Genomic DNA, 56,871 nt, shown 5'->3' with positions numbered 1-56,871 from the left:
TGCCGTACGTTATTTTGAAGATGTACAAATTAGTAAAAAAGACAATTCTGTAGTTATTCCAGATGTGTATTATGCAGTTTACCAAAATATAATTGCTATAAACCATTATAAAAATGAAGCTTACATTTTTGCACATTGTTTTAATAACACCCCAAACAATATTGATGAAATAGATAAACTAATTAATATTCAAAATTTTGCATCTTATAGTTTTGATGTTAAAAACGATATAAAATCGAATTTAACTGACGATGAATTTAGAAATCAAGTTGAAATTGCAAGACAGCACTGTAATCGTGGCGATGTTTTTCAATTGGTGCTTTCTAGACGCTTTTCTCAAGAGTTTACTGGCGACGATTTTAATGTTTATCGTGCTTTAAGAAGTATAAACCCTTCGCCTTATCTGTTTTATTTTGATTATGGCGATTTTAAAATTTTTGGAAGCTCGCCAGAAGCTCAACTTATTGTAGATAATGGTTTAGCAGAAATACATCCTATTGCAGGAACTTTTAAACGTACTGGCGATGAACATAAAGACGATATTTTAGCTGAAGAATTAAAAAACGACGATAAAGAAAATGCCGAACATGTTATGCTTGTAGATTTAGCAAGAAACGATTTAAGCAGACACGGAAGCCATGTAAAAGTAGTTACTTATCGCGAAGTACAATTCTTCTCGCATGTTATACACCTAGTAAGTAAAGTTACTGGGCAAAAACACAAAGAAACCTCAACAATGCAAGTAGTTGCCGATACCTTTCCTGCAGGAACTTTAAGCGGTGCTCCAAAACACAGAGCCATGCAACTTATTGAAGATTACGAAAAAACTAGCCGTGGTTACTACGGTGGCGCTATTGGTTTTATGGATTTTGATGGTAATTTTAATCATGCCATAATGATACGTACATTTTTAAGTAAAGATTACAAATTAAACTGGCAAGCTGGCGCAGGACTAGTATCAAAATCTAACCAAGAAAACGAACTACAAGAAGTTTATAATAAATTAGGAGCATTAACTAAAGCTATAAAAATAGCAGAAGACATTTAAAATGAAAAAAGTATTAGTTATAGATAATTACGACAGTTTTACATACAATCTAGTTCATTATTTAGAAGACTTAAATTGTAATGTAACAGTTGTACGAAACGATAAATTAACTTTAGAAGATGTAGAACCTTACAACAAAATTTTGTTGTCGCCAGGGCCAGGAATTCCAGACGAAGCAGGCTTACTAAAGGCTATAATTGAAAAATATGCCCCTACAAAAAGTATTTTAGGGGTGTGCTTAGGGCAACAAGCCATTGGCGAAGTTTTTGGAGGCACACTTATAAATTTAAACCATGTTTACCATGGTGTTGCAACTCCTGTTACTTTAAGCGTTGATGACGAATATATTTTTAAAAATTTAGATAAAAACATTGAGGTTGGTCGTTATCATTCTTGGGTTGTAAGTCCAGAACTACCAGATAGTTTAGAAGCTACATCTTTTGATGCTAACGGGCAAGTTATGTCGTTAAGACATAAAGAATACGATGTTAGAGGTGTGCAATACCATCCAGAATCTGTATTAACACCAAACGGAAAAAAAATATTAGAAAATTGGGTAAACAACTAGCCATTTGCTTTTTACATACAACTATTTAGATAAAAGCAAACCACCAAAAGTCAATAAAAAATGAAAGACATTCTAAACAGACTTATAAATCACGAAACCATATCTACTGCAGAAGCAAAACAAGTTATTGTTAACATATCAAACGATATGTACAACCCAAGCCAAATAACTTGCTTCCTATCTGTTTTCATGATGCGAAGTATTACTCTAGACGAGTTAAAAGGATTTAGAGACGCTTTGCTTGAGCTTTGTTTGCCAATAGATTTAACCGATTTTAATGCCATAGACATTGTAGGAACCGGAGGCGATGGCAAAAACACGTTTAACATTTCTACCCTATCATCATTTATAACTGCAGGTGCAGGAGTTCATGTATCTAAACATGGTAATTATGGAGTATCATCAACTTCAGGCTCATCAAACGTTATGGAACATTTAGGCGTAAAGTTTTCTAACAATCAAGACTTTTTAAAGCGCAGTTTAGAACAAGCTGGCATTTGTATATTACACGCGCCTTTATTTCATCCAGCAATGAAAAACGTTGCTCAAATTAGAAAACAACTAGGTGTTAAAACATTTTTTAATATGTTAGGCCCATTGGTAAACCCATCGTTTCCAAAAAACCATGTACTTGGTGTATTTAACCTAGAAGTATTACGCTTATATAGCTTTTTACACCAAAATACAAAAAGCAATTATAACATTGTTTATGCCTTAGATGGTTATGATGAATTATCTTTAACAGGAAAAGCAAAAATTATATCTAACCATACAGAAAAACTATTCTCGCCAGAAGATTTAGGCCTTTCTACCATAAAACAAGAAGCTATTTTTGGAGGAAATACGGTAAAAGAAGCCGCCCATATATTCACAAACATTATTAATGGAAAAGGCACCGAGGCACAAAACAATGTAGTTTGCGCCAATGCAGGTTTAGCCATTGCAACAAGCAAACAAATTACACATAAAGAAGGCTTTGAAATTGCAAAAGAATCATTGTTTTCTGGAAAAGCAAAAACAAGTTTAAATACATTGATTGAACTAAGTAAATAATGAATATACTAGATAAAATAACTTTAGATAAGCGTAAAGAGGTTACACTTCGTAAAGGTTTAATACCTGTTTCTCAGCTAGAACAATCTGTATTATTTAACAGGCAAACTGTTTCGTTAGCCAATAACCTTAGAAAAAGTACCTCTGGAATTATTGCAGAACACAAACGCCGTTCGCCATCAAAATCTGTTATAAATAACAACTTAAACGTTCAAGATGTAGCAAAAGGTTACGAAAGTGCTGGTGTTTGCGGCATGTCGGTTTTAACCGATGGAAAATACTTTGGGGGTTCTTTAGACGATTTATTAACAGCTAGAGCAAGTTGTAATTTACCTTTATTAAGAAAAGAGTTTATTATTGACGAATACCAACTTTTAGAGGCCAAAGCTTATGGTGCCGATGTTATTTTATTAATTGCAGCAATTCTTACTAAAAAAGAAATTAAACAATTCTCGGAGTTTGCCAAAAGCCTAAATCTAGATGTGCTTCTAGAGGTTCATAACGAAGAAGAACTACATAAATCGATAATGCCAAGTTTAGATATGTTAGGTGTTAACAACCGAAATTTAAAAACTTTTAATGTTAGCTTAGAAACTAGCAAAAGTTTAAGCCATTTAATTCCAGATGATTTTGTAAAAGTATCTGAAAGTGGCATTAGTAACATCGAAGCTATAAAAACATTACAACCTTACGGATACCAAGGCTTTTTAATTGGCGAAAACTTTATGAAAACCGATAACCCAGGAGCAAGTGCTACAACGTTTATTAAAACTTTAGAAAAATGAAACTAAAAGTTTGCGGCATGAAATATCAAGATAACTTAAAACAAGTTGCAGCATTGCAACCAGATTATCTTGGCTTTATATTTTATGAGAAATCTGCTAGAAACTTTAATTTAAACACCCTTCCAGAGTTACCAAAATCTATAAAAAAAACGGGCGTTTTTGTTAATGCCGATATAAATTTTGTTCTAGAAAAAATAGACCTTTATAACTTACAAGCGGTTCAGTTACACGGAGAAGAATCGGCAGAATATTGTAAAAAAATACAAACTAAAAACGTTGAAATTTTAAAAGTATTCTCAATTAAAAACGAATTTAATTTTGATGCTTTAATCCCTTACGAAAATGCTTGCCATTTTTTCCTGTTTGATACTAAAGGAAAATTACCTGGAGGAAACGGCTACACCTTTAATTGGAATGTTTTAAACAACTACCCATCAAGAAAACCTTTCTTTTTAAGTGGTGGCATAGGCTTAAATGAAGTAAATAATATTAAACAATTTGCAAATAGTAAAGCTTCTAAATATTGCTATGGTATAGATGTAAATAGCAAATTTGAAATTGAACCCGGTTTAAAAAATATATCAATTTTAAAAGAATTTAAAAACAACCTTAACAAGGTTTTAGATAATAAAAAAGAACATGTTATGAATTATAACGTAAACGAAAAAGGATATTATGGCGAATTTGGTGGCGCATTTATTCCAGAAATGCTGTACCCAAATGTAGAAGAATTACGCCAAAACTACCTAAAAGTTATGGCCGAGCCCGATTTTAAAGCCGAGTTCGATAAGCTTTTAAAAGATTATGTTGGCAGGCCATCTCCGCTCTATTTTGCTAAACGCCTATCTAAAAAATACAACACCAAAATATATTTAAAACGAGAAGATTTAAACCATACCGGCGCGCATAAAGTAAACAATACTATTGGGCAAATTTTAATGGCAAAACGCCTTGGCAAACAACGTATTATTGCCGAAACAGGTGCTGGGCAACATGGTGTTGCCACCGCAACAGTTTGCGCTTTAATGGGCTTAGAGTGTATTGTGTATATGGGCGAAATAGACATCGCTAGGCAAGCGCCAAATGTAGCCAGAATGAAAATGTTAGGCGCCAAAGTAGTTCCTGCATTATCTGGAAGTCGTACCTTAAAAGATGCCACAAACGAAGCTATTCGAGATTGGATTAACAACCCTGTAGATACGCATTACATTATAGGATCGGCCATTGGCCCGCATCCATACCCAGATATGGTAACACGCTTTCAGTCGGTTATTTCAGAGGAAATTAAATGGCAATTAAAAGAGCAAGAAGGTCGTGAAAACCCAGATTACGTAGTTGCTTGTATTGGTGGCGGAAGCAATGCAGCGGGAACATACTACCATTATTTACACGAAGAAGATGTAAAAATTATTGCGGTTGAAGCTGCTGGTTTAGGTGTTAATTCTGGCGAAAGTGCAGCTACTTCGGTTTTAGGTAAAGAAGGCATTATTCATGGTTGTAAAACGTTATTGATGCAAACCAAAGACGGACAAATTACCGAACCTTATTCTATTTCGGCTGGACTAGATTATCCTGGTGTTGGCCCTATGCACGCGCATTTAGCTAAAACTGGTCGGGCAGAGTTTATGGCCATGACCGATAATGATGCTATGAATGCTGGCTTAGATTTATGTAAGCTTGAAGGTATTATTCCTGCCATTGAGAGCTCGCATGCTTTAGCTATTTTCGAACATAAAACTTTTAAACCAGACGATGTCGTGGTGGTTAGTTTGTCTGGTCGTGGCGATAAAGATTTGAATAATTATATTGAATATTTTAAAATATAAATTGAAAACGTTACACACGCGTTAGGGATTGAACGGCATGTTTGAGCTCCCCGACTTTTTTTGGAGGGAGCGAGTAGTGAAAGCCCGACCCTTGTGGTAACGCCCAAAAAATAAAACAAAAATGAACCGCATTCAAACCAAGTTACAAGAAGATAAAAAATTACTGTCTATTTACTTTACGGCAGGATACCCAAATATTGACGATACCGTTACTATAATTGAGAATTTAGAAAAAAATGGGGTCGATATGATTGAAATTGGGTTACCCTTTAGCGATCCTCTTGCCGATGGGCCAACTATTCAAGATAGCTCTACTAAAGCTTTACAAAACGGCATGACTACCGAGGTGCTTTTTAAACAGTTAAAAGATATTAGAAAAACAGTTAATATTCCCTTAATTATAATGGGGTATTTTAACCCCATGTTTCAATATGGTGTGGAGGCATTTTGTAAAAAGTGTCGGGACATTGGTATTGATGGTTTAATTATTCCTGATTTACCTGTTGATGTTTACCATGAAGAGTACCAAGCTATTTTTGAAAAATACGGTCTTACAAATGTGTTTTTAATTACACCACAAACTAGCGATAAGCGTATTAGGTATATTGATTCTATTTCTAATGGTTTTATTTATATGGTTAGCAGCGCAAGTACAACTGGTGCACAATCGGGTTTTGGTAATGTGCAAACACAATACTTTGAGCGCATTGCAAATATGAACTTAAAAAACCCGCAGGTTATTGGTTTTGGTATTAGTAATAACGAAACGTTTACTCAAGCAACAGAATACGCTAAAGGCGCTATAATTGGAAGCGCTTTTGTAAAGCATGTAACAAACCAAGGTGTTAATACCATTGATGCTTTTATAAAAACCATACGGCCGTAAACTTTATACAAAATGAATAGTCCCGAAAAAATTGTAATTGTTGGCGCTGGTTTTGCAGGGCTAAGACTTGCTCAAGATTTAATAAACCACCCAAATTACGAGGTATGGCTAATTGATAAACAAAATTACCACCAATTTCAACCCTTAATGTATCAAGTGGCTACGGCAAGACTGGAACCTGCAAGTATTTCGTTTCCGTTAAGAAAAGTTTTTCAAAAAGCTAAAAATGTTAGAATTAGAATTACAAAAGTATCTGAAATTAATTTTGATAGTAAGTTTGTAAGTACGCCTATAGGTAATTTTAACTATAACCACTTAGTGTTATCTATTGGTTGTACAACAAATTATTTTGGCAATAAAAACATAAAAAAGTTTGCTTACCCCATGAAAACTATTCCTGAGGCTATACAGCTTAGAAATAGAATTCTGCAAACTTTTGAAGACGCTTTAAATACTACACAACCCGAAAAACTTCAAGCTTTATTAAATTTTGTTATTGTTGGTGGCGGTGCTACTGGTGTAGAATTGGCAGGTGCTTTGGCAGAAATGAAAAAGAATATTTTGCCTAAAGATTATCCAGATAAAGACTTCTCTAAACTTGTTATTTATCTATTAGAAGGTAGCTCTAATACACTTAGCCCAATGAGCGATGGCTCGCAAAAAATGTCGCAACAATACCTTGAAGAACTTGGTGTACAAGTAAAAACTAACACTTTTGTTACCGACTATAATGGCAATACCGTAACATTAAATTCTGGCGAGCAAATACCATCTAAAAACGTAATATGGGCGGCAGGCGTAACTGGAAATATAATAAAAGGGTTTCCAGAAAACTGTATAACTAGAGGCAACAGATTAGTAGTTAATCGTTATAACCAAGTTAAAGGTTTAAATAAAGTTTATGCCTTAGGAGATATCGCTTATATGGAAACAACTAACTACCCAAAAGGACACCCACAAGTAGCTAGTGTAGCTTTGCAGCAAGCCTCGCAATTAAGTAAAAACCTAAACAAATTAAGTAAAAACAAACCTTTAAAAGATTTTGAATATGTAGATAAGGGCTCTATGGCTACCATAGGTAAACGAAAAGCTGTTGTAGATTTTCCAAAATTTAGCTTTCAAGGGCGTATGGCATGGTTTACATGGATGTTTATACATTTAATGCTAATTTTAAGTATTAAAAACAAACTACTTATTTTTATGAATTGGATGATTAGCTACTTTAATAACGATAGTACATTAAGAATAATTATAAAACCTGCCGCTAATAAAGTTAAACCTAAAAAAGAATAATGCCTTTAAATATTGTTTTAATTGAACCTGAAATACCTAATAATACAGGAAATATAGGTAGGCTTGCGTTAGCTTCTGGTTCGCATTTACACTTAGTTAAACCCTTTGGTTTTGAAATTAGCGACAGCCGGTTAAAACGTGCTGGTCTAGATTATTGGCAGCATTTACAAATTACTTATTACGAAAACATTGATGAGTTTTTTAAAATAAACAAGGATAAAGACATGGCCTTTCTTTCTAGCCATGGCTCAAAAAACCATTGGGATATTCCTTTTAAAGACGATATGTTTTTAATTTTTGGAAAAGAATCTGTTGGGCTACCTAAACCATTAATTGAAAAACACAAAAACCAACTTTTTAAAATTCCACTTTATAGCGAACATGTAAGAAGCTTAAATCTTGCCAATGCTGTAAGTATTGTTATTTATGAAGGTTTAAAAAATATTTAATTACCTTTAAACTATTTATAAAATAAATAGTCTAAAGTCTTAGTTAATAATTCAAATCTTGATATATATGAAATCTACCACTTTAAAATTAGGAACCATTGCTTTCGCCTTTTTTGCATGCTCTTTTAGTGCCCAATCTCAAGAAAAAAAAGCACCAAATATTGATAAGAGATTTAAAAAAATAGACACAAACGATGATGGAAAAATCACTTTAGATGAATTTAAAGCTGTGAAAAGAAAAAATGAAGTACCTACAGATCAATTAGAAAATCGTTTTAAAAGAATGGACCAAGATTCAGACGGATTTGTTACCCTTGAAGAATTAAAAACAGCTATGAATAAAGCAAAGAAAAAAGGAAAAAGATAATACACAAAAAAGGCTTAAATATTAATATTTAAGCCTTTTAAATTTAAAATTACCTTCTGGTATTTTTTAACATGTTTAAATACATGTTTTCTACTTTAGTTCTAGCCCAAGGCGTGCGTCTTAAAAATTTTAAACTCGATTTTACTGATGGATTATTTGTAAAGCATTTAATTTTTATAGTATACCCCATATATTCCCAACCGTAGTGCGCAACTAAATCGTTTATAATTTGCTCTAATTTAATACCGTGTAACGGGTTGTTAGGCTGAGTTTCCATTATAAGTTATTAACTAATTTTTTAATTCTTACAGCCTTTTCAAAATGATCTAACTTATGGGTTTTAATCCACCATGTAGCTGCTTCCATTAATAACTCGGGGTTATCATTCTTATTTTTAAAAAAAGCATAAAAAGATACGCCTACATTTTCGCCTTTAGCAGCAATCTTTTTATCGCAAACTTCAATAATTTTATCTTTTAAAATTTTTTGCATTATATATTAAGTACTATTTACGTTTATTACTATTCTGGGTAGAACGTCTGGATTTGTTATTTCGGTTAGTGTTTCTACTAGAATTACCCGATTTATTTCTAGAGCTATTACGCCTTTGTCTGCCTTGTCCAGGTTTTATTGGTGTTGTTGATGCATTAGGGTCGGGCTCAAAACCTTTAATAATCTCGACAGGTAATTTTATATCAATTAATTTTTCAATACCTCTTAAAAAACTAGTTTCGTCTGCACTAACTAAAGATAAAGCTTCGCCTTTTGCTCCTGCCCTGCCTGTTCTACCAATTCTATGCACATAATCTTCAGAAACATTTGGTAATTCAAAATTAATAACATGAGGTAATAGCGGAATATCAAGCCCGCGAGCTGCAATATCTGTGGCAACTAAAACGCGTACACGCCCACTTTTAAAACCCGATAATGCTTTCGTTCTTGCACCTTGGCTTTTATTACCATGAATGGCGGCAGCAGTTATTCCAGATTTCATCATTTTTTCTGTTAATCTGTTGGCACCGTGCTTAGTTCTTGTAAACACTAAAACTTGTTTCCAATTACCTTCTGTAATTAACTTTATAATTAACCCTGTTTTTAAACCTTTAGCAACTCTATATACTTTTTGGTTAATAGCCTCGACCGTTGTGTTTTCTGGTGTAGCTTCAACCTGCACAGGATGGTTTAAAATACCATGCGCTAATTTTTTTATTTCTTTAGAAAAAGTTGCCGAAAACATTAAGTTTTGGCGCTTTACAGGCATCGATTTAATAACCTTTTCTATATCTCTTAAAAAGCCCATATCCAACATTCTATCGGCTTCATCTAGCACAAAAATCTCTACACGTTTAATGGATAATAATCCTTGGCTTTGTAAATCCAATAATCGTCCCGGTGTTGCCACTAAAACATCTATACCCTTGCGTATTGTTGCTACTTGAGGTTTTTGGTTTACACCGCCAAAAATTACTGCACTACGTAAATTTAAAAACTCGCTATATTCTCTAACATTAGCATAAACTTGTGCCGCTAACTCTCGTGTTGGTGTTAAAATTAAAGCACGTATTGGTCTGTATTTAGCCTTTGGATTTTCTGATAATAAATGTAAAAGAGGCAGCGTAAACCCTGCTGTTTTTCCCGTTCCTGTTTGTGCAGATGCTAACACATCTTTCCCTTCTAAAACGGGTGGAATTGCTTTTTGTTGAATAGGACTTGGAGTGGTATACCCTTTTTTACTAATTGCTTTTAATAAGGCTTCGGATAAGCCTAAAGATTGAAATGACATATATTGTTTTTACGAAGACCCTTTTGGGCTTTTTTGAGATAACAAAACATGATGCGTTATACCTCCTTTACCTTCTAATTAATGTGCAAAGGTACAGCTAATTTTAGGATTATAATTTACTTGCTTGAATTTGTGAGAAAAATAAACTAACTTCGTTTAACAATCGATAAAGTTCATTAAATTGAAACTTTATTTTTGTATTAAACAGTTCTCAAAAAAACTCTCGATACTGCATTACTCGAAAATCGAAGGTATTAAAATTTGGGTTTTTAGCTTTTAGCTGTTTATAAATCGGCAATCTACTTATAGAAATATTTGCCGCTCCAGAGCCAGAGGTTAAAGACACCGTTTTTATAATACGAGGTAATTGCTTAGTTTCTTGCCTTACACATGGCATATTAAATTTATGTATTCTTGGCACTTCATTATTTACCAATTCTAATTTTAAGTTGTATGTTTTTAAATGCTTTCTAAAAAAATACTCGGGTCCGTTTTTACTATTTCCGCCTGTAAACAAAAGTGTATCTACATTAGGATATTCATGCAAGTAGGCTATTACATCGCGAAGTTTAATGTTTTTCATGCCCAAATCTGAGGCATCAATTTTTTCGCGCTCGGCACTTTCTACAATATCGCAAACGCCTATTTTATGCTTTATTAAAAATGCTTTTCGCTCTTTAATAGCTGCTTTAGAGTTATCGAAACGCAAACCCAAATTATGTATTTTATCTATAAATAACCAAAGGGAATTGTAATAACTTCCGTAGCAAAAATCTACATCCTTCTCTAAAAGTTCTCCTGTTGAAAATCTTGGTGGCGGTAAAGTGCCTACAATAAGTTTTGTGGTGTCTTTTTTAATAAATGGTTTGTATGGATGCTTGTGTTTAAACATAAATTAAACTTGCTTTTTTACTTTAAAATTGGTATATTAAATAGCATTATAAAGATAATGAGATTACTAACCTTTAAGGGTTAAAACAATAAATTTATTATGGGAAAAGGCGATAAAAAAACAAAACGAGGAAAAATAAATCGAGGCACATTTGGTGCCAAACGACCTAGAATTAAAAAAAAGCCAACCATAGAAAACAAAATTGATATTGGTAACAAAGCCAAAATAAAATAATCTTGGTTTATTAAATAACAGAAAAAAATTGTAACCTCAAGAATAATTATGCTTTTAAAATAAAATTAAAATCCCTGAAAATTATAATAGTTTTCAGGGATTTTGCTTTATAACATTTATGGGCAAAAAGTATATTTATCGTATAAAAACCAGTTCGTTTTCTTTAGACATAGGCTCGCTAAAGCTATACCCATCATAATTAAAGCCTTTTAAATCGTTAATTGTTTTAGCGTTAGTATCTACTACATAACGCGCCATCATGCCGCGAGCAGCTTTAGCAAAAAACGAAATCATTTTATATTGTCCATTTTTAAAATCTTTAAAATTTGCTGTTACAACTGGTGTTTTTAAAGCTTTAACATCTATGGCTTTAAAATACTCGTTACTGGCTAGGTTTAAAAACAGCTCGCCATCTTCAAGTTCTTCATTTATGGCTTTTGTAATGTCTTTTTTCCAGAATTCGTATAGGTTTTTTTTAACACCAACTTTTAGTTTTGTTCCCATTTCTAAACGGTAAGGTTGCATTAAATCGGTTGGTTTTAAAACGCCATATAAACCAGAAAGTATACGTACGGTGTTTTGAAGCGTATCTAACTTTTCTTCTGGAATTGTGTACGCATCTAAACCTCTATAAACATCGCCATTAAAGGCATAAACTGCTGGTCTTGCATTTTCTGTTGTAAATGGTAATTGCCAATTTTGGTTTCGCTCGTAATTTAATTGGCCTAATGCATCAGAAATACTCATAAGTTTAGACAAACTTTTAGCAGATTTTGTTTTTAGTAATTTGTTTAAGCGTGCAGATTGTTTTAAAAAAACGGGGTCTGAATGCTTTGTTGTTGGCAGCGGTGTTTCAAAATTTAACGATTTTGCTGGAGATATTACTAATTTCATAACGTGTTTTCTGTTTTCATTTCCGCGAAAGCGAAAGTCTAAATTGCTTTTCCATTTCAAATTTACAACTAGTATTTTACTTTAAAAATTTAACCTTAGTTTTATTTATGATATGGTTATAAATGGAATTTATGTTGTTTAAATTTATATGTTAAAATAGTTAAATTTAAACACAGCTTATCTTGCGTTAAGGATTGCGGCATTGTTGAAGCTCTTTTTGTGTTGTTGCGCCTATGCAACACAAAAAAGCGACTGCCAAAAGCCTGACCCTTTTTAGGGTAACGCCCAAATGTATTAGGTATTAAATATCTTGATGTTTTGAGTAAGCACGCCACTTTTCTATACATTGTTGCATATCGTCTGGAATTGGCGTATTAAACTGCATAAATTTTCCGGTTGTTGGGTGCTGGAAGCCTAATGTTTTGGCATGTAATGCTTGGCGTGGCAAGGCTTTAAAACAATTATCTACAAACTGTTTGTATTTTGTAAATGTGGTGCCTTTTAATACTTTTTCTCCGCCATAGCGAACATCGTTAAATAGGGTATGGCCAATGTGTTTCATGTGTACACGTATTTGGTGTGTACGCCCTGTTTCTAGCTTACAAGACACTAAGGTTACGTAGCCAAGACGTTCTATAACTTTGTAATGTGTAATTGCTGGTTTTCCTTTATCGGCTTCGTCATCTAGAAAAACGGTATTTTGTAATCGGTTTTTAGGGTGCCTGCCAATATTACCTTCTATAGTGCCTTGGTCTTCTTTTAAATTACCCCAAACTAAAGCTATGTATTCGCGTTCGCTGGTTTTATTAGCAAACTGTGCCGATAGATGTGCCATAGCTTTTTCGGTTTTGGCAACCACCAAAAGTCCGCTTGTGTCTTTATCTATTCGGTGTACTAATCCTGGGCGTTCGCTAGAGTTATTTGGCAAATTATCAAACCTATAAATTAATGCATTTATAAGTGTGCCCGAATAATTTCCGTGGCCTGGGTGTACAACCATTCCGGCATCTTTATTTACAACAAGTAAATCTTCATCTTCATAAACCACATTAATATCTATATTCTCGCCTACTAATAGGTTTTCAAAAGGGGGATGCTCAAACAACACTCTAATGTTATCTAAGGGTTTTACTTTGTAGTTAGATTTTACTGCAACATTGTTTACATAAATACTTCCTGCCTTTGCTGCGGCTTGTATTTTATTACGTGTTGCGTTTTCAACAAAATTCATTAAATATTTGTCTATACGAAGTGGCGCCTGCCCTTTATCTACAGTAAAGGCATGGTGTTCGTAAAGGTTATTCTCGTCTGGTAATTGTGGTGTATAATCGTCCATAATTTACGGTCGGTTTCCATTACCAAGTACTAAATCTATTACCGATGTTCTTGCTAATTTATCGCCTGCTTTAAGGGTATTTCCTTTATGGCTAAGCTTTAAAACCATGTTTTTACCTATATTATCAACGTAGGTTATTTTCCCTACTTTAAAACCTAAAGCTTCTAATGTTGGCTTTACTTGCCTGTAAGTTTGGTCTATTAATCCTTGCGGAATATTCATTTTTCTATAACCAGAAGGGTTAAGTGTTAAATAAATTTTTCTTCCATCTTTAACTTGAGTTCCTGCAAGCGGCTCTTGTTCTATAACCGAAAATTTTGGATAATCAGGGTTATAATTTGCAGAATCCTGTATTTTCATAACCAAATTATTGTCTTTAAGTTCCAACTCGGCAACACTTATCGATTTTCCTGTAAGTTCTGGTACTGTTTCAAAATTACCATGGTTAGTGGTTATATTTAACCATTTTAACATAAAAAAACACAATAAAACCAATGCTACAATAGCCAATAAAAGTTGTAAAAAAAATGTTTTACTGGTTAGAAATTTAATAATGCTCATTTGAAGAATTTTGAATTAGGCAAATATATAAAAACAGAACTGTTTTTTCTTTTGCAATATATATGATATTTTAGCTTAACTAATAATACATACGTTTTATTATTGGTTTTAGTTGTAAACAAACACAATTAATAATTTTTAGTTTACTATTAAATATATTTATGGCGTTACCACAAGGGTCGGGCTTTCACTACTCGCTCCCTCCTACGTCGGGGAGCTCAAACACACCGTTTAATCCCTAACGCGAGGCAAAACAGTAAGCAAGTTATAAAACTAAATTTAAAATAAAAACAACCTCTGTAGAGAGTAAAAATAATATTAATGAAAAAAAATATTGGCATTATAATGGGCGGCTATTCTAGCGAATACAAAATCTCATTAAAAAGTGGTAACGTTGTATACGAAACGCTTGATAAAACCAAATACACCCCATACCGCATACATATATTTAAAAATAAATGGGTTTATGTTAATGATAACAATGAAGAGTTCCCGATAGACAAAAACGATTTTTCTATAAATGTCGACAACTTTAAAGTAACTTTCCACTGTGTTTTTAATGCCATACATGGCTCTCCTGGAGAAGACGGTTTTATGCAAGGCTATTTCAAACTATTAAACATACCGCATACAAGCTGCGATATGTATCAAGCCAGTTTAACCTTTAATAAACGCGACTGCCTAAGCGTATTAAAACCTTACGGCATAAAAACCGCCCAATCGTTTTACATAAATCTTGGCGACACCATTAATGAAGACGCTATAATTACCAAAGTAGGTTTACCCTGTTTTGTAAAGGCCAATAAAGCCGGAAGCAGTTTTGGTGTTAGTAAAGTACATAAAAAAGAAGATTTACAAAACGCTATTAATGTAGCATTTAAAGAAGACGACGAAATTATAATAGAATCCTACCTTGATGGTACCGAGGTTTCGGTAGGTGTTATAACTTTTAAAGGAAACACCAAAGTTTTGCCTATAACCGAAATTGTATCGGAAAACGACTTTTTTGATTACGAAGCAAAGTATTTAGGAAAATCGCAAGAAATAACTCCAGCAAGATTAACTCCAGAGCAAGAACAAAAAGTTACCAATGAAGCAAAAAAAGTTTACGAAATTTTAAAAATGAAAGGCTTTAGCCGAAGCGAATTTATTTTTAAAGATGGCGAACCACACTTACTAGAAATGAATACTGTACCCGGATTAACTCGCGAAAGCATTTTACCGCAACAAGCAGCCGCAGCCAATATTACATTAGCCCAACTGTTTGATAATGCTATTGAAGAAGCCTTAAAAAACCACGAATAACACTTCTTGTTTATTAAAAACCAATTATATAATAAATTTAAGAGTCTTATATTTACAATAAATAACTTTCTCCTAACAATATAGAGAAAAAGAAAAATTTCCGCCTTTTGCGGTAAAAGCATTAAAAAATGAAACGAGCTTTATTTCCTGGATCTTTCGATCCCTTAACATTAGGACATTTAGATATTATACAACGTGGCGTTACTCTATTTGACGAAATTATAGTAGCCATTGGCGTTAATGCCGATAAAAAATATATGTTCTCGCTAGAAGAACGACTTAAATTTATTGAAGATGCTTTTGCTAACGAACCAAAAGTAAAGGTAGTTACTTACAAAGGCCTAACTGTCGATTTTTGCAAAAAAATTGGTGTTGAGTTTATTTTACGCGGACTAAGAAACCCTGCCGATTTTGAGTTTGAAAAAGCCATTGCTCATACCAATAGAGACCTTGCTCCTATTGAAACCATATTTTTACTAACCGCAGCTAGCACATCTTACATAGCCTCATCCATAGTACGAGACGTAATAAGAAACAATGGCGATTACACAAAGTTGGTACCAAATAGTGTTAGGGTTAAACAGTCTTAATTCATAACAACAAACTCGATTAAAACTTATACTCCGAAAGCCCTTTGGTAAAAGCCTCTGGGTTTTCGGCTAAATGGTAACGAGGGTCGTCTATATCTTCAATTATAACCTCTCTAAATTTTGGGCTAGATTTATATAATAACACTTTACAATCTTCACTTAAATGCTTTAATTTTATTTGTTTACCGGCATCTTCGTATTTGTTTACTAAATTAAAAATAGCCTCTATTGCCGAGTGATCACTTACACGAGACTCTACAAAATCTATTTCTACTTTATCAGGATCGTTTTTAACATCAAATTTTTCGTTAAACGCTATAATAGACCCAAAAAATAGTGGGCCCCAAATTTCGTAAACACGAGTACCATCTTCCTTTAAACGCTTACGCGCACGAATACGTTTTGCATTTTCCCAAGAAAACACCAATGCGCTTATTATAACACCTGCTATTACCGCTATTGCTAAATCGAAAATAACAGTTAAAGACGATACAGCAATTAAAACAATAACATCGGTAACAGGAATTTTATTTAATATCCTAAAGCTACTCCATGCAAAGGTTCCTATTACAACCATAAACATAACACCAACTAAAGCTGCTATTGGTACTTGCTCTATTAGTCCAGAAGCAAACAGAATAAAAACTAATAATAAAACAGCAGCTACAATACCAGAAAGTCTGCCTCGACCTCCGCCTTTAATATTAATTATAGATTGCCCAATCATGGCACAACCGCCCATACCGCCAAAAAGTCCTGTTACAATATTTGCACCACCTTGCGCCATACACTCTCTATTGGTATTTCCTCTAGTTTCGGTTAATTCGTCAATTAAGTTTAAAGTCATTAACGATTCTATTAAGCCAATAGCTGCAAGAATTAAAGCATAAGGCCCAATAAACCATAAGGTTTCTAAAGTAAATGGTACTTTTGTAAAGATATCTGTTTGAAATTTAGGTAATTCACCTTCTAACCCTGTTCCTCCACCATCACGAATAAAGCTACCTACAGTTGCAACATCTAAATTTCCAAAAATTACAATAGCAGAAACTACTAAAATAGCAATTAAAGCCTCTGGTAACTTTTTTGTTAACTTAGGCAAACCAAACATAATAGCCATGGTTAATGCTACCAAACCTAACATGATCCATAATTGGTTTCCAGAAAACCAATTTCCGTCAGCACCTTTAAACATACCTAATTGCGATAAAAATATAACTATGGCTAATCCGTTTACAAACCCCATCATTACTGGATGCGGAATTAATCTTACAAATTTACCAAGCTTTAAAACTCCTGCAAGCATTTGTATAATTCCCATTAATACAACGGTTGCAAACAAATAATACAAACCTAGCTGCTCACTAGCTTCTCCCATCGCATTTCCTTCGGCAACCAAGCTAACCATAACCACAGCTAAAGCGCCTGTAGCTCCACTAATCATACCAGGTCTACCACCAAAAATTGAGGTAATTAAACCAATCATAAATGCAGCATACAAACCAACTAAAGGATCGACACCTGCAACAAATGCAAAAGCTACAGCCTCTGGCACTAGTGCTAATGCAACAGTAATTCCACTTAAAATATCGTTTTTAGCGTTTGCAGCTCGCTTTCTAATAAACTCTGTCATGATTATTTTTTTTGAACTTGCAAATTTACGTTTAATATATTGGCGAACAAACGAGAAGGTTTACAAATTACTTAAAAAACACTATATCGTTATAGTAATCTCATTGTCAAAGTTCAATAATCATTAAAACTTTATTTTATAAAAATTCACATCCAAAAAACATTTTTCACTAATAAGCACTTTAAGGTTAATTAATAAAGAAATTGTAGTTTTATAGCGCATCTAAACAAAACCAATGAAAAAAATAATAATTCTATTTTTACTAATTGTTTCCTGTAATAAACCTCAACAAACAATTATAAATTTTGAAACACATTTTGAAAAATCTAATGGATTAGAAACAGCTACCTACCAACAAACCATTAAGTTTTATAATGATTTAGCCCAAACATACCCCGAAATATCTATTGATAGCTTAGGGACAACAGATTCTGGTAAACCTTTACATTTAGTAACTTTAAACACAGAAAAGATATTTAATTTTAATAAAATTAACAGAAACAATAAGCGCGTATTATTTATAAACAATGGTATTCACCCTGGAGAATCTGATGGTATCGATGCTACTATGATGCTGTTTAGAGATATTGCTCAAGGCAAAATTAAAACACCACAAAATACCATTATAACAACAATTCCTATTTATAACATTGGGGGAAGTTTAAACAGAAACTCAAGCACCAGAACAAACCAAAACGGACCAAAAACATATGGCTTTCGAGGTAATGCTAGAAACTACGATCTGAACAGAGATTTTATTAAGTGCGACACTAAAAACGCTAAAACATTTGCGCAAATATTCCATCTTGTACAACCAGATATTTTTATTGATAACCATGTAAGTAATGGTGCAGACTACCAATACACACTAACTCATTTATTTACGCAACACAATAAGCTTGGCGGAAAATTAGGCAATTATTTGCACAACCAATTAATGCCTAAGTTAGAAAACAAACTAGCTAAAAAAAATTGGTCTATTACGCCTTATGTTAATGTGTTTAATAGCGTTCCAGAAAATGGGTTCTCTCAATTTATGGATACCCCAAGATACTCTACAGGCTACACAACCTTATTTAATTGTTTAGGAATGATGGTAGAAACCCACATGCTTAAACCTTATAAAAAGCGCGTTATAGGCACTTACGAACTTTTAAAAAGCATGATTGAAATTACTGAAGATGATGGTAAGCAAATTTCTGAAATTAGAAAAAAAAACTTATTGGATTTATACTCAAATAAATCTTACAACCTAAACTGGGGCATAGATACCACAAAAACCACCACCTTAAATTTTAAAGGTTTTAAAGCAGAAAAAATAAAAAGTGAAGTTACTGGCTTTAAAAGATTAAAATACGACACAACAAAACCCTTTACCAAACCTGTTAAATACGAAAATTACTTTAAACCTAAATTAAGCATTAATGTACCACAAGCATATATTATACCTAAAAGTTGGTATCGTGTTATAAACCTTTTAAAGCTTAATCATGTTAAAATGCAACAGTTAAAAAAAGATACCATTTTAAATGTAGAAACTTATAAAATTACCAATTACAAAACTAGAAAAACAGCATACGAAGGCCATTACCCACACAGCAACGTTAAACTACAAAAGCATCAAAAAAATATAAATTTTAACAAAGGGGATTATATAATTTACACCCAACAAAAAGCAATTAGGTATTTACTAGAAACTTTAGAACCACAGGCAACAGACTCCTTTTTTTGCTGGAATTTTTTCGATACTATTTTACAACAAAAAGAAGGTTTTTCTCCGTACGTATGGGAAGATAAAGCTTTAGAATTATTAAATAATAACCCCGAGCTTAACAAAGCCTTTATACAAAGAAAAAAAGACATTCCAGAATTTAATAACAACTGGTACACGCAACTAGATTGGTTATTTAAACAAAGTAAACATTACGAAAATGCACATTTGCAATACCCCATTTATCGGTTAAATTAGTTTACACTAATTGCCTAATATTTGCGTAAGAGTTTTCAAGCGCTTCTTTAGATTGCTCACTATTTAACCAAGCCACCTTTGTTATACCTTCGTTTTCTTGTGCATGCAATATACCTTCATAATCGGTTATCATTTCAAACCAATACGTTATTTTTATTCTATAAGTGCCATTGCGTTTAAATATATGGTAAGTTGTATCCAACTCTTTTGTTATTTTTAAATTTTTAACACCCGTCTCTTCTTCAACTTCACGTATAGACGTTTCTTCTATAGTTTCTTTTTTTTCAGCTTTCCCTTTTGGTAAATCCCATTTATCATTTCTATAAATAAATAAAATTTCACCGTTTTTATTATAAACTTTTCCGCCGCCAGCAATAACATTAGGAAGCTTCTTTAAAAATTTATTTAAAATTTTATCTGGATTCTTATGGATTAGTCGCACTTCCTTTAACGACGTTTTATTAAGTTTTCTAATAACCTTTTCTATATTTACTGTTTTTAGTAAATAATTCTTAAAGCCTGTTTCGTTTTCAACTACAGTAGTTAAAACAATAGGTTTATCTCCAACAAAAACTTTATACATATGTTGTTATAATTAACTTTTTCAATAAAGTAAAAGTATCATTTTTACTTACAAACTACACATTGTTGAAAAAAAATATTTTTTATTAATAACAACTCTTTATATAAAATTAAATTAATGTGTAATTTTGCTAACATGATTTTCGATAAAGATACCGCCAAAAAAACCGCCGAAGTATTATTACAAATTAATGCTATAAAACTAAACCCTAAAGAGCCTTTTACATGGGCTTCTGGATGGAAATCTCCAATTTATTGCGACAATCGTATTGTTTTATCCTTTCCGCCAATACGTAATTACATTCGCGAAACCATGGGCAAACATATTGAAAAAGAATATGGAAAACCCGATGTTATTGCTGGTGTAGCTACAGGTGCTATAGGTATTGGTATGTTAGTTGCAGAATATTTAGGGCTTCCTTTTATATATGTAAGACCAAATGCTAAAGGACACGGACGTAAAAACCAAATTGAAGGCTTTATTGAAAGTGGCCAAAACGTTGTTGTTGTTGAAGATTTAATAAGTACCGGAAAAAGTAGTTTAAATGCTGTAAAAGCTTTAAAAGAAGCCAACATAAACGTAAAAGGCATGGTAGCCATATTTACCTATGGTTTTAATGTTGCAGATGAAAACTTTAAAAAAGAAAATATTAGATTAAACACTTTAAGTAATTATGAAAATTTACTTGAAGAAGCTTTAGAAACCAACTACATTTCGGAAAAAGAATTAAAAACATTATCAGAATGGAATACCAATCCTAGCGAATGGAATGCTAATTGATGTATAACGTTTGTTATTTAGTTTTTATAACTAAAAAAACTTAACACTTAACTACTTATAATATTATGAATTTAGAATCTCCAAAAATTAACGTTAGTAAATCACCAGAAGAGGTATTTAACTTTTTATCTGATATAAAAAACTTTGAATCTTTAATGCCAGAAAACATTAGCAAATTTGAAGTTTTAGGCGAAGACAAGTTTCTATTTGCTTTAAAAGGCATGCCAGAAATTGTACTGAAAAAGAAAGAAGTTATTCCGCCAAATAAAATTGTATTGGGTGCAGCCGGAGGAAAAATAGATTTTTCGTTAATAGCAAATATCTCTGAAATTGATGCTGCTTCAAGCGAAGTAAAATTAGATTTTACAGGTAAATTTAACCCAATGATGGCTATGATGATTAAAAGCCCTATTAGCAAATTTATAGAAACTCTTGCTACAAGTATTCCAAAAGCTATTTAATACAAAAGTGTAATTTCCTTTAAATCGAAACGTTTTAAAATATTATCTTCTAACATAACTTGAAGATGCCCAGAATTAGAAACACTTTTTATAAAACCAGAAAACATATTACCTTCAGCATCTTTAAATGTTGAAGGTTTATTTTTTCTAAAAAGATACTTTTCGTACTCAGCCTTTATGCTATTACGTTCAATGCTTAATAAGTTAAAATAAGTTTTCAAATTACTTATAATAGCCATTGTTAATTCATCTAAATCAAATTCTCGTCCTGAAATTATTTTTAATGATGATGCTCTTGGTAAATTTTTAAATAAAGTTTGGTTTACATTTAACCCAATACCAATTATTGACGCTTTAAAATGGGCTTGTTTTATGACATTTTCTATTAAAACCCCACATATTTTTTTGTCTGCTGACAAAATGTCGTTTGGCCATTTTATACTCAATCGAGGAATCCCAAAAGATTCTATAGCCTTAATCAGAGATAAAGCTGTAACCATACTAATATAAAAAGGCGCCTCGATATAAACCTCAGACAAGTCCTTAAACACACTAAAAGTAAGGTTTTTAGAAGCTTCAGAATCCCAAACCGTACCCATTTGCCCTCTACCCTGTGTTTGTTTTTTTGTTGTAACAACTGTAAAATCATCAACAAATGTTGCATTACATAGCTTTCTTAAGTAGCTATTTGTCGAGTCGGTGGCATTAAGTTTGATTATATGCATATACAAGCTATTAAAATACTCTAAAATCTTATGATTATTTTAAACTATAAAGAACTAAAAAAATAATAACTTTGCACAAATTAAATATATTTAATGACGAAAGAAAAAATAAGCGCAGACCAACTCATATCAGTTATAATAAGTGGTATTGAAGATGTTAAAGGAAAAGAAATAAATATTCTAGATTTAAGGGAAATTGAAAACACGGTTTGCGATTACTTTATTATTTGCGAAGGTACTTCAAATACACAAGTAAATGCTATCGTTAACTCTATCCAAAAAAAAGTAAGCAAAACCCTTAAAGACAATCCTTGGCACACAGAAGGTGCAGATAACGCCGAATGGGTATTAATAGATTATGTAAATGTTGTTGTTCACGTATTTCAAAAACATATTAGAGAGTTTTATGATATTGAAAGCCTTTGGGGAGATGCAAAAACAACAGTTATAGAAACGAGTTACTAAAAAAACAAAATGGCAAACAACAAAAAAAACATAAAAGACAAAAAACCAAAATTTAGCCCATATTGGGTTTACGGTATTTTAATAGCTCTTTTTCTAGGGTATCAATTATTTAATGGCGGTAGCTACCAAGATGCTAACAAAACAACACCTTCAGACTTTTTTAAATATTTAGAAGCTGGAGATGTAGATCGTGTAGATATTGTAAAAAATACCCGAGTAGCAAAAGTATATTTAACCCGAGAAGCAGAAGAAAAAGAAATACATAAAAACTCGAAACCTCAAACTTTTATACCTTCGGCTACAAAACTACCAAATTACAGATTTGAATTTGGCGATTTACAAAATTTTGAAAATCAATTAAAAGAAAACACAGCCAATTTAGCAGTAAAACCTATTGTAACCTTCGATACAGAAACTAACGATTGGGGTAATTTACTAATGGGCATTCTACCTTTTATTTTATTAATTGGGGTTTGGATATTTATTATGCGACGTATGTCTGGTGGTGCCGGAGGTGGTGCTGGAGGGCAAATTTTTAACATAGGAAAATCTAAAGCCAAGCTTTTCGACCAAAATACAGAAGTAAAAACTAGTTTTAAAGATGTTGCAGGTTTAGAAGGTGCTAAAGAAGAAGTACAAGAAATAGTAGACTTTTTAAAATTCCCTGAAAAATACACTACCTTAGGTGGTAAAATTCCAAAAGGCGCCTTACTTGTAGGGCCTCCAGGAACAGGAAAAACCTTATTAGCTAAAGCTGTTGCTGGCGAAGCCAAAGTACCTTTCTTCTCATTATCTGGTTCAGATTTTGTTGAAATGTTTGTAGGTGTTGGAGCATCACGCGTTAGAGATTTATTTAAACAAGCCAAAGAAAAATCGCCATCAATTATTTTTATTGATGAAATTGATGCCATTGGTCGTGCCAGAGGTAAAAATGCTATGTCGGGCAGTAATGACGAACGCGAAAACACCTTAAACCAATTATTAACCGAAATGGATGGTTTTGGTACAAATACAAACGTTATTGTTATTGCAGCTACAAACAGAGCCGATATTTTAGACAAAGCTTTAATGCGTGCTGGTCGTTTTGACAGACAAATTTTTGTAGACTTACCAGATGTTCGCGAACGCGAAGAAATTTTTGAAGTACATTTAAGACCCCTAAAAAAAGCAAAAGATTTAGACTTAGATTTCTTATCTAAACAAACCCCGGGTTTTTCTGGAGCCGATATTGCAAATGTTTGTAACGAAGCCGCACTAATTGCTGCCAGAAACGGCAAAAAAGCGGTCGACAAACAAGACTTTTTAGATGCTGTAGACAGAATTATTGGCGGACTAGAAAAGAAAAACAAAATTATAACTCCTAGCGAAAAACGTGCTGTTGCCTTTCATGAAGCTGGGCACGCAGTTACAAGCTGGATGCTAGAACATGCTGCACCTTTAGTTAAAGTTACTATAGTGCCTCGTGGTCGTTCTCTTGGTGCTGCATGGTATTTACCAGAAGAACGCCTAATTGTACGCCCAGAACAAATGCTAGACGAAATGTGTGCTGCCCTTGGTGGTCGTGCTGCCGAAAAAGTAATTTTTAATAAAATATCTACTGGAGCATTAAGCGATTTAGAAAAAGTTACTAAACAAGCCAGAGCCATGGTAACTATTTATGGCCTAAGCGACAAGGTTGGAAACTTAACATACTATGATTCTGGACAAAGCGAATATGGATTTACAAAACCATACAGCGAACAAACTGCCGAATTAATAGACAAAGAAATCTCTGATATTATTGAAAAACAATACCAACGTGCAATAAAGTTACTTGAAGCCAATAAAGATAAACTAACAGAACTTGCCGAAGTATTACTAGAAAAAGAAGTTATTTTTAAAGATAATCTTGAAAAAATATTTGGGAAACGCCCATTTGAAAAAGAACAAACTTTAAACTCTAAAAATGAAAAAACAGAGGAAGAAGAATAAACCAAACACCTTAAATTGTTAAGCATTTGGTAAAAATCTTAAATTAATCGTAAGGTTAATTTAAGATTTTTTATATTTGGTGTACCTCTTTAAAATTTCAGTTAATAGCAATATATTAAATGAGTCTTTTTAGAAAAATTTTTGGTTCGAAATCTGATCGTTCAGGTGAAGAATTAAAATCTGATGACCGCGGCAAATATATGCCCGAGATAAAGCTACCAATAGATGAAAGGTTTACTATAAACTTTAAAGCTAATGGCGGCAAGTTCTTGTATTGCGAAAATTTAAATGAAATTTTTAGCAACCTAGGACATATCATTGAAGAGAATGATTGGGAAGAAGAACAAGTATTATTACTAGATTCCGAATTAAAAAGTAAATTTAAAAACTCTAATTTACTGCCAACAAAAAAGATAAGTGAAGCTACATTTTTTATTACCACTTGCGAAAATTTAATAGCTAACGATGGCTCTTTACTAATTTCATCAAAACAAATTTTTGAAAAAAAGCTTCCCGAACTGCCTATTAACTTTATTGTTTTTGCTACAACAAGCCAAATAGTTGAAAATATTGGTGAAGGCTTACGAGGTATTAAATCCAAAAACAAGCAAAAAATTCCAACAAATATTACAACCATAAAACATTTTAAATCTGCCGATGAGAAAGATTTTTTAAGCTATGGTAGTAGTGCAAAAAACCTATACCTCCTACTCTTAGAAGATTTATAGAATGAAAGAAACGCTAACAAGGTCACTTTCTGGTTTAATCTATGTTTTATTATTACTTATTTGTCTTTGTTACGAGCAAGCATTAATTATACTATTTTTTGTATTTGGTTTAGTTTGTATTGGCGAGTTTAATAAACTAATTCAATTAAAAAACCGCATACCTTACATTATATTTATTGTTCTTTATATTGCATTTGTATATTGGAAAAATATTTTAAATACTACAAAAGGCCTAAACGAAGCTACCCAAATTCTTTTAGTACTATCTATTTTTGTTAATCTATTTTTAATAAAAGACTTATTTTCAAGACGAAGTATTCCTTTGTTTTCTACAAAACGTTTTTTACTTACTACATTTTATCTTTCAAGTGCTTTTACTTTTTTAGTATTAATAACTAGTTATTACCAAGATTACAACCCTAATATTTTGCTAGGAGCTTTTATTTTAGTTTGGGTAAACGATTCGTTTGCATATCTTGTTGGCAAAAATTTTGGCAAACAAAAACTATTTGAAATTATTTCGCCAAAAAAAACAGTTGAAGGTTTTCTTGGAGGCCTATTCTTTTCGTGCGTAGCAAGTTATTTTATTGCTACCTTTACAGAAACTTTAGATTTTACAAGCTGGTTAATTTTAAGCATTATAATTAGTGTGTTTGGCACCTTAGGCGACTTAATAGAATCTAAATTTAAAAGACAAGCAAATGTTAAGGATAGTGGTATTATAATGCCTGGTCATGGCGGATTGCTAGACCGACTAGATAGTATTATTTTTGCCGCACCATTTATATATTTATTTTTAAGAATTTTAAATTATGTTTCATAAAGAGGGTCATAAAATTATAATCATCACTTTAATTATTGTTATTGGAGGCTTTTTGTTAGTTGACAATTTTATTGATTTAACATGGCTAAAAACTATCCTAATGATAGTTTTATTAGTTTTTCTAATTTTAATACTCCAGTTTTTTAGAAACCCTAAACGCCACACTAAACTTAACAATGGGCAAGTTATATCGCCTGTTGATGGTAAAGTTGTGGTTATAGAAGAAGTTTTTGAAAAGGAATACTTTAAAGAAAAACGTTTGCAAGTAAGTGTTTTTATGTCGCCAATAAACGTTCACGTAACCCGCTACCCTATTGGTGGTAATGTTGTTTTTAGTAAGTACCACCCAGGAAAATACTTAGTTGCATGGCACCCAAAAGCAAGCGAAGAAAATGAACGTACAACAGTTGTTGTTGAAAACGAAACGTATGGAAAAGTGCTACATAGGCAAATTGCTGGTGCATTAGCAAAACGTATAGTTAACTACGCTAAAGTAAACGATAAAGCAATACAGGGTGGTGAATCTGGTTTTATTAAATTTGGTTCTAGGGTCGATTTATTTTTACCATTAGACACTAAAATAAAAGTAAAATTAAATCAAAAAGTTCGTGGTGGCGAAAGTATTATAGCTGAGAATTAATGAGTAAAACACCTTTAGACATAGAATTTGAAGACGCTGTTAACAGGGTAAACGCACATAAAGAGCCTTTCCCTGCAGATACACTTTTAAAGCTATATGCCTATTACAAAAAAGCAACGAACGACTATGGAAGGCCTAAAAGCAAAAAACCTATAATTAATGCATTTAAAACTAATGCTTTATTTCAGGCTAAAGGACTTAGCGAAGACGATGCTAAACAAGCCTATATAGATTTAGTAACCAATTACTTTCTATACAGGCAATAAATTTAAAAAACGCTATTCAAGTCTAGCCTAAACTAGCCAAGCTTGCTTTTAAGGTTTCTATTTTAGCTAAAGCGTCTGCTTCTTTTTTCTTTTCGCTAGCAACAACTTGTTCTGGTGCTCCTGCCACAAAACGCTCGTTAGACAGTTTCTTTTGTACAGATTTTAAAAACCCTTCAGTATAGTTTAACTCTTCGGTTAACTTCTTTATTTCGGCCTCAACATCAATGGCTCCAACCATTGGAATAAAATACTCGTTAGCTTTTACTCTAAAGGTTAAAGCGCCATCAATAGCTTGAGAAATGGCCTCGATACCTTCAAGGTTTCCTAATTTAGTTATTACACCATCAAAAGTTGTTTTAGCTTTTTCGTTATTAATTACCGAAAAACCAATAGCATCTTTAAAAGCTATATTTTTTTGTTTACGAATATTTCTAATACCCGATATAACTTCTGATGCAAAATCAAACTCACTAATTAATGCTTCATTAACAGTTTTTGTTTTTGGCCATTTAGCTACTATTAATGCTTCGTCAGGAGTTCTTTCAGATATAAATTGCCAAATCTCTTCAGTTAAAAATGGCATAAAAGGATGCAATATTTTTAAATTATTTTCGAAAGCTTCTATAACTAATTTATGTGTTTTAGCATCAATTGGTTTTTGGTAAGCTGGCTTGATAATTTCTAATAACCACGAAGAGAAATCGTCCATTATTAATTTATAAATGGCCATTAAAGCATCGCTTAGTCTATATTTACTGAAATGATCTTCAATTTCTACTAAAGCTTTTTGAAATTTAGCCTCATACCACTCTAAACCTACTTTTGCGGTTTCTGGCTGAGGGATTGTTGCTTCTATTTCCCAGCCTTGAATTAATCTAAAAGCGTTCCAGATTTTATTCCCAAAACCTTTTCCTTGTTGGCAAAGGGCTTCATCAAACATTAAATCGTTTCCTGCTGCAGAGCTTAATAGTAAACCAACACGCACACCATCGGCTCCGTATTCTTCAATAAGTTTTAAGGCATCAGGCGAGTTACCTAACGATTTACTCATCTTTCGGCGTTGCTTATCTCGTACAAGCCCTGTTAAATAAACGTTTTGGAAAGGTTTTTCATTTTTATATTCGTAACCAGCAATAATCATACGTGCTACCCAAAAGAAAAGAATATCTGGGCCTGTTACTAAATCGTTTGTTGGGTAATAGTATTTAACCTCTTCATTTTCTGGGTTTCTAATACCATCAAACACACTCATTGGCCATAGCCATGATGAGAACCAAGTATCTAGCGCATCTTTATCTTGTGTTAAGTCTGAAGCTTGAAGTTCTGTATTCGAGGTTACTTTTCTAGCTTTTTCAACAGCTAGGTCGATAGTTTCTGCAACTACAAAATCTTCTTTTCCGTCGCCATAATAATACGCTGGTATTTGCTGCCCCCACATTAACTGGCGCGAAATATTCCAATCGCGAATGTTTTCCATCCAATGGCGGTAAGTGTTCTCGAATTTTTTAGGAAACAACTTAATATCATTATCCTTTAAAACCGATTTAATGGCAGGTTTTACTAAATCTTCCATTTTAAGAAACCATTGATCGCTTAAACGAGGTTCTATTACAGCCTTTGTTCTTTCAGAAGTTCCTACTTTATTTATATGTGTTTCCGTTTTTACTAAAACACCTTGTTCTTGCAACTCTTTTGCTATTTCTTTTCTAACTACAAAACGGTCTTTACCTTCGTAATGCATACCGAAGCTATTTAAACTAGCGTCTTCATTAAAAATATCGATAACTTCTAGCTTGTGTTTATCGCCTAGGTTTTTATCATTTTCATCGTGTGCAGGCGTAACTTTTAAACATCCTGTACCAAACTCTACATCTACATAATCATCTTGAATAATAGGAATAACTCGATTACAAATTGGCACAATAGCTTTCTTACCGCGTAAGTGCGTAAAACGCTCATCATTAGGATTTATACATATTGCGGTATCTCCAAAAATAGTTTCAGGACGTGTGGTTGCTATGGTTAGCGTTTCATTGCTTTCTTCAATTTTATATTCTAAATAATATAAATTACCTTGACGTTCTTCATGAATTACTTCTTCGTCAGAAAGTGTTGTTTTGGCTTCAGGATCCCAGTTTACCATACGGTAACCTCTATAAATTAATCCTTTTTCATATAAATCTACAAATACTTTTATTACGGCTTCACTCATGTCATCATCCATGGTGAATTTTGTTCTTTCCCAATCACAAGAGCATCCTAATTTTTTTAGTTGCTCTAAAATAACGCCTCCATATTCATCTGTCCACTCCCAAGCATGTTTTAAAAACTCATCGCGTGATAGTTCATTTTTATCAATACCCTGCTCTTTTAACTTAGCAACCACTTTAGCCTCTGTAGCTATAGATGCATGATCGGTTCCAGGAACCCAACATGCATTTTTACCAAGCAAACGTGCACGACGTATTAAAACATCTTGAATGGTATTGTTAAGCATGTGCCCCATGTGCAGTACTCCTGTAACATTTGGTGGCGGAATTACAATGGTGTATGGTTCTCTTTCGTCTGGTGTTGAATGAAAATAATTATGTTTCATCCAGTAGTTATACCACTTGTTTTCTACCTGACTTGCATCATATTTTGATGGAATTTGCATGCTTTGGAATAGTTTTTGAATAATAATTTGCAAAAGTACTTATATTTCTTTTTCTATGAAAGCTATATGTTGTTATTGATGTGCCATTAAATAACATATTTATTATAAAAACATAGATATGTAATACGTACTTTTAACCGCGTTGAATATGTTAATATGCTTGCATTACGTCTATTAATTTTGCAGATTATAGTAAAAGTGAGTATGTTTGACTAGGTTTTAGAACTAAAAAAACAATTTGCCTTGTAAAATATAGGCTTAAAAAACGAATATTAAAGAATTAAAAATAAAGTCATGAAACAATTAATTACTATTTTATTTATTGGATTAATAAGTTTAAGTGTTAACGCTCAAGCTAAAATTGAGTTTAAAGCAGAAACCATTGATTACGGTACTATTGAAAAAGGAGCAGATGGTGTTCGAGTATTTGAATTTACAAATACTGGTAACGAGCCCTTAATTATTTCTAACGTAAAATCTTCTTGTGGTTGTACTGTACCATCTAAACCAGAAGGTCCTATTATGCCTGGGAAAACTGGTGAAATTAAAGTTAAATACGACACTAACAGAGTAAATCCTATTAGAAAAACTATTACAGTAATGTCTAACGCAGAAACACCTACTGTTGCTTTAAAAATAAAAGGTTTAGTTATAGACCCAGCAAAGGTTAGCGTACTTGATAAAAAAGAAAAAAGTGTTATGGAACAATAAAATTGTTTTATAAACCCATACCCTAAAAAAGGCTTGAACAATTGTTCAAGCCTTTTGTGTTTAAAACGGCGATTTTAATTTAAAGCTTAAATTAAAAATTTGTCCATTTCTATCTATTCGTAGTTTTATTCTTTTTCCTTCGTCATCATAAAACATTTGCATTACTTGATGCAACGTAAACTCATGGCTTTGCTTACCATTTATACTCAATACAACATCGCCCATTTTAAAACCAGCTTCGTGGGCTGGCGAGCCTTCTCTTAACTCGACTATGGCATAAGCTGGCTTTAATGATATATTAAAATTATTTATTTTCAATATACCACTATCGTTTCCTTGTGTGGTTGCATTTACTTTTATAGCATCGTTTTTAACTTCTTTTAAAACCCTAAAACCATCATGAGCTAATTCTATTCCGCTTTTATTATAACTAAACTTATTTCTAAACTTACTGTTTTTATTAACTATCATTAATGCTTTTTTATAATCGAAAATAATATTGAATCGTTTAAGAATATTACCAGAAACACTTCCATTTCTATCCTTAATTTTTGTTGCAAATAATACGTTTTCGGTATTTGGATAAGCTACATTGGCGTTTTTTAACACAAAACTATTTAACTGAAATTTTTTAATTTTAGATCGTTTGCCGTAAACGCTTCCATTTAATCCATGCCCAAGAAAATCATTAAAATATTTATCACTAGATTTTATTCCTAAAGAATCGTCTTCGAATAACCAAAGGGCATCACTTCCTCCTGTATCAATTAAAAGCTTAACCGGTAACGCTTTGCTATCTATTTCTACTTTAGCATTTACATAAGGTTTACCGTTATAAAACTCTAAATTAAATTGCTCGCATTTTTTACAAGGTTTATATTTAAATTTATTGGGTTCTGTTAACCTTATAAACCCTCTAGAATAATTAATTTCGACTATAAAATCTTTAAAAATATCTAACCCTATAATGCCATGCACAGGAATTCCTAACCTTGGAGCAAAGTTTAATTCATTATTAAAAATGGCATACAAATCTTGATTTACTTTAACAGCATCACCAATTTTAAAAATATTTTTTGTAGACTTTAAAGCTTCAACAGATTCTCCACCTCCTAAACCTCTTAAAAAAATGGTCTCGGTATCTTTAATTAATAACGTATCTGAAACATTAAGAAAATTAAATATTATAGGTTTACTAACTCCTGTATCTAACAAAAACGAAAGCGTAACGCCATTAATTTCTACAGGAAATACAATTAAATTATTAATTAATTTAAATTTTATTTTATCGGATTGCTTTTTATTTTGAATTATAAATTTACCTTGAGAAAAGCCAGAAAAGACTAAGCAACTATAAAATAATATAAAAACAAACCATTTTTTCATTTGTTAAAAGCTATTAATTGTACTATCAATTTACAAATCTTTAGTTTAGTATCTTTATTTACTGCTGTTTTTTAAAAAAACTTTAAGATAATTTCCTCAACTTTGCACTTAAACAGTTTTTTTATGCCAACAATATCTAAAAAAGGCCATGAGATGCCAGCTTCTCCAATTCGAAAACTTGTTCCTTATGCCGAACAAGCTATAGCAAACGGAAAAAGCATTTATTATTTAAATATTGGACAACCAGATATAAAAACGCCAAAAATTGCCTTACAAGCCGTTAAGAAAAATGATATCGAAATTTTATCTTATTCAAGATCTGAAGGGTCTGATTCTTATCGCAAAAAGTTAGCCCAATATTACAACAACCATAATATACAAGTGTCTCATAAAGATATTATTGTAACTACAGGAGCTAGTGAAGCGCTTCTTTTTTTGTTTAGCAGTATTATGGATCCTGACGATGAAGTTATTATTTCAGAGCCATTTTACGCCAATTACATTGCTTTCTCTACAGCTTCTGGTGTTAAAGTTGTACCTGCCGTTTGTAATATTGATGATAATTTTGCCCTGCCTGATGTAGAAGATTTTGAAAAATTAATTACGCCTAAAACAAAGGCTATTTTAATATGTAACCCAGGAAATCCTACAGGTTACTTATACTCTAAAGAAGAAATTAAAAAGCTTGCTGCGCTCGCTATAAAACACGATTTATTTTTAATTGCCGACGAGGTTTATAGAGAGTTTGTTTACGATGGGCATAAACACCACTCTATAATGCAAGAAAACAACATTGATCAACACGCTGTTATTATAGATTCTGTATCAAAACGCTATAGTATGTGCGGCGCTAGAGTTGGTTGCTTGGTTTCTAAAAACAAACTTGTAATGGAAACGGTTCTTAAATTTGCTCAAGCCAGATTAAGCCCGCCTACTTACGCTCAAATAGCCAGCGAAGCTGCTTTAGACACACCGCAAAGCTATTTTAATAATGTTATTGAAGAATATGTAGAACGTCGAGACACTCTAATAAACGAATTGCAAAAAATTAAAGGCATTAAGGTTGCAAAACCTAAAGGTGCTTTTTATTGTATTGTAGAGCTACCTATTAAAAATTCTGATAATTTTGCCCAATGGTTGTTAGAGCATTTTCATGTAAATAACGAAACTATTATGGTTGCACCTGCTGGCGGATTTTACTCTACTCCTGGCTTAGGTATAAACCAAATTAGAATTGCTTACGTACTTAACAAAGAAAGCCTTATTAAAGCTGTACACATTTTAAATGAAGCCCTAAAAGTTTATAAAGACTAGTGCAAATACAAAACAACATATCTTTAAAGCCTTACAATACATTTGGCATTAATGTTATTGCAAAACATTTTGTTTCTGTTAATAATATAGAAAACTTAAAACATATTCTGTCTTTAAATGAATACCCAAACAAATTAATTTTAGGAGGCGGTAGTAACATGCTACTTACTAAAAACTTTAACGGGCTAGTTATTCATATAAACCTTAAAGGCATAAGTGTTGTTAATGAAGATGATAATACCGTTATAGTTAAAGCCAATGCTGGAGAAAACTGGCACAATTTTGTACTTTGGTGTATTAAAAATAATTTTGGAGGTCTAGAAAACCTATCGTTAATACCCGGAAATGTTGGCACCGCTCCCATTCAAAATATTGGCGCTTACGGTGTTGAACTAAAAGATGCTTTCGAGTCTTGCGAAGCTATATCTATAAAAACAAAAACCTTGCAAACATTTTCTAAATCGGATTGTGATTTTGGATATAGAAACTCTATTTTTAAAAATAAAGAAAAAGGTAATTTTATAATAACAAGTGTAAATTTTAAACTTACCAAAAAGCAACATAACCTTAGTATTAATTATGGTGCCATTACTTCTCAATTAAAATTAATGAATGTAAACACCCCCACTATTCAAGATGTTTCAAAAGCAGTAATATCTATTAGAGAAAGTAAGTTACCTAACCCAAAAGAGATAGGAAATAGCGGAAGCTTTTTTAAAAACCCTATTATTTCAAAAAAACATTTTAACTTACTTCTTGAAAACTTTAAAGAAATACCAAGCTACCCCATTTCAGAGCACGAAGTAAAAATTCCTGCCGGATGGCTTATTGAAAAGGCAGGTTTTAAAGGCAAAAAATTTGGTAATTACGGCGTACATAAAAACCAAGCTTTAGTACTTGTAAATTACGGAAATGCAGAAGGATTAGACATATTAAACCTTTCTAAACTAATTCAAAAAACAATTAAACGTTTATTTGGAATTTCTATCGAAGCCGAAGTAAATATTTTATAAATACATAGTCTATTAAACTTTATCTAAAAGAAATTTCTAACTTTGATAAAATAAATTTGCCATTAATTAAAAACTAACCATCTTGATTTCACCTATAGAAAAGCAAATTATTTCATTATTACAAAATAGCGACAAAAAAGCTATTAGTTTACTATATGAAAACTATGCTGATTCCTTATTTGGTGTTATAAAAAAAGTTATTGCAGACGATGATACTGCGCAAGACGTACTTCAAGAAACATTTGTAAAAATTTGGCGTTATGCAAAAAAATACGACTCTAGCAAAGCCAAATTATTTACTTGGCTATACAGAATTGCATACAACACAGCTATTGATAAAGTACGTTCGCAAAAAAATAAAATAAAAAACGAAGTCCAAATGGAGGCTTCTCCCGTATATAAAGTAACATCCAACGAACTAAATCAGGATGTTTTAGATATAAAAAAACATTTAAGTAGCTTAGATGAAAAATATCAAATAGTGATTAATGCGCTTTTTTTTGAGGGCATGACGCAGCAAGAAGCTAGCGACGAGTTAGATATTCCGTTAGGAACTATAAAATCAAGATTAAAAATTGGGCTTCGTGAATTAAAAAAAATTTACGACCCTAAATAACCACAGTCATGAATGAGAAAATAAATACTTTTTTAAATTCTGGCCTTTTAGACAAATATCTATTAGGTGAAACCACTTCTGCCGAAACAGAAATGGTGGAGTCTTATATAGCAAGATTTCCAGAAATCGAAAACAACTACAACATGATGCAGCGCAACCTAGAAATAGTTGCTAAAGCTAATGCTGTAGAAGCACCAAAAAACATCTTAAATACTATTTTAGATGAATTAGACGATACACCCGTAGTAACGTTAAATAGTAGCCCTAAAAAATATAAGAAGTGGTATAAATTAAGTATTGCCGCAAGTGTAGCAGCATTAATTTTTGCTGGTACTTCAACATATTTTTACGATCAAAACAAAAAACTACAAAACGACACTATTGTTGTTGATGCCGAAATTGATGATTTACGAAGCGATATAGCTAAAAATAACGCCATGCTTGATAAAGTTATGAGACAACTTTTAAAGCTTAACAATCCTGAAACAGAAAAATATATTATAAAAGGAAATGAGCGCGCTAAAGATTTAAAAACGGTAGCCTATATTAACCCCAAAGAAAAAACATCTATGATCGATGTGGTTTCGCTACCAGAATTACCAGAAGAGCAATGCTACCAAATATGGGCCGAGTTACAAGGTAAAATGGTTAATTTAGGTATCTTAGATAAAGCAGACAGAAAACTTAGAAACATCCCTTACATGGAAGATGCTTTAGCTTTAAGCATAACTATAGAACCTAAAGGAGGTAATGCAATAGCATCTACCGAAAATTCTGTAGCTCAAATTAGTTTACACTAAAAATTAACAATATAAAAAAGCCTCTATTTCATGGTAAATAGAGGCTTTTTTTTTGAGCATATTTTTTTATCCCTTATCAAAAAATGCTTTATGCATAAGCCCTGCAACAACAGCACCTGCTATAGGCGCTACCCAAAACAACCAAAGCTGAGATATAAATTCTCCTCCAGCAAATAAAGCTTGGCTAGTAGAACGAGCTGGATTAACAGATGTATTTGTTATAGGAATACTAATTAAATGTATTAATGTTAACCCTAAACCAATAGCTATAGGCGCAAAACCCTTAGGCACTCTACTATCTGTACTTCCCAAAATTATTAATAAGAAAAACATAGTTAGTAAAAACTCGGCAAGTAAGGCAGCTATTATAGTGTATCCATCTGGCGACAAATTACCATAACCATTGGCTGCAAAACCTCCAATAGTAACAAAATTAACATTATTAGTTACTATTAAATATAAAGCTCCTGCGGCTATAATTGCTCCCAATAACTGAGCCGCAATATAACCTAATAAACTTTTAGCTTCAAACTTACCTGCAGCCCACAAGCCAAAAGAAACTGCTGGATTAAAATGGCCTCCAGAAATATGACCAACCGCATAAGCCATAGTTAATACAGTTAATCCAAATGCTAAAGACACACCAACAAACCCAATACCCAAATCTGGAAACCCTGCTGCAAAAATGGCACTACCACAACCGCCAAAAACCAACCAAAATGTTCCAAAAAACTCTGCTAATAATTTTTTCATGATATCATAAATTTAAATTAGTTATTAATTAAAAACATATAAACAATTAGTAATAAGACACTAAACTAATAATTAGTCACATAAGTTTACTTTGTATTTCTTTTAAAAATTAAAACCTAAAATCCTATCTTTGCATAAATAATTTAAGAATCTCGATGAAACTTCTTTTAATAACCATAGTACTTTTAGGATTAGGAATAGCTGGAATTGCCATTAAAATTTGGGCAAAAAAAGACGGTAAATTTGCTGGAACTTGTGCTAGCCAAAACCCAATGCTAAATAAAGAAGGGGAATCTTGTGGTTTTTGCGGAAAAACACCAGACCAATTTGCCAATTGTAACGAACCTCAACACTCGTAGTAATACATGGCGTTTCTTGATTTTATATACTGCAGTTTTATAGCTGTAGTAATTACTCAAGCTATATTTTACATTTTTATTTTTGGGAAATTTGCTTTTTTAAAGCCAACAAAAAAGGCTTCAAAAAACATTGCTATTTCTGTTATTATTTGCGCTAAAAATGAAGCTGAAAATTTAAAAACCTTTTTACCTTCGGTTTTAGAGCAAGATTACCCAAACTTCGAGGTCGTTTTAATTAACGATGCCTCAAAAGACAATACTTTAGAGGTTATTGAAGAATTTGAAACATTACATAACCATATTAAAGTTGTTAATGTAAAAAGTGTAGAAGCCTTTTGGGGTAATAAAAAATATGCCTTAACCCTAGGTATTAAAGCAGCAAAAAACGATTATCTTTTATTTACCGATGCCGATTGCAAACCCTTATCTAAACATTGGATAACGGAAATGAGCAGTCACTTTACCCCCTTACAAACTATAGTATTAGGCTATGGTGGCTATTCTAAAATTAAAAAATCTTTTTTAAATAAATTAATTAGATTTGAAACTCTTTTAACAGCTATACATTATTTTTCGTTTGCAAAAATAGGTTTACCTTATATGGGTGTTGGTAGAAATTTAGCTTACACAAAAAAAGAGTTTTTTAATGCTAATGGTTTTATTAACCATATTAAAGTACGCTCTGGTGATGATGATTTATTTATAAACCAAATAGCTAACACAAAAAATACAGCTATATGCTATACTAAAAATAGCTTTACAGAATCTACCCCTAAAACCACTTTTAAATCTTGGTTTAAGCAAAAAAGACGACACATATCAACGGCTAAATATTATAAAACCAAGCACAAAGTGTTACTTACATTACTGTATACTACAAATTTATTGTTTTGGGTTTTAGGTATAACTCTATTTTTTACACTATACTTATGGAAAATTACTTTATGCCTGTTTCTTTTAAGATTAGCAATACAATATATTATTATTGGTCCAGCAACAAAAAAGCTTAACGAAACAGACTTATTAGTTTTGCTTCCTTTTTTAGAATTTTTTTTAATTGTTGCACAATTAACTATCTTTATAAATAATCTTATCTCAAAACCCAACCATTGGAAATAGACGAAGCCATTTCGCGCGCCAAAAAAAACGACCAAAAAGCTTTTAATTATTTATTAGATGCCTTTTGGGATAATGTTTATGGCTTTCAATTAAAAAGAACCCATAATGAAAACGATGCTGAAGATATTACTATACAAACATTTTCTAAGGCTTTTGATAAGATTAATACTTTTGATGAAAAATATACGTTTAAAACTTGGCTAATTACTATTTCTAAAAATATTCATATTGATTTATTACGGAAAGAAAAAAACTCTATTACCCAAGTTATATCGAAAGATGATCGGGATGTTTTTCAGGTGTTAGATGAATCGCCCTCGCCAGAAGATAAATTAATTACAGAGCAACATTTAGCAAAGTTACTTCGCGATATTAAAAAACTAAAACCTCATTACCAAGAAGTTATAAACTTACGCTATTTTCAAGAATTGAGTTATAAAGAAATTTCAAAACAACTTAAAGAGCCTATGAGTAATGTTAAAGTAAAATTACTTAGGGCAAAAAAACTCTTAGCCGAAATTATTCGAGAAGAATAAATAATTTAATAACCATACAATTTACCTGTTTTTATAATGCGTTAGGGATTGCAGAGAAAAGCCCACAGCGAGGTACGAGCGAGGACTTGTAACGTAAAGCCCGACCCTTGTGGTAACGCCCAAAAAATTATTTATAAAGCTTTTAAGTAAGTGCTTTGAAACCCTTTTTTAAAAAGAATACTTCGTATCTTTGCTATCTATATTTTTTTGAGATATGAATACCAAAACAACATCAAATATTTTACCAGAACGCCAAGCAAAACCTAAATGGCTTCGTGTTAAACTTCCAACAGGAAAAAAATATACAGAGTTAAGAGGCTTGGTAGATAAATACAAACTTAATACCATTTGTACTTCTGGTAGCTGCCCTAATATGGGCGAATGTTGGGGAGAAGGAACTGCCACTTTTATGATACTTGGTAATGTGTGCACACGCTCTTGTGGGTTTTGTGGAGTAAAAACAGGCAGACCTGAAACTGTTGATTGGGATGAACCTGAAAAAGTAGCTCGCTCTATAAAAATTATGCAAATTAAACATGCTGTTTTAACAAGTGTTGATAGAGACGACTTAAAAGATATGGGTAGTATTATGTGGGCAGAAACCGTTAAAGCGGTTAGAAGAATGAACCCAGAAACCACGCTTGAAACCTTAATCCCAGATTTTCAAGGTATAGAAAAACATATTGACAGAATTATAGATGTCGCTCCAGAGGTTGTATCGCACAATATTGAAACCGTACGCCGATTAACACGCGAGGTTAGAATACAAGCTCAATACGACCGAAGCATGGGAGTTTTAAAATATTTAAAACAACAAGGACAAAGACGCACAAAATCTGGCATTATGCTTGGTTTAGGCGAAACCAGAGAAGAAGTTATTGAAACACTACACGACCTAAAAGAAAATGATGTAGATGTAGTTACTATTGGCCAATACTTACAACCTAGTAAAAAGCATTTACCTGTAAAACAGTTTATTAATCCAGACCAATTTAAAGAATACGAAGAGATTGGTTTAGGTTTAGGTTTTCGTCATGTAGAAAGTAGCGCTTTAGTAAGATCTTCTTATAAGGCACAAAAACACATAAACTAATTATGATTAATGTTGCTATCAATGGTTTTGGTAGAATAGGCAGACGTGTTTTTAAATTACTACAAAACCACAAAAACATACAAGTTGTTGCCATAAACGATTTAGCAGATACTAAAACGTTAAGCCATTTACTAAAGTATGATAGTGTACACGGTGTATTTAATGCCAGTATTTCTTATAACGAGAACCATATTATAGTTAATAATAAAAAAATTCCGCTTATAAATAACAAGCAAATACAAGATATTAACTGGGCGCCTTTTAATGTTGATTTTGTTATTGAAAGTACCGGAAAATTTAAAACCACCCAACAATTACAAAACCATATAAATAATGGTGCCAAACAGGTTATTTTAAGTGTGCCGCCTTTAGAAGACAACATTAAAACTATTGTTTTAGGTGTTAACCAAAATAGTATAGATGGCTCTGAAACCATAATATCTAACGCATCGTGTACTACAAATAACGCTGCACCCATGATCGATATTATAAACCAATTATGCGGTATTAACCAAGCTTACATTACAACAGTACACTCTTATACAACCGACCAAAGTTTACACGACCAACCACACCGCGATTTAAGACGCTCTAGAGCCGCTAGCCAATCTATTGTACCAACAACAACAGGAGCTGCAAAAGCTTTAACAAAAATTTTCCCAGACCTTGCCGAGGTAATTGGCGGTTGTGGTATAAGAGTACCCGTTATTAATGGTTCGTTAACAGATATTACTTTTAATGTAAAAAAATCGGTTACTATTAATGAAATTAACAATGCTTTTAAAGAAGCATCGCAAAATAAATATAAAAATATAATTGAGTACACAGAAGACCCTATTGTTTCCATAGATATTGTTGGAAATTTGCACTCCTGTATTTTTGATTCGCAAATGACATCTGTTATAGGAAATATGGTAAAAATTATAGGATGGTATGATAATGAAACTGGCTATTCACAAAGAATAATTGATTTATTATGTAATTTATCGGAAAAAAAGTGTCTTTTGTCGACAAAATAATTATATTTGTCCGCAATACTAATTTAAAATGCCCCAAATAAAAAACCACATATTAACTTTTTTTATACTATTTAGCATCGTTTCATTTGCGCAAACAGCTATTGTTGACGATCCAGAACTAGTACAAAACAATATTAATTACCGCATAAATCAATCTCAAAACGAGTTAGAAAATTACAATTACTTTAAAGCCAAAAAAAACCTAAACGAAGCTTTAAGTTTAGCCCAAAATGCCGACAACAAAAAAAGCATTGGCATTATTTATGCTAAAAAAGGTCGTCTAGAACTTATTTTAGAAGAAACAGATAAAGCCATTAAATCGTTAAACAAAGCTATTGAAATACAACGCATTATAAACGATAATATTAACCTTGGTAAATCTTACAAAACCTTTGGAGATGTTTACTTGGCAAAAAAGGACTACTATTCTGCTTTAGATTCGTATACCGCAGCAAAATCTAAATTTCAAGAAGAAGATTTAAACGAAGAATTAGCAGAAACACTATTGCGCGAAGGCAAAACATACAAAGAGCTAAAAAATCACAAAAAGGCAAGAGATATTATTGAGCAATCTCTAGCCATGGCTAAAAAATACGATTACTACAAAATACAAAGCGAGGCTTTAATTAATCATGCCAAAGTATACAACAAGCTTAGCAACAACAAAAAAGCCCTAGAAGTAGCCTTAGAAGGACTACAAATAGCAAAATCGAATAAGTATACCAATATTACAAACGAAGGCTACTTAATTATAAGCGAATTATATAATAGTTTAGAAGACTATAAACACTCTAGAGATTACTTACAAAACCACTTAGAATTATCAGACTCTATTAGAAGTTTAACCAGAATAAACTCTTCAAGAAACGAGGAAACACAGTTTAGGTTAAATGAAGAAATTGAAAAAAATAAAGAGGTTGTTCAAAAATTAGAAAAAGCAGAAGACGATAAAAGTTTAGGCACATTAATATCTATATTAAGTGTTGCTTTAATAACTATTTTATCGCTTTTAACATTATCGTTATACAAAAACAATAACATAAGGCTTAAAACTAATAATATGCTTCATAAAAAAAATGGAGAGCTTATTATTGCCAAAGAAAAAGCCGAATTAGCATCAAAAACAAAAGCAAACTTCTTATCAACCGTTACACACGAGTTACGCACACCACTATACGCAGTTACTGGTTTAAGCAATATGCTTTTAGATGAAAACCCAAAACCAGAACAAGTTCAGCATTTAAAATCGCTTAAATTTTCTGGAGACTATCTCTTAACTTTTATTAACGACATACTTCAAATAAATAAAATTGAAGCTAACAAAGTTGATATAGAACCAGAATCTTTCAACTTAAAAAAGAAAATAAACAATATTGTTTTAGCATTAAACAATTCTGCCCAAGACAATAACATTAAAATTCATTTTGAATACGATAAAAATTTACCTGAAAATTTTATTGCCGATCAATTAAAAATTTCTCAAATCTTAATTAACTTGGTAGGTAATTCCATTAAGTTTACTAAAGACGGAGATATCTGGATTCGCGTTTATAAAATTGAACAAGAAGGCAAAATGTACACGTTACGCTTTGAGGTAGAAGATAATGGTATTGGTATTAGCCAAGAAAAACAAGACCATATGTTTGAGAGTTTCTCTCAAGGTTCTATCCAAATTAACCGTAAATACGGAGGTACTGGTTTAGGGCTTTCTATTGTAAAAGGTTTAATTGATATTTTAAAAGGTAAAATTTATGTAAAAAGCGAATTAGAAAAAGGCACAACCTTTTACTTTGAAATTCCTTTAGAAAAAACAAACATAAAAGAAACCGAAGAAAATAAAGTTACCTATTTTGAAGGCAATGCAAACGAATTAGATTTATCTAAAGTTAAAATACTTGTAGTCGAGGATAATAAAATTAACCAAATGATTACCAAAAAGATTTTAACAAAAATGGAGCTTAAATGCGATATTGTAGATAATGGTGAAGATGCTGTACAAAAAATAAAAGACAACAACTATAACATTATTTTAATGGATATTCATATGCCAGGCATAAGCGGTATGGAAGCCACTAAACGCGTTAGAGCATTTGATAAAGAACTTACCATTTTCGCTCTTACAGCCGTTACTATAGAAGACAAAATGCACGAATTTGAAGAAGCTGGGTTTACAGATATTATACCAAAACCATTTAAACAAGAAGAGTTCGAGAAAAAACTATACAATGCTTTAGCTAGTAAAAACGAAATATCTTCTTAAATTATAAATTAGTAAATTCTTTTACAAGTTTATTAAATTTTAACTCATTATCAATAGCAACCTTAATAGGCAAATAATACAATTTATCTTTAAGCGATTTATATTGTTTAAGTCGCATAAAATCTTTTTCGGTAGTTACAATAAATTCCTTTTTTTCAAAAGCTAACAACTCGTCGTTAGTAAAATCATGATGATCTTTAAAGTTTAAATGCTCAAACTTTAATTTTTTAGCATTTAAAAAATTAACTAGCGGTGTTGCATTAGCAATTCCCGTAATTAAAGTAAATGGTTTAGCATTACTAATAGCCATAGTATGGTTAGCCGAAATTAAAGTATTAGAATACACTATAGAGCTAAAAAACACATGCTGCCCTTCTTCAGGATTTATATCTTTTACAATTAATCTTTTTTCGTCTTCTTTTAAATTTTCTGGACATTTAGTTACCATAATAATTTGCGCTCGTTTAGCACCACTTTTTGGTTCTCTTAAATTCCCTGTTGGCAAAACCATATCTTTAAAATAAGGATTTGCATATGTAGTAAGCAAAATATTAAAGCCCGCTTTTACTTTTCTGTGTTGATAGGCATCATCTAATAAAATAACATCTGCACTTTCATGCTTTAAATGCATAATACCCTTTTGCCTATTAGAATCAACAGCAACTAATACGTCTCTTTTAAATTTCGAATAAAACTGAAAAGGTTCATCTCCAATAGTATCTGCACTAGAATCTGGGTGCGCCAATTGATAACCTTGTGTTTTTCTTTTATAACCTCGGCTTAATGTGGCAACTTTAACATCATCCTTTAATAGCCTAATTAAATACTCTATCATAGGCGTTTTTCCTGTGCCACCAACACTTAAATTACCAACACAAATAACAGGAAAATTATACGATACAGATTTTTTAATACCCAAATCATATAATATATTGCGCAACCAGGTTACCAAATAATAAATAGGTACAATAGGCAGTAATATTTTTCTAATTAAGTTCATTTAAGCGAATGTAATTATTTTATCTTTGAATTTAAACACAAATAAATATGATTGTACAAGATGTTATAAATCATTTAGAAGCACTTGCTCCTCTAGCTTACGCCGAAGATTTTGATAACGTAGGTTTATTAGTTGGTGACAAATCTAAAAAAATAACAGGTATATTAGTTACACTAGACACACTAGAAGCTGTTGTAGACGAAGCTATTGAGGCAAACTGCAACCTTATTGTTAGCTTTCACCCCATTATTTTTAAAGGCTTAAAAAAAATAACTGGTAAAAACTATGTAGAGCGCGTAGTTATGAAAGCCATAAAAAACGATATAGCAATTTTTAGCATACACACAGCCCTAGATAATGCGTTACAAGGTGTAAATGATATGATATGCAACCAATTACAGTTAAAAAACAAACGCATATTAATACCACAAAACGAAACCATAAAAAAACTTACCACCTACGTACCAAAAGATGAAGCCGAAAAATTACGCACCGCTTTATTTAACGTTGGCGCAGGAAATATTGGCAACTATTCTAATTGTAGTTTTAATGCAGAAGGCTTAGGCACCTATAAAGGCAATGCATCCTCTAATCCAACAAAAGGTAATAAAGGCGAAACACACCACGAAGCCGAAACCAAAATTACCATTACCTATGCAAAACACATAGAAACACAAGTATTACAAACACTTTTTAAAACACACTCTTACGAAGAAGTTGCATACGAGATTACCACTTTAGAAAACAAAAACCAAAATATAGGCATGGGCATGATTGGAGAATTTGAAAAACCCATGGATGAAATTACGTTTTTAAAGCATCTAAAAACCAAAATGAACACAACTTGTATTAGGCACTCGAGCTTACTAAATAAAAAAATAAAAAAAGTTGCCGTTTTAGGCGGTTCTGGTAGTTTTGCTATACAAGCTGCTAAAGCCAATGGCGCTGATGCTTTTGTAACTGCCGATTTAAAATATCACGATTTTTTTACTGCCGAAAACAGCATAATTTTAGCAGATATTGGACATTATGAAAGCGAGCAGTTCACAAAAAACCTTTTAGTTGCATATCTTACAAAAAAAATTACTAATTTTGCAATCATTTTATCAAAGACAAATACCAATCCTGTAAAGTATTTATAAAGTATGGCTAAAAAGAAAGAAGTAAGTGTCGAAGAGCGTTTAAGAGCTTTATACGATTTACAACTCATCGATTCTCGTATTGATGAAATAAGAAATGTTCGCGGAGAGCTTCCTTTAGAAGTTCGTGATTTAGAAGATGAAGTTGCTGGTTTAAACATCCGCTTAGAAAAACTTGTTTCTAGTTTAGAGGTTATCGATAACGATATTACTGGAAAAAAGAACTCAATTGAAGAATCTAAAGCTTTAATAAAAAAATATAACGAGCAACAAAAAAATGTTCGTAATAATAGAGAGTTTAATTCGTTAACTAAAGAAGTAGAGTTTCAAGAATTAGAAATTCAATTAGCAGAAAAGCATATTAAAGAATTTAAAGTTCAAATAGAACAGAAAAAAGAAATTATTTCTGAAACTAAAGAACGATTAAAAGAGCGCGAAAGCCACCTAAAACACAAAAAAGGTGAATTAAACGATATTCTTGCCGAAACCGAAAAAGAAGAACAAGCTTTAATTGGCAAATCTGAAGATTACAAAAAGCAAATAGAAGAACGTTTAGTTGCTGCTTATACAAGAATAAGAACCAACGTAAAAAACGGACTAGCAGTTGTGCCTATTGAAAGAGGTGCTGCTGGTGGATCTTTTTTCACTATTCCGCCGCAAGTTCAAGTTGAAATTGCTTCGCGTAAAAAAGTAATAACAGACGAACATAGCGGACGTATTCTAGTTGATGCTGTTTTAGCTGAAGAGCAAAAAGCAAAAATGGAAAAAATGTTTGCAAAACTATAATCTGTTTTAAAGTATATATAACACTAAAGCCTTCAATTTTTTGAAGGCTTTTTTTATGAAAAAAAATTAAGGTTTTGTAACTTAATACGACTATTAAACAAAAAGTACATGAAAAATATAATTCCCTTATTTATAGTAATCCTACTCTTTAGTTGCCAAAATAACGCTCAATCTACAAGAAAACAAAACAAAGTAACACAAGCAGAACCAATAGAAGTGCCTGTTAAAAATGGAAAAGCAAAAGCCTATTTTGCCAGCGGGTGTTTTTGGTGTGTAGAAGCCATTTACGAAAGTGTTAACGGGGTTTACGAATCTATTTCTGGGTATTCTGGCGGGCATACAAAAAACCCAACCTACGAAGCAAGTAATACTGGAAAAACAGGACATGCAGAAGCTGTAGAAATAATTTACAATCCAAAAACAGTAAGTTTTGAAACCTTAGTTGATGTATATTTTGCATCGCAAAACGTAACTCAAGTAAACGGACAAGGAAACGACAAAGGGTCGCAATACCGTTCTATTATTTTTTACCAAAACGAAAAGCAAAAGCAAATTATTTTAAATAAAAAAGAAGCATTAGCAAAAAAGCTAGGTGTTAAAATAGCTGCCGAAGTTTACCCGTTTCAAAAGTTTTGGGTTGCCGAAGATTATCATCAAAATTACGAAAAACTTCACCCAAACCATCCGTATATTCAAAACGTATCTATACCAAGATTAAACCGATTTAAAGCTAATTTCCCAAAAGCGTTGTTAAAAGAAAACCACTAAAATTATTTCTTTTAAGTTAAAATTATTACGTCTTTTACTTAAATTTATCATAAAGGGCTTAACACTATGTATCAATCATTAAAATAACGTATTTACACGAAACAAGTAAACAACCCTCTTAAAAAAACTAACCTTTTGTAGCCTTTAAAGTAAAAATTAAAGGGTACAATTTATCTTTAGTTACATACATACCAGAGGCTGTTTTAACCAAATCGGGCAATACATCATATGGGCTTTCATCAAATTCTTTTAAATATTCTATTTGCAATCCTGCTTCAGTTAAAGCATTAATAACCTCACTTAAACCATGGTTCCAGCCATACTCTTTACTAATTATTTTAGAGTTCTGGTTGGCATAAGTGCCTTCGTATTCCTCATAAATAACCTCATCTTGCATATAACCGTATTTCATAATGGGCTTATCTTCTAAATAATCAAACATCCATACAATCGGATGAAACTCAGCCATGTAAAATGTACCGCCTTTTTTTAAACGTTCTGCAATAACTTTACCCCAAGGTTTTAAATCTGGCAACCAACCAATAACACCGTAGCTGGTGTAAACAATATCAAATTCATCTTTTACAAATTCCGAGGTATCCAAAACATTACAACACACAAATTTGGAGTCAAGCTTTAATTCGTTATTTAATTTTTTTGCAAGTTTAATAGCCTCGTCGCTTAAATCTACACCAACACACTTAGCTCCCATCCTGCTCCAACTTAAAGTATCTTGCCCAAAGTGGCATTGTAAATGCAATAACGATTTACCAGCAACACTTCCCAAAGCCTCTAACTCGTAAGACATTAAAGATGTTTTCCCCTTTTTAAAAGCTTTTAAATTATACATATCGCTCTGGGCATGCACTTTTACCTTATCGTTCCAAGTGGCTTTGTTAGCTTTAAAATATTTAGCGTTATTAGTCATTTTCAAATTATATATTTGTAAAAATTCTAATTTATGAAAAAATTACTAGCCGCCATTTGCCTATTTTATTTTTGTGCCTCTTGTAACCAAAAAACAAAACAACCTACAATTAATATTTCGGTAGCCGAAAAAATAGCTAATGCCCATGGTTATAAAAATTGGAAAAATGTTTCGGAAGTACAGTTTACATTTTTTGGTAAACGCCATTGGGTCTGGAAACCAAAAACCCAAAACGTAACATTAATTACAGATAAAGATACCATTAGTTACAACAGAAATAACATTGATAGCTTAACAATAAAAACCGACAAAGCCTTTATTAACGATAAATTTTGGTTGTTAATTCCATTTCAATTGGTTTGGGATACAGGAACAACAATTTCTACCCCAATAAAAGAAACTGCCCCTATTAGTAAAACACAACTTAATAAAATTACAATTACTTATAATAACGAAGGCGGTTACACGCCTGGCGATGCTTACGATATATTTTTTAACGAAAACTATATAATAAAAGAATGGGCTTTTAGAAAAGGAAATAGCCCTAAAGCTGGATTAATAAATACATTTGAAAATTACCAAGATTTTAAAGGCATAAAAATAGCTCTAGACCACAAAAAAGATAAAGGCAACTGGAATTTAAGCTTTACAAATGTAAAAATTGAATAAATTTTAAAAAACAAAGGCATTTATTGTAAGTACAACATCTAAATAACGACAAATAACCGTATATAAAAGTATACAAGTTATTTTTCCGCGTTATGCGTCTATATATATTAAAGCACTTTAATCAATGGTTAAAGTGCTTTTTCTTTATTACAAGCTAATCTATAAATTTTGCTTTAACATGTGTGCCATCGCAATAGGGCTTATTTTTCGATTGTCCGCACCTACAAAATGCAGTTGTTTTACTTTTTATTTCAGAATCACCATTCTTATCAAAAACTTTTAATGTGCCGTAAATTAATAAAGGACCATTTTTTAAAACCTCAATCTTAGTTTCAACCAATGGTGTATTCTCGTTTTTTTCATCTTTAAGACGATAACTTAAAGCGCCAGACGGGCAGCACTTTACTTGGTTAATTAAGTCTTCAGTTGATGCTTTATCAATTCTTATCCAAGGCCTAACTTTTGGTCTAAATACATTAGGCAAACCTTTAACACAAATACCCGAATGAATACATAATTCTGGTTCCCAAACCACAGTAACCTCTCCATTATTATACGTTTTAGTTTTAGCCATGGCAGATTGTTTTTAATAAATATACGAAAAAAACAGCTTAATTTAAACTTCACATATTGCTATTCATTACTAACATTATAATTCTTATTTTTGTTAGAAACCGAAAAACATTACACTTTGTCCAACTACAAACCAGGTCTTGAATATGCTTTAGAACAAGACAAAAATGACGAATTAAAAGCTTTTAGAAATCAATTTCATATTCCAACAGATAAACAAGGAAACTCTTGGATATACATGACAGGAAATTCTTTAGGCTTACAACCCAAACAAACTAGCGCATATATAAATCAAGAACTTAAAGACTGGGCTAATTTAGGTGTAGAAGGCCATTTAGAAGCTAAAAACCCTTGGCTACCTTACCATGAATTTTTAACTAAAAGTATGGCCAAAGTAGTAGGCGCAAAACCTATTGAAGTTGTTGTTATGAATACGCTAACGGCCAACTTACACTTTATGATGGTTTCGTTTTATAAACCCACCAAAACACGATATAAAATACTTATTGAAAGTGATGCCTTTCCATCAGACAAATATGCTGTAGAATCGCAATTACGACACCATGGAATTGATGATAAAGACGGATTAATACTTTGGAAACCAAGAAAAGGTGAAGAGTTACTAAATTATAACGATTTAGAAACTATACTTGAGCAACATGGCAATGAAATTGCTTTAATTATGATTGGTGGTGTTAATTATTATACGGGTCAGTTTTTCAATTTAAAACGCATTACCAAGCTTGGGCACAAGTATGGCTGTAATGTAGGTTTTGATTGTGCCCATGGCGCAGGAAACGTACAACTAAACCTTCATGATTCTGGAGCAGATTTTGCAGTTTGGTGCACTTACAAATATTTAAACTCTGGACCAGGAAGCTTAGCCGGTTGCTTTGTACACGAACGGCATGCACACAGAAAAGATTTAAACCGGTTTACAGGTTGGTGGAGCCATAACAAACAAACTCGATTTAATATGCGTGACGAGTTTGATCAATTACCCGGTGCCGAAGGCTGGCAATTAAGCAATCCGCCAATTTTATCGATGGCTGCTATAAAAGCTTCGCTAGACATGTTTAACACCGTAGGCATGGAAAAGCTAACTACTAAATCTAGAAAACTTACCGGTTATTTTGAATTTTTATTACAAAACTTAGGCGAGCATACTATTAAAATTATAACCCCAAAAAACCATGAAGAACGCGGTTGTCAATTATCAATTCAAGTAAAAAATGCCGATAAAACATTACATAATAAATTAACTAAAGCTGGTATTATTAGCGATTGGCGCGAGCCAGATGTTATTCGTTGCGCTCCTGTTCCGTTTTACAACTCGTTTGAAGATGTATATAAATTGGTTGATCAACTAAAGCACATTTTAAAATAACATTAAGCGCGATAAACCAAGTATAGCAACTATGAAAAGTAAAAAACAAAACATATTAATAATTGGCGCTGGGTTATGTGGCTCGCTTCTCGCATTACGTTTAGGCCAACGAGGCTATAATGTATCTGTTTACGAAATGCGTCCAGATTTACGAAAAGTAGATATCTCGGCAGGACGATCTATTAATTTAGCATTTTCAAACCGCGGAAACAAAGCCATAAAATTAGTTGGTTTAGAAAAGAAAGTAAAAGCACTTTGCATACCCATGAATGGCCGCATGATTCATGATATACATGGTAACACCTTTCAATCTAATTATAGTGGTAGAGATTACGAATATATAAACTCCATTTCTCGTGGCCAATTAAACGCTTTGCTTTTAGATGAAGCCGAAAAACATAAAAACGTTAATATTTACTTCAACAAAAAATGTAAATCGGTAGATTTTGTAAAAACTACTGCCCTATTTAAAGATTACCAAACTAAAAACGAGTTTATAGAAGATGCCGATATTATTATAGCAACAGATGGCGCTGGATCTGCCATGCGAAAAAGCTATTACCTAGGAAAGAAATTTTTATTTAGCTTCTCGCAAGACTATTTATCGCACGGTTATAAAGAATTAAGCATTTTACCAAAAGAAAATGGAGATTATAAAACCTACAAAAACGCACTTCATATTTGGCCTCGCGGAAATTTCATGCTTATAGCTTTACCTAATTTAGATGGTAGTTTTACTGTAACACTTTTTTTAAGCTATAATGAAGGTAAATACAATTTTAATAACTTAAAAACCCAAACAGAAGTTTTAAACTTTTTTAAAAACGAATTTCCAGATGCTCTAGCCCTTATGCCAAATTTAGTTGACGATTTTTTTAAAAACCCTACGGCAGCTTTAGGCACCATAAAATGTTCACCTTGGCATTATAAAGGCAATACCTTATTAATGGGAGATGCCGCACATGCCATTGTTCCGTTTTATGGCCAAGGCATGAATGCTTCTTTTGAAGATGTGGTTGAATTCGATAACGTTCTAGACCAAAACCTAGAAAACTGGGAAACCATCTTTAAAACATATGAAGATAACCGCAAAAAAGACACCGATGCTATTGCCGATTTAGCTATTGATAATTTCCATGAAATGAAAGGACATGTTAATCAAGCTGTTTTTCAAGAAAAACGTAAATTAGAAATGGCCTTAGAAAAAGAGTTTCCTAATCAATATTCATCTAAATATTCATTAGTTACTTTTAATGAAAACATTGGCTATAAAGAAGCTATGCTAAGAGGACGCGCACAAGACAAAGCCATTTTAAATATGCTTACCGAAAATGAAATTGATATAAATGACGATTTAAAAACTATTTTAAACAAAGTAAAACACGAAACCGAAGCCATTCTAGAAGATGATAGAATTGCAGGATTAAAATAAGAAATATGAATAATAAAGTAACTCCCAGAGGCGCGTACCCACACACCAAACGTGTAGGCGATTTTATATTTGTATCTGGCACAAGCTCTAGAAGAGCCGATAATTCTATAGCGGGTGTAGATATTATTGACGAAATGGGCACAAAACATTTAAACATAGAAGTACAAACCCGCGAAGTCATTAAAAATATTGAAAAAAACTTAGCCAACCAAGGCGCTACATTAAAGGACGTGGTTGATGTTACTTCGTTTTTAGTAAACATGAATGATTTTGCTGGATATAATAAAGCCTACGCAGAATTTTTTGATAAAGAAACAGGGCCAACAAGAACAACTGTAGCAGTACACCAATTGCCACATCCAGATTTAGTGGTAGAAATTAAAGTTATGGCTTATAAAAAAATATAAATGCAAATTAAAAACTACATAAATGGCAAATTTACAAACCCCATTACCAACAAATGGCTAGATAACTATTGCCCTTCTAATGGAGAGGCTTATGGGCAAATACCCAACTCGAATCAAGCCGATGTTGAAATTGCTTACAAGGCTGCTAAAAAAGCGTTTAAAAGCTGGTCTCAAACTACTTTAAGCGCGCGAAGCAAAATATTAATTAAAATTTCAGAATTACTTGAAGCTAACTTACAACGCTTTGCTGAAGCAGAAAGTAAAGATAATGGCAAACCTATAAGCTTAGCAAAAACCATAGACATACCAAGAGCTGCTAGTAATTTTAGGTTTTTTGGTAATGCTATTACGCAATTTGCTAGCGAAAGTCACGAAAGCGTTGGTCTAAATGCAATAAATTACACATTACGCCAACCTATAGGAGTGGTTGGTTGCATTTCACCTTGGAATCTTCCATTATACTTATTCACATGGAAAATTGCTCCTGCTATAGCTGCAGGAAACTGTGTTGTAGCTAAACCTAGCGAAGTAACACCAGTAACAGCTTACCTTTTAGGAGAAATTTGTAATGAAGCAGGATTACCAAAAGGCGTTTTAAATATTGTTCATGGCCTAGGAAATACAACAGGCCAAGCTATTATAGAACACCCCAACATAAAAGCCATTTCGTTTACAGGAGGCACGCAAACAGGAGCGCAAATAGCCAAAATTGCCGCACCTTTGTTTAAAAAATTATCGTTGGAATTAGGCGGAAAAAACCCAAACATCATTTTTGCAGATTGCGATTATGAAGATATGTTACAAACTACAATCCGATCGTCGTTTGCTAATCAAGGGCAAATTTGTTTATGCGGCAGTCGCATTTTTGTTGAAGCTTCTATTTACGAAAAGTTTAAAACAGATTTTGTTGAAAAAGTAAAACAGCTAAAAGTTGGTCACCCTTCAAATAACACCACTAGTATTGGTGCTTTAGTATCTAAACCACATTTAGAAAAAGTATTAAATTATATAGAAATTGCTAAAAATGAAGGCGGAAAAATTTTATCTGGCGGCCATCGTATAACCATTAAAAATTATGAAAACGGTTATTATTTAGAACCTACAATTATTGAGGTTAAAACGGATGAATGCAGTGTAAATCAAGAAGAAATTTTTGGCCCAGTTGTAACCATAATGCCTTTTAAAACTGAAAATGAAGTTTTACAAATGGCAAATAAAGTAAAGTATGGCCTATCTGCTACGTTATGGACTAATAATTTGAAACGCACCATGAGAATGAGCAACCAATTACAAGCAGGTATTATTTGGGTTAACACATGGATGCTACGCGATTTACGAACACCTTTTGGTGGAGTAAAAGCTTCTGGTGTTGGTCGCGAAGGTGGTTTTGAAGCATTACGCTTTTTTACAGAGCCTAAAAATGTGTGTATAAAATATTAATACTAAATGTTTTTGTGCTAAAACGCATACTAGCACCTAAACATGCCATTAAATTATGATTAAACTAAAAAAAGATTTGCTTTTTTCATCAAATTTTGATGATATGGATTTAGAGCTTATTTTTAAGTTTATTAAAAACTCATACTGGGGCACAATTAGAACTTTTGATGAACAAAAAAAAGCATCGGAAAACACACTTAATTTTGGTTTGTTTTACAACGGAAATCAAATTGCCTATGCGAGAGTAATGACAGATAAAGTCTTTTTTGCGTATCTTTTAGATGTTTTTGTAGTTCATGAACATCAAGGTAAAGGCTACTCAAAATTATTAATTGATAAGATTTTAAATTTCCCAGAGCTTAAAAAAATTGACAAATGGATGTTGGCAACCAAAGATGCTCATGAGCTTTACAAGAAGTTTAATTTTGTTGCCATAAAAAGCCCAGAAAAATTAATGGAAAAACTAAGCCCAAGAGCTAAAAAAATATACGAATAATATGGATTTAAAATTAAACAATAAAAACGCCTTAGTTTGCGGGAGCACTCAAGGTATAGGTAAAGCAACCGCCTTGGCACTAGCAGCCGAAGGTGTTAATGTAACTCTAGTTGCTAGAAATAGAGAGAAACTAAAAGAGGTTTTAGCAGAATTACCAGGTCATAGAAATCACAACTACATTGTAGCAGATTTTGCTAACCCAAGAGTATTGCAGGAACAGGTTATTAAGTTTATAGAAAAAGAGCATGGATTTCATATTGTTATAAACAATACTGGCGGACCTCGAAGCGGAAGCATTTTAAACGCTAGTTTAGAAGCTTTTGAGAATGCTTTTACTATGCACTTAAAATGTAACCATTTGCTTGCACAAGCAACCATTCCGTTTATGAAAACTGAAGGTTTTGGTCGTATTATTAATGTTATTTCTACATCGGTTAAAGAACCTATACCTGGGTTAGGTGTTAGTAATACCATTAGAGGTGCTGTTGGAAACTGGAGTAAAACATTAGCTACCGAAGTAGCCGAATTTGGCATTACAGTAAATAACGTACTTCCTGGTTTTACAGATACAGAACGCCTAACAGAAATTATTAAAGTGAAGGCCAATATTGAAGACAGAACCATAGAAAACATGGCCGAAATAATGAAAAATTACACACCCGTTAAGCGTTTTGCTAAACCAGAAGAAACTGCTAGTGTGATAACTTTTTTAGCTAGCCAAGGAGCTGCTTATGTAAACGGCATTAATGTTCCTGTAGATGGTGGCCGTACTAAATCTTTATAATAATTTAACTACTTTAACTTTAATAACATTTTAGCTGTTTGTATATTAGTAACAAATTTGCGTTAAGGATTGAGGCATTTGTTGAAGCTCCTCGCAGAGAGCGACTGCCGAAAGCCTGACCCTTGTGGTAACGTCCAAAATATTTAACTATGAGTAAGGTATATCCGCCAATAAATTTTAAAGCTTGGATTGAAGAAAACAGACACCTTTTAAAACCACCAGTTGGCAATAAGGTGGTTTGGAAAGATGGCGATTTTATTGTTATGGTTGTTGGTGGCCCCAATAGCAGAAAAGACTATCATTACAACGAAACACCCGAGTTTTTTTACCAAATAGAAGGCGATATTGTACTAAAAATTATAGACAATGGCACACCTAAAGATATTCATATTAAGGAAGGTGATATTTTTTTACTTCCGCCTAAAGTACCTCACTCTCCGCAACGTGGTGCCAACACCGTTGGTCTGGTAATTGAATACCCTAGAGATAAAGGCGTACAAGATGCTTTACTTTGGTTTTGCGAAAATTGCACAACTAAATTGTATGAAGAAGATTTTACTTTAGATAATATTGAAACAGATATGCCAAAAATTTTTGATAACTATTATAACGACAAAAATAAACGCTGCTGCCCTAATTGTGGTGAAATTATGCAGCCTCCAAAGAAAGTAAACATTGATTAAATGAAATTATAATCTAAAATAATTTTCGAATTAAAAACTAAACACTTTAAAGATTCCTGACCTCTCAGGATTTATTCATGAAACGTAAACTTAGAATTAACGGCCACTCGCATTTATTACCTTACCCAGAACAAATTCCTGAATTTATGCGCGAAAAGGGTATTTTTTGGGTAGATAAAGACCGAAAATTTATGCTTCAAAAAGATTGGAAACGCCCTGTTACAGATTCCAGTTTTTTTCTAAATGAAAAATTAGAATGGATGGAGCGTAATAAAATAGACCATGCTGTTGTTTTAAACTTGTCGCAACTTTACGGTAATGGCTTACGTGTTGAAGAAATGAAAAAAGCATTACGCTTTCAAAACGATTTTAATGCTAAAATCCAGCTAGACAATCCTAGTAAATTTACCTGTGGTTTTGTGGTTCATCCTGCTTTTATAAGAAGCGCATGCTGGGAAATAGAACGCTGTGTAGAACAACATGGCTTACAATTACTTTGCCTGCCAACGCATTATATGGATACCATTGGCACTTGGCGTTGTATTTTTGATGAAGAAAACGAACCCATTTTCGAGCTTGCCGACAAATACAATTTGGCTGTTGAAATTCACCCATACGATGGCGAAAAATTTATAAAACTAGAAAACACCTCGTGGCGATTTCATTTAATATGGATGCTAGCACAATGTGGTGATGCCTACCACTTTTTAACCTTAAATGGTTACCAAGATAAATACCCAAATATGAGAACTTGCTTTGCTCATGGCGGGCAACTTGCACAAATTAATTTAGGTAGACGTATTCAAGGCTTTGATGGTAGACCAGATTTATTTGAAGGTAAACACCACCCAAGGAAGGCGGTAGGGCATAAAAATATTTTCTTTGACACTTTAGTGCATGATACCGGAGGCTTAGAACTATTAATTAGAAACCACGGCTCTAAACAAGTTATTATGGGACTAGACGACCCTTACCCACTTGGCGAAATGGAAAGCGATAAACAATCGTCTTACCCAGGAAAAATATTAGATTTAGCTGTAGACCGAAAAATTATTGACAAAACGGAGTACGATGATATTTGGGAAAACAACGTTATTCAATGGCTATGTGGAAACGATAATAATGCTAAACAAAAATTAATTAATAGAATTTTAAGTTAAATACTTTTTTTATAAGTAATTATAAAGATATTTATTGAATAAACACCTAGTGTTTGCCGTAATTACACCTAACACAACATGCATTTTATACCAGAAGAATTAGACGATTATGTAGTATCTCACTCTGAAAACGAACCAGAATTACTACAACAATTAAATAGAGAAACCTACCAAAAAATTTTGCAACCCAGAATGCTTAGCGGCCATTATCAAGGTAGGTTACTAAGTATGATTTCTAAACTTGTTAACCCTAAAAACATACTAGAAATTGGCACTTATACTGGATACTCTGCCCTTTGCTTGTGCGAAGGTATGCAAAATAATGGCGAATTGCATACCATTGATGTTAATGAAGAGTTGGTTGATTTTCAAAGAAAATATTTTAACAAATCTAGTTTTGGAAAACAAATTCATCAACATTTAGGTAATGCTTTAAGTATTATTCCTAAACTTAATATTAATTTCGATTTGGTTTTTATTGATGCGGATAAAGAAAATTACACAAATTATTTTAATGCTGTTATAGATAAATTAAATCCTGGTGGTATTATTTTATCAGACAATGTATTATGGAGCGGTAAAGTTTTAGATACTACATTTAAAAAAGATGATACTTCTACACCTGCCCTAATAGCATATAATGCGCTTTTAAAAACAGACAAACGTGTAG

The 56,871-nt window shown here is 32.4% G+C and carries 61 protein-coding genes and 1 pseudogene (2 of these 62 running past the window's edge); 46 read left to right on the top strand and 16 right to left on the bottom strand.

What is annotated here, in order from left to right:
• The 10 genes and pseudogenes from ACNG5D_RS12930 to ACNG5D_RS12885 all read left to right on the top strand — a co-directional run.
• Positions 1-1,048: the 3' portion of an anthranilate synthase component I family protein gene (locus ACNG5D_RS12930; protein WP_418183942.1), read on the top strand. It extends 359 nt beyond the left edge of the window; 1,048 of the gene's 1,407 nt are visible here — the last part of the coding sequence; its start codon lies off the left edge, out of view; it ends in the stop codon at positions 1,046-1,048.
• 1 nt (position 1,049) lies between these two features.
• Complete coding sequence (locus ACNG5D_RS12925; RefSeq protein WP_418183941.1) at positions 1,050-1,616, top strand: anthranilate synthase component II; 567 nt, start codon at positions 1,050-1,052, stop codon at positions 1,614-1,616.
• 60 nt (positions 1,617-1,676) lie between these two features.
• On the top strand, positions 1,677-2,669 hold the full coding sequence (trpD, locus tag ACNG5D_RS12920) for an anthranilate phosphoribosyltransferase (protein ID WP_418183940.1): 993 nt from the start codon (positions 1,677-1,679) through the stop codon (positions 2,667-2,669).
• Positions 2,669-3,454 carry an indole-3-glycerol phosphate synthase TrpC gene (gene trpC / locus ACNG5D_RS12915; protein ID WP_418183939.1) on the top strand — a complete coding sequence of 262 codons (786 nt, stop codon included), beginning with the start codon at positions 2,669-2,671 and terminating at the stop codon, positions 3,452-3,454. Before trpD ends, trpC begins: the two co-directional genes overlap by 1 nt.
• A pseudogene (locus ACNG5D_RS12910) lies at positions 3,451-4,047 on the top strand (phosphoribosylanthranilate isomerase); the annotation flags it as partial. The gene trpC and the pseudogene ACNG5D_RS12910, both read left to right, overlap by 4 nt.
• Before the next feature lie 51 nt (positions 4,048-4,098).
• Positions 4,099-5,280 (top strand): tryptophan synthase subunit beta, encoded by a 1,182-nt coding sequence (trpB, locus tag ACNG5D_RS12905; RefSeq protein ID WP_418184076.1) that lies wholly within the window; start codon positions 4,099-4,101, stop codon positions 5,278-5,280.
• A 121-nt stretch (positions 5,281-5,401) separates the two neighbouring features.
• A complete protein-coding gene (gene trpA, locus ACNG5D_RS12900) occupies positions 5,402-6,166 on the top strand; it encodes a tryptophan synthase subunit alpha (protein ID WP_418183938.1) in 765 nt (254 codons plus the stop codon).
• A gap of 12 nt (positions 6,167-6,178) precedes the next feature.
• Complete coding sequence (locus ACNG5D_RS12895) at positions 6,179-7,459, top strand: NAD(P)/FAD-dependent oxidoreductase (RefSeq protein ID WP_418183937.1); 1,281 nt, start codon at positions 6,179-6,181, stop codon at positions 7,457-7,459.
• Positions 7,459-7,908: a tRNA (cytidine(34)-2'-O)-methyltransferase gene (locus ACNG5D_RS12890; RefSeq protein WP_418183936.1), complete on the top strand. Its 450-nt coding sequence runs from the start codon at positions 7,459-7,461 to the stop codon at positions 7,906-7,908. Before ACNG5D_RS12895 ends, ACNG5D_RS12890 begins: the two co-directional genes overlap by 1 nt.
• Positions 7,909-7,975: 67 nt before the next feature.
• Positions 7,976-8,275 (top strand): EF-hand domain-containing protein, encoded by a 300-nt coding sequence (locus tag ACNG5D_RS12885; protein ID WP_418183935.1) that lies wholly within the window; start codon positions 7,976-7,978, stop codon positions 8,273-8,275.
• A gap of 49 nt (positions 8,276-8,324) precedes the next feature.
• Here ACNG5D_RS12885 and ACNG5D_RS12880 read toward each other — a convergent pair whose 3' ends face one another.
• The 4 genes from ACNG5D_RS12880 to ACNG5D_RS12865 all read right to left on the bottom strand — a co-directional run bounded on the left by ACNG5D_RS12880 (position 8,325) and on the right by ACNG5D_RS12865 (position 10,950).
• Positions 8,325-8,552, bottom strand: a complete 228-nt coding sequence (locus tag ACNG5D_RS12880; protein WP_418183934.1) for a VF530 family protein — start codon at positions 8,550-8,552, stop codon at positions 8,325-8,327.
• A complete protein-coding gene (locus ACNG5D_RS12875) occupies positions 8,552-8,767 on the bottom strand; it encodes a DUF6500 family protein (protein WP_418183933.1) in 216 nt (71 codons plus the stop codon). Before ACNG5D_RS12875 ends, ACNG5D_RS12880 begins: the two co-directional genes overlap by 1 nt.
• Positions 8,768-8,780: 13 nt before the next feature.
• The gene (locus tag ACNG5D_RS12870; RefSeq protein ID WP_418183932.1) at positions 8,781-10,058 is read right to left on the bottom strand and encodes a DEAD/DEAH box helicase; all 1,278 of its coding nucleotides are present in this window, start codon (positions 10,056-10,058) and stop codon (positions 8,781-8,783) included.
• A 211-nt stretch (positions 10,059-10,269) separates the two neighbouring features.
• Positions 10,270-10,950, bottom strand: a complete 681-nt coding sequence (locus tag ACNG5D_RS12865) for a uracil-DNA glycosylase family protein (protein WP_418183931.1) — start codon at positions 10,948-10,950, stop codon at positions 10,270-10,272.
• 99 nt (positions 10,951-11,049) lie between these two features.
• On the opposite strand from ACNG5D_RS12865, the gene ACNG5D_RS12860 reads away from it, so the two are divergent.
• The gene (locus ACNG5D_RS12860) at positions 11,050-11,184 is read left to right on the top strand and encodes a 30S ribosomal protein THX (protein WP_418183930.1); all 135 of its coding nucleotides are present in this window, start codon (positions 11,050-11,052) and stop codon (positions 11,182-11,184) included.
• A 135-nt stretch (positions 11,185-11,319) separates the two neighbouring features.
• Here ACNG5D_RS12860 and yaaA read toward each other — a convergent pair whose 3' ends face one another.
• From yaaA to ACNG5D_RS12845, 3 genes are all read right to left on the bottom strand, one after another.
• Positions 11,320-12,078 (bottom strand): peroxide stress protein YaaA, encoded by a 759-nt coding sequence (yaaA, locus tag ACNG5D_RS12855; protein ID WP_418183929.1) that lies wholly within the window; start codon positions 12,076-12,078, stop codon positions 11,320-11,322.
• 301 nt (positions 12,079-12,379) lie between these two features.
• Entirely contained in the window at positions 12,380-13,414 is a 1,035-nt protein-coding gene (locus ACNG5D_RS12850; protein ID WP_418183928.1) for an RluA family pseudouridine synthase, read from the bottom strand.
• A 3-nt stretch (positions 13,415-13,417) separates the two neighbouring features.
• The gene (locus ACNG5D_RS12845; RefSeq protein WP_418183927.1) at positions 13,418-13,975 is read right to left on the bottom strand and encodes a PASTA domain-containing protein; all 558 of its coding nucleotides are present in this window, start codon (positions 13,973-13,975) and stop codon (positions 13,418-13,420) included.
• 321 nt (positions 13,976-14,296) lie between these two features.
• On the opposite strand from ACNG5D_RS12845, the gene ACNG5D_RS12840 reads away from it, so the two are divergent.
• Positions 14,297-15,280: a D-alanine--D-alanine ligase gene (locus ACNG5D_RS12840; protein ID WP_418183926.1), complete on the top strand. Its 984-nt coding sequence runs from the start codon at positions 14,297-14,299 to the stop codon at positions 15,278-15,280.
• 128 nt (positions 15,281-15,408) lie between these two features.
• A complete protein-coding gene (gene coaD / locus ACNG5D_RS12835) occupies positions 15,409-15,870 on the top strand; it encodes a pantetheine-phosphate adenylyltransferase (RefSeq protein ID WP_418183925.1) in 462 nt (153 codons plus the stop codon).
• Positions 15,871-15,889: 19 nt separating this feature from the next.
• On the opposite strand, the gene ACNG5D_RS12830 is transcribed toward coaD, so the two are convergent.
• Positions 15,890-17,503, bottom strand: a complete 1,614-nt coding sequence (locus tag ACNG5D_RS12830; RefSeq protein WP_418183924.1) for a SulP family inorganic anion transporter — start codon at positions 17,501-17,503, stop codon at positions 15,890-15,892.
• A 235-nt stretch (positions 17,504-17,738) separates the two neighbouring features.
• Between ACNG5D_RS12830 and ACNG5D_RS12825 the strand changes: the two genes are divergently transcribed.
• Positions 17,739-19,472 carry a M14 family metallopeptidase gene (locus ACNG5D_RS12825; RefSeq protein WP_418183923.1) on the top strand — a complete coding sequence of 578 codons (1,734 nt, stop codon included), beginning with the start codon at positions 17,739-17,741 and terminating at the stop codon, positions 19,470-19,472.
• A gap of 1 nt (position 19,473) precedes the next feature.
• On the opposite strand, the gene ACNG5D_RS12820 is transcribed toward ACNG5D_RS12825, so the two are convergent.
• Positions 19,474-20,055: an NUDIX hydrolase gene (locus ACNG5D_RS12820; RefSeq protein ID WP_418183922.1), complete on the bottom strand. Its 582-nt coding sequence runs from the start codon at positions 20,053-20,055 to the stop codon at positions 19,474-19,476.
• Positions 20,056-20,190: 135 nt separating this feature from the next.
• On the opposite strand from ACNG5D_RS12820, the gene pyrE reads away from it, so the two are divergent.
• Both pyrE and ACNG5D_RS12810 read left to right on the top strand, forming a co-directional pair.
• Positions 20,191-20,835, top strand: a complete 645-nt coding sequence (pyrE, locus tag ACNG5D_RS12815; protein ID WP_418183921.1) for an orotate phosphoribosyltransferase — start codon at positions 20,191-20,193, stop codon at positions 20,833-20,835.
• Positions 20,836-20,900: 65 nt separating this feature from the next.
• Positions 20,901-21,296, top strand: a complete 396-nt coding sequence (locus ACNG5D_RS12810) for an SRPBCC family protein (protein WP_418183920.1) — start codon at positions 20,901-20,903, stop codon at positions 21,294-21,296.
• Here ACNG5D_RS12810 and ACNG5D_RS12805 read toward each other — a convergent pair.
• Entirely contained in the window at positions 21,293-22,021 is a 729-nt protein-coding gene (locus ACNG5D_RS12805; RefSeq protein WP_418183919.1) for a biotin--[acetyl-CoA-carboxylase] ligase, read from the bottom strand. The genes ACNG5D_RS12810 and ACNG5D_RS12805 overlap by 4 nt on opposite strands.
• A gap of 93 nt (positions 22,022-22,114) precedes the next feature.
• Here ACNG5D_RS12805 and rsfS point away from each other — a divergent pair, with 93 nt between their 5' ends.
• The 6 genes from rsfS to ACNG5D_RS12775 all read left to right on the top strand — a co-directional run bounded on the left by rsfS (position 22,115) and on the right by ACNG5D_RS12775 (position 26,914).
• Complete coding sequence (gene rsfS / locus ACNG5D_RS12800) at positions 22,115-22,486, top strand: ribosome silencing factor (RefSeq protein ID WP_418183918.1); 372 nt, start codon at positions 22,115-22,117, stop codon at positions 22,484-22,486.
• Between the two features lie 9 nt (positions 22,487-22,495).
• A complete protein-coding gene (gene ftsH, locus ACNG5D_RS12795) occupies positions 22,496-24,457 on the top strand; it encodes an ATP-dependent zinc metalloprotease FtsH (RefSeq protein WP_418183917.1) in 1,962 nt (653 codons plus the stop codon).
• Positions 24,458-24,576: 119 nt separating this feature from the next.
• Positions 24,577-25,185, top strand: coding sequence for an LUD domain-containing protein (locus ACNG5D_RS12790; RefSeq protein WP_418183916.1), 609 nt, complete (start codon positions 24,577-24,579; stop codon positions 25,183-25,185).
• Position 25,186: 1 nt separating this feature from the next.
• Entirely contained in the window at positions 25,187-26,008 is an 822-nt protein-coding gene (locus ACNG5D_RS12785; RefSeq protein ID WP_418183915.1) for a phosphatidate cytidylyltransferase, read from the top strand.
• Positions 25,998-26,648 carry a phosphatidylserine decarboxylase family protein gene (locus ACNG5D_RS12780; RefSeq protein ID WP_418183914.1) on the top strand — a complete coding sequence of 217 codons (651 nt, stop codon included), beginning with the start codon at positions 25,998-26,000 and terminating at the stop codon, positions 26,646-26,648. The genes ACNG5D_RS12785 and ACNG5D_RS12780 overlap by 11 nt, the downstream gene beginning before the upstream one ends.
• Positions 26,648-26,914 (top strand): acyl-CoA-binding protein, encoded by a 267-nt coding sequence (locus tag ACNG5D_RS12775; RefSeq protein ID WP_418183913.1) that lies wholly within the window; start codon positions 26,648-26,650, stop codon positions 26,912-26,914. Before ACNG5D_RS12780 ends, ACNG5D_RS12775 begins: the two co-directional genes overlap by 1 nt.
• A 22-nt stretch (positions 26,915-26,936) precedes the next feature.
• Here the strand turns inward: ACNG5D_RS12775 and ACNG5D_RS12770 are convergent, their stop codons facing one another.
• On the bottom strand, positions 26,937-29,570 hold the full coding sequence (locus ACNG5D_RS12770) for a valine--tRNA ligase (protein ID WP_418183912.1): 2,634 nt from the start codon (positions 29,568-29,570) through the stop codon (positions 26,937-26,939).
• A 294-nt stretch (positions 29,571-29,864) separates the two neighbouring features.
• Here ACNG5D_RS12770 and ACNG5D_RS12765 point away from each other — a divergent pair, with 294 nt between their 5' ends.
• Positions 29,865-30,281 (top strand): DUF1573 domain-containing protein, encoded by a 417-nt coding sequence (locus ACNG5D_RS12765; RefSeq protein ID WP_418183911.1) that lies wholly within the window; start codon positions 29,865-29,867, stop codon positions 30,279-30,281.
• Positions 30,282-30,341: 60 nt separating this feature from the next.
• On the opposite strand, the gene ACNG5D_RS12760 is transcribed toward ACNG5D_RS12765, so the two are convergent.
• Positions 30,342-31,667, bottom strand: a complete 1,326-nt coding sequence (locus ACNG5D_RS12760; protein WP_418183910.1) for a PDZ domain-containing protein — start codon at positions 31,665-31,667, stop codon at positions 30,342-30,344.
• 123 nt (positions 31,668-31,790) lie between these two features.
• Here ACNG5D_RS12760 and ACNG5D_RS12755 point away from each other — a divergent pair, with 123 nt between their 5' ends.
• The 4 genes from ACNG5D_RS12755 (at position 31,791) to ACNG5D_RS12740 (ending at position 35,410) form a co-directional block, all read left to right on the top strand.
• Positions 31,791-32,981: a pyridoxal phosphate-dependent aminotransferase gene (locus ACNG5D_RS12755; protein WP_418183909.1), complete on the top strand. Its 1,191-nt coding sequence runs from the start codon at positions 31,791-31,793 to the stop codon at positions 32,979-32,981.
• Positions 32,981-33,994, top strand: coding sequence for a UDP-N-acetylmuramate dehydrogenase (gene murB, locus ACNG5D_RS12750; protein WP_418183908.1), 1,014 nt, complete (start codon positions 32,981-32,983; stop codon positions 33,992-33,994). The genes ACNG5D_RS12755 and murB overlap by 1 nt, the downstream gene beginning before the upstream one ends.
• Positions 33,995-34,076: 82 nt before the next feature.
• Positions 34,077-34,610, top strand: coding sequence for an RNA polymerase sigma factor (locus ACNG5D_RS12745; RefSeq protein WP_418183907.1), 534 nt, complete (start codon positions 34,077-34,079; stop codon positions 34,608-34,610).
• 8 nt (positions 34,611-34,618) lie between these two features.
• Positions 34,619-35,410 (top strand): anti-sigma factor domain-containing protein, encoded by a 792-nt coding sequence (locus ACNG5D_RS12740; protein ID WP_418183906.1) that lies wholly within the window; start codon positions 34,619-34,621, stop codon positions 35,408-35,410.
• Between the two features lie 66 nt (positions 35,411-35,476).
• Here the strand turns inward: ACNG5D_RS12740 and aqpZ are convergent, their stop codons facing one another.
• Positions 35,477-36,163, bottom strand: a complete 687-nt coding sequence (aqpZ, locus tag ACNG5D_RS12735; RefSeq protein ID WP_418183905.1) for an aquaporin Z — start codon at positions 36,161-36,163, stop codon at positions 35,477-35,479.
• Between the two features lie 155 nt (positions 36,164-36,318).
• On the opposite strand from aqpZ, the gene ACNG5D_RS12730 reads away from it, so the two are divergent.
• The 6 genes from ACNG5D_RS12730 to ACNG5D_RS12705 all read left to right on the top strand — a co-directional run bounded on the left by ACNG5D_RS12730 (position 36,319) and on the right by ACNG5D_RS12705 (position 42,549).
• The gene (locus ACNG5D_RS12730; protein WP_418183904.1) at positions 36,319-36,522 is read left to right on the top strand and encodes a membrane or secreted protein; all 204 of its coding nucleotides are present in this window, start codon (positions 36,319-36,321) and stop codon (positions 36,520-36,522) included.
• A 6-nt stretch (positions 36,523-36,528) separates the two neighbouring features.
• The gene (locus ACNG5D_RS12725; protein WP_418183903.1) at positions 36,529-37,641 is read left to right on the top strand and encodes a glycosyltransferase; all 1,113 of its coding nucleotides are present in this window, start codon (positions 36,529-36,531) and stop codon (positions 37,639-37,641) included.
• Positions 37,632-38,177, top strand: coding sequence for an RNA polymerase sigma factor (locus tag ACNG5D_RS12720; RefSeq protein WP_418183902.1), 546 nt, complete (start codon positions 37,632-37,634; stop codon positions 38,175-38,177). Before ACNG5D_RS12725 ends, ACNG5D_RS12720 begins: the two co-directional genes overlap by 10 nt.
• A gap of 214 nt (positions 38,178-38,391) precedes the next feature.
• Complete coding sequence (gene lipA / locus ACNG5D_RS12715) at positions 38,392-39,270, top strand: lipoyl synthase (RefSeq protein ID WP_418183901.1); 879 nt, start codon at positions 38,392-38,394, stop codon at positions 39,268-39,270.
• A 2-nt stretch (positions 39,271-39,272) separates the two neighbouring features.
• Positions 39,273-40,289: a type I glyceraldehyde-3-phosphate dehydrogenase gene (gap, locus tag ACNG5D_RS12710; RefSeq protein ID WP_418183900.1), complete on the top strand. Its 1,017-nt coding sequence runs from the start codon at positions 39,273-39,275 to the stop codon at positions 40,287-40,289.
• A 28-nt stretch (positions 40,290-40,317) separates the two neighbouring features.
• Entirely contained in the window at positions 40,318-42,549 is a 2,232-nt protein-coding gene (locus ACNG5D_RS12705) for an ATP-binding response regulator (protein ID WP_418183899.1), read from the top strand.
• A 1-nt stretch (position 42,550) separates the two neighbouring features.
• On the opposite strand, the gene lpxK is transcribed toward ACNG5D_RS12705, so the two are convergent.
• On the bottom strand, positions 42,551-43,549 hold the full coding sequence (gene lpxK / locus ACNG5D_RS12700; RefSeq protein ID WP_418183898.1) for a tetraacyldisaccharide 4'-kinase: 999 nt from the start codon (positions 43,547-43,549) through the stop codon (positions 42,551-42,553).
• A 47-nt stretch (positions 43,550-43,596) separates the two neighbouring features.
• Between lpxK and ACNG5D_RS12695 the strand changes: the two genes are divergently transcribed.
• The 3 genes from ACNG5D_RS12695 (at position 43,597) to msrA (ending at position 46,242) form a co-directional block, all read left to right on the top strand.
• Positions 43,597-44,691, top strand: coding sequence for a Nif3-like dinuclear metal center hexameric protein (locus ACNG5D_RS12695; protein ID WP_418183897.1), 1,095 nt, complete (start codon positions 43,597-43,599; stop codon positions 44,689-44,691).
• 3 nt (positions 44,692-44,694) lie between these two features.
• On the top strand, positions 44,695-45,474 hold the full coding sequence (locus ACNG5D_RS12690; protein WP_418183896.1) for a zinc ribbon domain-containing protein: 780 nt from the start codon (positions 44,695-44,697) through the stop codon (positions 45,472-45,474).
• 108 nt (positions 45,475-45,582) lie between these two features.
• Positions 45,583-46,242, top strand: coding sequence for a peptide-methionine (S)-S-oxide reductase MsrA (msrA, locus tag ACNG5D_RS12685; protein ID WP_418183895.1), 660 nt, complete (start codon positions 45,583-45,585; stop codon positions 46,240-46,242).
• A 127-nt stretch (positions 46,243-46,369) separates the two neighbouring features.
• Here the strand turns inward: msrA and ACNG5D_RS12680 are convergent, their stop codons facing one another.
• The gene (locus ACNG5D_RS12680; protein WP_418183894.1) at positions 46,370-47,170 is read right to left on the bottom strand and encodes a class I SAM-dependent methyltransferase; all 801 of its coding nucleotides are present in this window, start codon (positions 47,168-47,170) and stop codon (positions 46,370-46,372) included.
• A gap of 33 nt (positions 47,171-47,203) precedes the next feature.
• Here ACNG5D_RS12680 and ACNG5D_RS12675 point away from each other — a divergent pair, with 33 nt between their 5' ends.
• Complete coding sequence (locus ACNG5D_RS12675; protein WP_418183893.1) at positions 47,204-47,839, top strand: hypothetical protein; 636 nt, start codon at positions 47,204-47,206, stop codon at positions 47,837-47,839.
• Between the two features lie 154 nt (positions 47,840-47,993).
• Here the strand turns inward: ACNG5D_RS12675 and ACNG5D_RS12670 are convergent, their stop codons facing one another.
• A complete protein-coding gene (locus ACNG5D_RS12670; protein ID WP_418183892.1) occupies positions 47,994-48,413 on the bottom strand; it encodes a (4Fe-4S)-binding protein in 420 nt (139 codons plus the stop codon).
• A 117-nt stretch (positions 48,414-48,530) separates the two neighbouring features.
• Here ACNG5D_RS12670 and kynU point away from each other — a divergent pair, with 117 nt between their 5' ends.
• The 9 genes from kynU to ACNG5D_RS12625 all read left to right on the top strand — a co-directional run.
• Positions 48,531-49,799 (top strand): kynureninase, encoded by a 1,269-nt coding sequence (gene kynU / locus ACNG5D_RS12665; RefSeq protein ID WP_418183891.1) that lies wholly within the window; start codon positions 48,531-48,533, stop codon positions 49,797-49,799.
• Between the two features lie 31 nt (positions 49,800-49,830).
• Entirely contained in the window at positions 49,831-51,231 is a 1,401-nt protein-coding gene (locus tag ACNG5D_RS12660; RefSeq protein WP_418183890.1) for an FAD-dependent oxidoreductase, read from the top strand.
• A gap of 5 nt (positions 51,232-51,236) precedes the next feature.
• A complete protein-coding gene (locus ACNG5D_RS12655) occupies positions 51,237-51,638 on the top strand; it encodes a RidA family protein (RefSeq protein WP_418183889.1) in 402 nt (133 codons plus the stop codon).
• Positions 51,639-53,078: an aldehyde dehydrogenase gene (locus ACNG5D_RS12650; RefSeq protein WP_418183888.1), complete on the top strand. Its 1,440-nt coding sequence runs from the start codon at positions 51,639-51,641 to the stop codon at positions 53,076-53,078. It begins immediately after the preceding gene.
• A 55-nt stretch (positions 53,079-53,133) separates the two neighbouring features.
• Positions 53,134-53,574 (top strand): GNAT family N-acetyltransferase, encoded by a 441-nt coding sequence (locus tag ACNG5D_RS12645; RefSeq protein WP_418183887.1) that lies wholly within the window; start codon positions 53,134-53,136, stop codon positions 53,572-53,574.
• Between the two features lies 1 nt (position 53,575).
• Positions 53,576-54,358 (top strand): SDR family oxidoreductase, encoded by a 783-nt coding sequence (locus ACNG5D_RS12640; RefSeq protein ID WP_418183886.1) that lies wholly within the window; start codon positions 53,576-53,578, stop codon positions 54,356-54,358.
• 149 nt (positions 54,359-54,507) lie between these two features.
• Positions 54,508-55,041 (top strand): 3-hydroxyanthranilate 3,4-dioxygenase, encoded by a 534-nt coding sequence (locus ACNG5D_RS12635; RefSeq protein WP_418183885.1) that lies wholly within the window; start codon positions 54,508-54,510, stop codon positions 55,039-55,041.
• 77 nt (positions 55,042-55,118) lie between these two features.
• Complete coding sequence (locus tag ACNG5D_RS12630) at positions 55,119-56,201, top strand: amidohydrolase family protein (protein ID WP_418183884.1); 1,083 nt, start codon at positions 55,119-55,121, stop codon at positions 56,199-56,201.
• A gap of 78 nt (positions 56,202-56,279) precedes the next feature.
• A protein-coding gene (locus ACNG5D_RS12625) for an O-methyltransferase (protein ID WP_418183883.1) crosses the window boundary here: on the top strand, positions 56,280-56,871 show its 5' portion. 53 nt of this gene lie beyond the right edge of the window; only the first 592 of its 645 coding nucleotides appear in the window; it begins with the start codon at positions 56,280-56,282; the stop codon falls past the right edge of the window.

Source organism: Algibacter ulvanivorans (assembly GCF_048381495.1).
Classification (GTDB): Bacteria; Bacteroidota; Bacteroidia; order Flavobacteriales; family Flavobacteriaceae; genus Algibacter_B; species Algibacter_B ulvanivorans.
Note: the sequence above shows the minus strand (reverse complement) of the source record. Positions and strands in the feature narration are given on the sequence as shown.

Excerpts from the sequence above, each read along its gene's own strand:
- ACNG5D_RS12925 (WP_418183941.1), top strand. The coding sequence starts at position 1,050 with ATGAAAAAAGTATTAGTTATAGATAATTACGACAGTTTTACATACAAT.
- trpD (WP_418183940.1), top strand. The coding sequence starts at position 1,677 with ATGAAAGACATTCTAAACAGACTTATAAATCACGAAACCATATCTACT.
- trpC (WP_418183939.1), top strand. The coding sequence starts at position 2,669 with ATGAATATACTAGATAAAATAACTTTAGATAAGCGTAAAGAGGTTACA.
- trpB (WP_418184076.1), top strand. The coding sequence starts at position 4,099 with ATGAATTATAACGTAAACGAAAAAGGATATTATGGCGAATTTGGTGGC.
- trpA (WP_418183938.1), top strand. The coding sequence starts at position 5,402 with ATGAACCGCATTCAAACCAAGTTACAAGAAGATAAAAAATTACTGTCT.
- ACNG5D_RS12895 (WP_418183937.1), top strand. The coding sequence starts at position 6,179 with ATGAATAGTCCCGAAAAAATTGTAATTGTTGGCGCTGGTTTTGCAGGG.
- ACNG5D_RS12890 (WP_418183936.1), top strand. The coding sequence starts at position 7,459 with ATGCCTTTAAATATTGTTTTAATTGAACCTGAAATACCTAATAATACA.
- ACNG5D_RS12885 (WP_418183935.1), top strand. The coding sequence starts at position 7,976 with ATGAAATCTACCACTTTAAAATTAGGAACCATTGCTTTCGCCTTTTTT.
- ACNG5D_RS12880 (WP_418183934.1), bottom strand. The coding sequence starts at position 8,552 with ATGGAAACTCAGCCTAACAACCCGTTACACGGTATTAAATTAGAGCAA.
- ACNG5D_RS12875 (WP_418183933.1), bottom strand. The coding sequence starts at position 8,767 with ATGCAAAAAATTTTAAAAGATAAAATTATTGAAGTTTGCGATAAAAAG.
- ACNG5D_RS12870 (WP_418183932.1), bottom strand. The coding sequence starts at position 10,058 with ATGTCATTTCAATCTTTAGGCTTATCCGAAGCCTTATTAAAAGCAATT.
- ACNG5D_RS12865 (WP_418183931.1), bottom strand. The coding sequence starts at position 10,950 with ATGTTTAAACACAAGCATCCATACAAACCATTTATTAAAAAAGACACC.
- ACNG5D_RS12860 (WP_418183930.1), top strand. The coding sequence starts at position 11,050 with ATGGGAAAAGGCGATAAAAAAACAAAACGAGGAAAAATAAATCGAGGC.
- yaaA (WP_418183929.1), bottom strand. The coding sequence starts at position 12,078 with ATGAAATTAGTAATATCTCCAGCAAAATCGTTAAATTTTGAAACACCG.
- ACNG5D_RS12850 (WP_418183928.1), bottom strand. The coding sequence starts at position 13,414 with ATGGACGATTATACACCACAATTACCAGACGAGAATAACCTTTACGAA.
- ACNG5D_RS12845 (WP_418183927.1), bottom strand. The coding sequence starts at position 13,975 with ATGAGCATTATTAAATTTCTAACCAGTAAAACATTTTTTTTACAACTT.
- ACNG5D_RS12840 (WP_418183926.1), top strand. The coding sequence starts at position 14,297 with ATGAAAAAAAATATTGGCATTATAATGGGCGGCTATTCTAGCGAATAC.
- coaD (WP_418183925.1), top strand. The coding sequence starts at position 15,409 with ATGAAACGAGCTTTATTTCCTGGATCTTTCGATCCCTTAACATTAGGA.
- ACNG5D_RS12830 (WP_418183924.1), bottom strand. The coding sequence starts at position 17,503 with ATGACAGAGTTTATTAGAAAGCGAGCTGCAAACGCTAAAAACGATATT.
- ACNG5D_RS12825 (WP_418183923.1), top strand. The coding sequence starts at position 17,739 with ATGAAAAAAATAATAATTCTATTTTTACTAATTGTTTCCTGTAATAAA.
- ACNG5D_RS12820 (WP_418183922.1), bottom strand. The coding sequence starts at position 20,055 with ATGTATAAAGTTTTTGTTGGAGATAAACCTATTGTTTTAACTACTGTA.
- pyrE (WP_418183921.1), top strand. The coding sequence starts at position 20,191 with ATGATTTTCGATAAAGATACCGCCAAAAAAACCGCCGAAGTATTATTA.
- ACNG5D_RS12810 (WP_418183920.1), top strand. The coding sequence starts at position 20,901 with ATGAATTTAGAATCTCCAAAAATTAACGTTAGTAAATCACCAGAAGAG.
- ACNG5D_RS12805 (WP_418183919.1), bottom strand. The coding sequence starts at position 22,021 with ATGCATATAATCAAACTTAATGCCACCGACTCGACAAATAGCTACTTA.
- rsfS (WP_418183918.1), top strand. The coding sequence starts at position 22,115 with ATGACGAAAGAAAAAATAAGCGCAGACCAACTCATATCAGTTATAATA.
- ftsH (WP_418183917.1), top strand. The coding sequence starts at position 22,496 with ATGGCAAACAACAAAAAAAACATAAAAGACAAAAAACCAAAATTTAGC.
- ACNG5D_RS12790 (WP_418183916.1), top strand. The coding sequence starts at position 24,577 with ATGAGTCTTTTTAGAAAAATTTTTGGTTCGAAATCTGATCGTTCAGGT.
- ACNG5D_RS12785 (WP_418183915.1), top strand. The coding sequence starts at position 25,187 with ATGAAAGAAACGCTAACAAGGTCACTTTCTGGTTTAATCTATGTTTTA.
- ACNG5D_RS12780 (WP_418183914.1), top strand. The coding sequence starts at position 25,998 with ATGTTTCATAAAGAGGGTCATAAAATTATAATCATCACTTTAATTATT.
- ACNG5D_RS12775 (WP_418183913.1), top strand. The coding sequence starts at position 26,648 with ATGAGTAAAACACCTTTAGACATAGAATTTGAAGACGCTGTTAACAGG.
- ACNG5D_RS12770 (WP_418183912.1), bottom strand. The coding sequence starts at position 29,570 with ATGCAAATTCCATCAAAATATGATGCAAGTCAGGTAGAAAACAAGTGG.
- ACNG5D_RS12765 (WP_418183911.1), top strand. The coding sequence starts at position 29,865 with ATGAAACAATTAATTACTATTTTATTTATTGGATTAATAAGTTTAAGT.
- ACNG5D_RS12760 (WP_418183910.1), bottom strand. The coding sequence starts at position 31,667 with ATGAAAAAATGGTTTGTTTTTATATTATTTTATAGTTGCTTAGTCTTT.
- ACNG5D_RS12755 (WP_418183909.1), top strand. The coding sequence starts at position 31,791 with ATGCCAACAATATCTAAAAAAGGCCATGAGATGCCAGCTTCTCCAATT.
- ACNG5D_RS12740 (WP_418183906.1), top strand. The coding sequence starts at position 34,619 with ATGAATGAGAAAATAAATACTTTTTTAAATTCTGGCCTTTTAGACAAA.
- aqpZ (WP_418183905.1), bottom strand. The coding sequence starts at position 36,163 with ATGAAAAAATTATTAGCAGAGTTTTTTGGAACATTTTGGTTGGTTTTT.
- ACNG5D_RS12730 (WP_418183904.1), top strand. The coding sequence starts at position 36,319 with ATGAAACTTCTTTTAATAACCATAGTACTTTTAGGATTAGGAATAGCT.
- ACNG5D_RS12725 (WP_418183903.1), top strand. The coding sequence starts at position 36,529 with ATGGCGTTTCTTGATTTTATATACTGCAGTTTTATAGCTGTAGTAATT.
- lipA (WP_418183901.1), top strand. The coding sequence starts at position 38,392 with ATGAATACCAAAACAACATCAAATATTTTACCAGAACGCCAAGCAAAA.
- gap (WP_418183900.1), top strand. The coding sequence starts at position 39,273 with ATGATTAATGTTGCTATCAATGGTTTTGGTAGAATAGGCAGACGTGTT.
- ACNG5D_RS12705 (WP_418183899.1), top strand. The coding sequence starts at position 40,318 with ATGCCCCAAATAAAAAACCACATATTAACTTTTTTTATACTATTTAGC.
- lpxK (WP_418183898.1), bottom strand. The coding sequence starts at position 43,549 with ATGAACTTAATTAGAAAAATATTACTGCCTATTGTACCTATTTATTAT.
- ACNG5D_RS12695 (WP_418183897.1), top strand. The coding sequence starts at position 43,597 with ATGATTGTACAAGATGTTATAAATCATTTAGAAGCACTTGCTCCTCTA.
- ACNG5D_RS12690 (WP_418183896.1), top strand. The coding sequence starts at position 44,695 with ATGGCTAAAAAGAAAGAAGTAAGTGTCGAAGAGCGTTTAAGAGCTTTA.
- msrA (WP_418183895.1), top strand. The coding sequence starts at position 45,583 with ATGAAAAATATAATTCCCTTATTTATAGTAATCCTACTCTTTAGTTGC.
- ACNG5D_RS12680 (WP_418183894.1), bottom strand. The coding sequence starts at position 47,170 with ATGACTAATAACGCTAAATATTTTAAAGCTAACAAAGCCACTTGGAAC.
- ACNG5D_RS12675 (WP_418183893.1), top strand. The coding sequence starts at position 47,204 with ATGAAAAAATTACTAGCCGCCATTTGCCTATTTTATTTTTGTGCCTCT.
- ACNG5D_RS12670 (WP_418183892.1), bottom strand. The coding sequence starts at position 48,413 with ATGGCTAAAACTAAAACGTATAATAATGGAGAGGTTACTGTGGTTTGG.
- ACNG5D_RS12660 (WP_418183890.1), top strand. The coding sequence starts at position 49,831 with ATGAAAAGTAAAAAACAAAACATATTAATAATTGGCGCTGGGTTATGT.
- ACNG5D_RS12655 (WP_418183889.1), top strand. The coding sequence starts at position 51,237 with ATGAATAATAAAGTAACTCCCAGAGGCGCGTACCCACACACCAAACGT.
- ACNG5D_RS12650 (WP_418183888.1), top strand. The coding sequence starts at position 51,639 with ATGCAAATTAAAAACTACATAAATGGCAAATTTACAAACCCCATTACC.
- ACNG5D_RS12645 (WP_418183887.1), top strand. The coding sequence starts at position 53,134 with ATGATTAAACTAAAAAAAGATTTGCTTTTTTCATCAAATTTTGATGAT.
- ACNG5D_RS12640 (WP_418183886.1), top strand. The coding sequence starts at position 53,576 with ATGGATTTAAAATTAAACAATAAAAACGCCTTAGTTTGCGGGAGCACT.
- ACNG5D_RS12635 (WP_418183885.1), top strand. The coding sequence starts at position 54,508 with ATGAGTAAGGTATATCCGCCAATAAATTTTAAAGCTTGGATTGAAGAA.
- ACNG5D_RS12630 (WP_418183884.1), top strand. The coding sequence starts at position 55,119 with ATGAAACGTAAACTTAGAATTAACGGCCACTCGCATTTATTACCTTAC.